Here is a 57671-nt window from a genome sequence, read left to right as displayed (position 1 = left end):
GACGACCAGCGCCACCGTGGAAAACCGAAAAACGTTCGTCATGTTGCTTTGTCCCCTTCCAACGAAAAGATGCCTCGTCACCAGCGCCACGCATGACAGGCCAGTCAGGCCACGCCGTTTGGCAACGATGTGGACCGAGCGTGTCACGCGATTCTCGCCCGAGCACCTGCCGGGCTGCAATGTCATTCTCGACAATCGGTACAGGAATCAGGCCGCCGGCAGCGCTCGCGACAGCCGTACGCACGGTTCGTCCGCCGCCTGGTCAGGATGTGGCTATCATGGACGGACATTATTCGTTTGTAGCCTGATTTGAGCCCAGCATCCTCGATTCGAACCGGACTGCGCTGGATGGCCCTCGGCCTCGGGCTAATGAGTGCCACCCTGGTCGTCTTGGCCGGTTACGACTACTGGCAGATCGGGCGCACGCCGCAGCCCTGTGTTACCGGGCCGAACTGGCAGGCCGATGCCGCGCTGGTGCTGTCGGGGGCACCACGACTGCGGCGAACACGGGTCGCGGTCGCCGCCTGGCGGGATCAGCACCTGCCCACGATATTCATCAGCGGCGCGGGCGCCGGCGGTGATAGCGCCGAAGGCCTGGCTCGCGCGGCCCAGGGGCAGCTGAACGTGCCTGCCGACATCTTCAAGATAGAACGCCGGGCCACCTCGACCGCGGATAATCTCGCCTACAGCTGTCCGCTGCTGCGCAAGGCCGGGGCCAAGCGCGTGGCGCTGATCACCGACAGCTGGCACATGACGCGTGCCATGGCCACGGCACGCGAGCTTTGCGCGCCCGTGTCGTTCTGCAGCCTGCCCAATCATGAGCCCACGACGCCCGAGCGCCGTCGCCACGAGGCCATCGCGCTGTTCGTCTATCAGCTGACAAGTAACGCGGTCTGGTTTTAGCCAGGCCTAACCGCGCGCCCTAGCCAGCTGCTCGTCCAGCCGCTTGCTCGAGACTTTCATATCGGTGCCGAGTTGCTGAGCAAACACCTGCACACGGTATTCCTCGATCATCCAGCGCAGGGTGATCAACGGCTCGCCGAGCGGGCCGCGCCGTGCGGCTTTATCGGCCGCGGTCTTGTAACCCCCCCAGTAGGGGGCGATCTGTTGCATGCGCCGCTTGTCCTCGGCCGCGCCGTCGCGAGCCAGCTTGTCCAGGCGCGCCTCGATGGCGGCCATGTAACGCTCGAGCGCGGCCGCGCGGGCACCGGGATCCGGCGCACTGGATAGAAACCCCACGTGCACGAGATGCGCGATCTGATCACGCATGTCCTCCACGGCGGCCATCCAGTCGAGGCCAATATTCTTGGACAAGCGTTTGCGGATCATCACCAGCCGATCCAGCGCCGGGCCGAGCGCGGCCCACAAGGCCACCGCATCGGCCATGATGTTGCTGCGGATGGTTTCCAGTGTCTGTGCGAAGCTCGCCTGGCGGGTGATTGGTGCCGTCATACGCGCCTCGATCAGCGCGTTGAGCAGCTCGGCGACCAGCGCGCCTTCGGGATCAGCCTGCTGGGCGGCGATCACGTCCGCGGACACACCGGCTGTCGCCGGCGGCGCCTCGAGCGTGCCCACCGCGTGTTTCTTGAGCCCGGGCAGGTCACGCTTGATCAGGCGCCCCGGCCGGCCAAGATTGAGCCGCACAAGCCGGCGCGTGCCCAGACGATGGGCCGCCCCGGCCTGCTCGGCATCGTCCATCAGGCACAGATCGACGTGTGTGCCGCGATCGACCAGCGCCGGATACGCCTCGATCGATACCCCGGCATGCCGAATCGTGACCGGTTCGGCCAGTTCGGCGTCGGGCCAATCCGTCAGGCCGTCCTGACGCATGTCATGCGACATCGCCGTATTCACGGCCTCGTGCGCACGCTCGGCCAGTTCGCCGCGTAGCGCGTCGATATCGCGCCCGGCGGCGATGGCGTTGCCTTCATCGTCGATGATTTCAAACCGCATGCGCAGATGCGCGCTCGGTGCGAAGTCGTCCCAGGCATCGGCCGGAATCAGCACGCCGGTCATCGCCTTGATGGCCTCGCGCAGGGCCTCGCGCGGCTCGCCCTGGCCGAATTCCGCACGCTCGGCCGCGGCCCGCGCAAAATCGGGCGCCGGCACCACCGACTTGCGCCATTTCTTGGGCAGCGCCTTGAGATATTCGCGGAATTTTTCTTCCAGCAGCCCCGGCACGAGCCACTCGGCGCGTTCGGCCGACATCTGGTTGAGCGCGGCCAGCGGTATCCGCGCCGTTACGCCGTCGGCGGCCGTGCCCGGCTCGAAGGCATAATCGAGTGCGACCGGCAGATCGCCCAGGGTCATGGACTCGGGATAAGCGGCTTCCTCGAGCTCCACGCCGGCCGAGCGCAGCAGCTCGTCCTCGTCGAAGTAAAGCGCCCGCGCCTCGTTCGTCTTCAGCCACTGATCCAGTGTCTTGCGATCGGTGACCCAGTCATCCAGACGCAGCTCATAGAAGGCGGCCTGGGTCGCCTCGTCGACCAGCAGATCGCGGCGTCGAAACCTGGCCTCACGCGCCTCGATCTCTTCGACCACGGCCTGGTTATAGGCCAGAAACTCCGGCAGGCGCCCCCGCTTATCGGCCACGGCAAAGGCCACCAGGCCGTCGCGAACGAATATCGCGCGCGCCGCGACCGGGTCGATACGTGAAAAATCGACCTTGCGGCCGTCGGCCACGGTCAGCCCGAAGAGCTTGACCCGCTCTCGGGCGGCCACCTGGCCGCGTTTTTTCTCCCAGTGCGGCTCGTAGTGCTCTCGCGTGAGCAGATGCGCGGCCGCCTCCTCGATCCATGTCGGATCCACACCGGCGACCGTATGGGCATAGAGCGCGCTGGTTTCCAGCAGCTCGCCGGCCACGATCCATTGCGGCTGGCGCTTGGAAAGCCCGGAGCCCGGAAAGATACGAAACTTGCGCCCACGGGGGCCCTGATATTCCGCCGCTTTTTTCTTGCGCGACCTGGCCCCGCCCTTGCCGTCATCGGCCGGCGCGTCGAGCTGGCCGATATGATCGAGCAGGCCGGGCAAGAGTGCTTTGTGCACGGCCACGGGGTCGGCCTCGGCCAGGCGTCCACGCGCCGGGTCACCGTCCAGGCCCATGTCATGGCCGATGCGCCGGAGCTGGCGTACCAGATCCTCCCATTCGCGCATGCGCATGAAGTTGATGAAGCGGGTCTTGCACCACTGGCGCAGCTTGTTCGAGGACAGCTCGTGGCGTGCCTCGCCAAAGGCGTCCCAGAGTTTGAGCAGGCTGATGAAATCGGACGCCGTATCGATGAACGGCTTGTGGGCTTCGTCGGCGGCTTGGCGATGGGCTGACGGGCGCTCGCGCGGGTCCTGGATCGTCAACCCCGCGGCGATCACGCGCAGGGCAACGGGCACCCCGTAGCGGTGACCGGCCACCAGCATGCGCCCCACACGCGGATCCAGCGGCAGGCGGGCCAGCTGCCGGCCGAGCTTGGTGATGCGTTTATTGTCCAGCGCCTGGAGCTGGGTCAGCAGCGTGCGGCCGTCGTTGATATAGCGCCGCTCGGGCGGATCGATGAACGGAAAGGCCTCGATATCGCCGAGCTTCAGGTCGGCCATCGTCAGCAGCACGTTGGCCAAATTCGTGCGCCGGATCTCCGGGTCGGTGAATTCCGGCCGACCGAGAAAATCGTCTTCATCGAACAGCCGAACACAGATCCCCGGGGCGACACGCCCGCAGCGTCCGGCGCGCTGATTGCACGAGGCCTGCGATACCGGCTCGATGGGCAGGCGTTGTACCTTGGCCGCGGTCGAGTACCGGCTGATGCGTGCCAGGCCCGTATCCACCACGTAGCGAATACCCGGTACGGTCAGCGAGGTTTCGGCCACGTTGGTCGCCAACACCACGCGATAACCCTTGGACGGCGAAAAGATCCTGTTCTGGGCCGCGCGCGTCAGCCGGGCATAGAGCGGGACCACCTCGGCCGGCCACTTGCCACCGGCCAGCGCTTTGGCCAGATGCTGTTCGGCGTCGCGAATATCACGCTCACCGGGTAGAAAGACCAACACGTCGCCTGGACCTTCTCGCCAGAGCTCACGAACCGCGCCCTCGATCGCGCCCGGCGTATCGTCGGTTTCCGGCGGCCGGTAGCGCACCGTCACCGGATAGCCACGGCCTTCGACGTTGATGATCGGGGCATCGGCAAAGAACTCGGCAAAACGCTCGGGATCAATCGTCGCCGAGGTCACGATCACGCGCAGATCGCCGCGTTTCTCCAGCACACGCTTGAGATAGCCCAGCAGGAAATCGACGTTGAGCGTGCGCTCGTGGGCCTCGTCGATGATGATCGTGTCGTACTGGTTGAGATAACGATCACGCGCCGTCTCGGCCAGCAGAATACCGTCGGTCATCAGCTTGATCTGGCTGGCCTCGGAGACCTGGCTGTCGAAGCGGGTCTGAAAACCCACCAGATCACCGAAGGCCGTGCCGGTCTCTTCAGCGATCCGCTGGCCCACGCTGCGTGCGGCCAGCCGGCGCGGCTGGGTGTGGCCGATGCGCCCGCGTGCCCCCAGCCCGGCCTGCATGCAGATCTTGGGCAGCTGGGTGGTCTTGCCAGAGCCGGTTTCGCCGCAGACGACCACGACCTGGTGTTGTTCCAGGGCCTCACGGATTTCATCGGCCCGTTCAGTGACCGGCAGGCCCTCGGCCAGCGCGATATCGGGACGCGCGGCCAGGCGTGACTCGGTTCGGGCGGCACTTGCAGCAATATCCGCGGTGACGGTCTCGCGCTGTGCGGCGTCACGCGTCTTTTTAAGACGTTGTTCTAGCCGATGGGCATCACGCGTCTGGGCGTGTTCGATCAAGGCCTCGGCGGCGGGCTCTGTCTGGCGCAATCAATACCTCGGTGTCGATGAGACTGTGACGCAGCACACAGCTGCTTTAATCTTGAGTAGCCCAGTAACAGGACCCGTCATGAATTTCCATACTCGCAAATGGATATCGCCGGAGGATCTCAACCCCAACGGCACGCTGTTCGGCGGCAGCCTGTTGCGCTGGATCGATGAAGAAGCCGCGATCTATGCCATCGTGCAGCTCGAGAACCCGCGTATCGTCACCAAGTACATCTCGGAAATCAATTTCGTGTCTTCGGCGCGTCAGTCCGACATCATCGAGCTTGGCATCGTGGCCACCCGCTTCGGACGCACCTCGCTGACCATGCGAGCCGAGGTGCGCAACATGATCACGCGCAAGTCGATACTCACCATCGACGAGCTGGTCTTCGTCGCCATGGACGAAGATGGGCATCCTGTACCGCACGGCAAGACCGAAATCACGTATCTCGACAAACGACCGGATACGCTGGATCAATCCTGAGCGTTTCCCAACCTCGACGAGCCCGATCTGCATGACACAGCCCACGCCACACGTTGCACGCGCCCGCCGACGCGGCCTCTATCTCGTCACGGCGCTCCTGGCGCTGGCCACGCTGGCCGGCTGTGGCGCGCCGGCCACGCTGAAAGAGCGCGGTGGCTACTGGGCGGATCAGAGTGCCAACGCACAGGCCTATAATCATCGGGTTCGGTTTCTGGTGATCCACTACACCGGGGGCGACACACAGCGCGCCTTCAACGTGCTGACCGGGCCCAACGTGAGCACGCACTATCTGGTCACCCCGCAGCCGCCACGGCAAAGCGGCGAGCCGGTGGTCTACCAGCTTGTACCCGAGGCCGAGCGAGCCTGGCAGGCCGGGGTGAGTCACTGGAACGGCCGCGAGCAGATCAACGACACCTCCATCGGTATCGAAATCGTCAACCAAGGCCCGGTGGATACCAACCGCCTGGTGCAGTGGTATCCCTTCGCCGACGGCCAGATCGACGCGGTCATCGCCCTGGCCCGCGATATCGTGGCCCGCTATGACATCGCCCCGGCCAACGTCGTGGGCCATTCCGATATCGCTCCCGGGCGCAAGATCGATCCCGGCCCGTTGTTTCCCTGGCAGCGTCTGCACGCCGCCGGCGTCGGCGCCTGGCCCGACGCCAACCTGGTGGCGCAATATCAACGCCGGTTTGTCACCAACCCGCCGAGTCTGTACCAGACCCAAGTCAAGCTGGCCCACTACGGCTACGACATATCCGCCACCGGCACGATGGATGCCCAGACAAAACGGGTGCTGCGGGCGTTCCAGATGCATTTCCGACCGAGCGACTACAACGGCTATCTCGACGCCGAGACCCAGGCCCGACTCTGGGCGCTCGATGATCAATATCGCTGAGTGTTCATTCCCGGATTCACGCTAATCAATACAGACGGTTATCCGCAGATGGACACAGATGACGCAGATATGGGAGTGGTGGTCGGCCGCGCATAACGGCTGAATGCATGATCGGCCGTTCGCTGAATATTGAAATTGGCGGGATACAGCATCCTGCTTCCAAGCATTGCCCCGCATCTATTTTCCTCGCGGCGTCGACAGCCGCGTGTCGTCCACTCGGCCATGATCCCAGCGAAACGCCAACTCCACATCGGCGTCATCTGCGTCCATCTGCGGATTGTCTTCTGTCTTGAGCTACCGCGCAGAAGGTTTGGCGCCTGGTTCGATAAACATCGTCCGCGAATGGACGCCAATAACCGCAAATGAATACAGGCATTTATCCGCAGACGGACGCAGATATGGGATTTGTGGTCCGCCGCGCGTAGCGGCTGAGTGCGCGTTCAGCCGTTCGCTGAATACAGCATTTTACTTCCACGCATTGCTCTGTATTCATTTTATGGCGCGTCGATGGCCCCTTATCGTCCACTCGGCCATGATCCCAACGAAACGCCAAGTCCACATCGGCGTGATCTGCGCCCATCTGCGGATTGTCTTCTGTTTTCTTATCGCGCCCGCTGATTTTTCTCGCGGACATAAAAAAGACGACGCCGGGGCGTCGTCTTTTTTAGCTTAACGAATCAGCTGATTCGCAGCGGTTTCACATCGGGGGAACGGTGCCGTTCTGGCCCACGATGACCTTTTTGGCGGTATAGCCTTTCTTGCCGTTGCTGGAGACGATCGCAAAGGCGTGTTCGCCGGTCTTCAGGTCGGAGACCTTGCCCGGTGCCACCTTGACCGTGGGCACGTCCTTGGGCACGACGATGGTCTTGCTGCCCTCGCCGTAATCGACGGTCAGCGTCATCTTTTCGCTATCGTTGGACGACTGCGTGACCGTACCGTTGGTCATGCTCGAACCGGCCGTCATGGAACCGCTGCTATCCGAGCCACTGCTCTTGGACGTCACGGTGCCGTTGGTCATGCTCGAGCCGGCGCTCATCGAACCTTCCGACTTGGCGGTGACAGTGCCGTTGGTCATGCTGGAACCGGCCGTCATCGAGCCGCCGGACTGCTTGTCCGAGTCCTTGGCGGTCTTGGCGTCCTTGTTCACCATCGAGGGCGAGAGATCCCAGCCGTAATCACCCAGGCCCATGCCTTTCATCGACGGCGGGAAGATGACCATCTCAAGCGCGGTGTTGCCACCGTCTTGCTCGACGTTGGCCGTGCCGATGAAGGTGCCCTTCTCGATATTGTTCAGATCACCGGGCATGGCCGTGGCAATACCGGTATCGCCGGACAGCTTGATCTTGTGCGTGGTGCCATCCTTGGCCTGCAACTTGAAGCTGTTCTTGGACACCGACGTGATTTCGCCGCGCAGATGCTGCGTGTCGTTGTCGGCCGCAAACGCGGGCATGGCCGTCGCGGCCGTGGTCAGCGCGATACCGCAGGCGACTGCAATGTTCTTGTGCAAAATCAGGTTACGCATGATTTGACTTATCTCGTGTGATTTGTAGTAACCCGAACCTAACACGCTTTCATGAACGCGCGGTGTCTAGCCCCCGGCCAGACGCTGGCGTGCGGCAATCGCGCGTTGCGCGGCATCCTCGCTGTCTTTACCGAAGACCGTCATGTGTCCCATCTTGCGGCCGGGCCGCGGGCTGGTCTTGCCGTAAAGATGCAGTTTGAGATCCGGATCAGCCAGAACGCTGGCCCAGTCGGGCTCGCCGTTGGCCCAGAGATCGCCCAACAGATTGACCATGGCCGAGGGGGCCAGGCGCCGCGTCGAGCCCAGGGGCAGGCCGCATACGGTGCGAAGCTGTTGTTCGAACTGACCGGTCACGCAGGCGTCGAAGGAAAAATGCCCGGAATTGTGGGGCCGCGGGGCCAGTTCGTTGACCACCAGCTCGCCGTTGTGGCCCACGAAGAATTCCACGCACAGCACGCCCACCACATCGAGCGCTTCCAACACGCCGGCCGCGATCTCGATGGCGGCGTCCCGAATCGCCGGGTCGGTGATGCCGTCGGCAATCGAAACATCCAGAATATGATCGGCGTGCCGGTTTTCGGTTACACCATAGTGCGTGAAGGCACCGTCCACGCCGCGAGCCGCGACCACCGATACCTCGCAGGCGAAATCGAAAAAGCCTTCGAGCACGGCCTCGCCCTCGCCGATCGCCTGCCAGGCGGCCTGGGCCTGATCGGGCGCGTGGATGACCATCTGGCCCTTGCCGTCATAGCCAAAGCCGGCCGTCTTGAGCACGCAAGGCGTGCCCAGGCGCTCAATGGCCGGGGCCAGGCTGGCGTAGTCGGGCACGTGCTCGAAAGGCGCGGTGGGGAAACCCGCCGCGTGCAGGAAATCCTTCTCGCGTCGCCGGTGCTGGGCGATATGCAGCACCTGGCCTCTAGGGCGTACCGGCACGTACCGCGCGGCAGTTTCGGCGGCCTCGAACGGCACGTTCTCGAACTCGAAGGTCACCACGTCGACCTGCTGCGCGAAGCGCGCCACGGCGTCGAGATCGAGATAGTCGGTAACCGTTTCGTGGTCCGCGATCTGGCCCATCGGGGTTTCCCGGCCCGGCGAAAAAGTCGCCACGCGATAGCCCATGCGCCGTGCGGACAGACCCAGCATGCGCCCGAGCTGGCCGCTGCCCAACACGCCGATGGTGGCGCCGGGGGCCAGAATACGTCCGTCGTCTTGTTCGTTCATGACAGCGTCTGGCCCTCGACCTTGGCCGCTTGTTCGTCGCGAAACGCCTGCAGACGCTGGCGCAATTCGGGCCGAGTGGTCGCTAGCTGGGCGATCGCAAACAGGGCCGCGTTACGCGCACCGGACTCACCGATAGCAAACGTGGCCGTGGGCACGCCGCCCGGCATCTGCACGATCGACAGCAGCGAATCCAGCCCGCTGAGGGCCCGGCTTTTCACCGGCACACCCAATACCGGGACGAGCGTCTGCGCGGCCACCATGCCCGGCAGGTGGGCTGCCCCGCCAGCACCGGCGATGATGGCCTCCAGGCCGCGCGACTCGGCGCTGAGCGCGTAGTCGCGCATCTTGTCGGGCGTGCGATGTGCGGAGACGATCTCGCACTCGTGCTCGATATCGAAGCGCTCGAGGATTTCGCGCGCCGCGCGCATGGTGTCCCAGTCCGAGGAACTGCCCATGATCACACCGATCAGCGGACTTTTTGATTCCATCCTTGCCCCCTGCAGGCCCGTGGAAAAACCGGGGATTCTATGCGCACGGCCCCCGGCGGTCCATCTCGTGAATTAGTCGAGCACGACCAGGCGATCCGACAGCTCGTTGCGCTCATGTGTTGCCGGCACGGCCCGGGCCAGATGCGTGCCACAGGCCTGGATACATTCGATGAAGCCCTCGGCGGTCTCGTTCCTGGCCACGCGCTGCGTGAACGTCGCGATCAGTTCGGCGAACACCGTGTCGTCGATACGCTCGGCGATACCGTGATCGACCAGGATCTCGACGTAGTGCTCGGCCTCGGCCACGAAGATCAGCATGCCCGTGGCATCGTCGGTACGGTGCAGGTTCTGGGCCAGAAACTGTTCCCGGGCCAGTAATGCTGCGCGCTCGTGGCGCAGGCGTTTGGGCACCAGGCGCGGCGCGACCCGAGGGTTGCGAAAGACCAGCCCGGCGATCACGAAAACCAGCCACTGGGTGAGCAGCAACGTGCGTCCGTCCAGCCCGCCGATGAAAAAAGCCACGATGCCCGGGCCGATCAGCGCGACAAGCGCGGCCCAGAACAGCCCGATCCAGCGATAATCGTCGGCACTGGCGGCCACCACGGTGACCACCTCGGCATCGGTGTGGCGCTCGATTTCGGTCACGGTGGCCGCGATGCGCTCGCGTGCGGTCTTGTCGAACAGAGTCATCGCTTGTGTCCTTGTCTTAAAAGTCTCACCAGCCACCGGACGCCCCGCCGCCGCCGAAGCCGCCGCCACCGCCGGAGAATCCACCACCGCCACCGAAACCACCGCCGGTGCCGCCGCCAAAGCCACCCCCCATAGGGATGAACCAGGGCATGCCGCGCCCGCGCCGACCACGCCGGCCGAAACCGCCACCCCCGCCGCCGCCGAACAGCGCGATAATCGCCACCATCAGGCCCACGAACATCAGCGTATGCATCATCGACGGATCGTCGCGCCCGCGCTCATCGGCCTGTGTCAGGGCTTGCCCGGCGGCCTCACCCGGATCCACACCCAGCGTCTTGACGATGGCGGCCGCTCCGGCGAGCACGCCCTGATCGAAATCGCCCTGCTTGAAGGCCGGCTCGATGATGCGCCGGATGATGGCCGCCGCGCGGGCATCGGTCAGCGTGCCCTCCAGGCCATACCCCACCTCGATACGAATGGCGCGCTGCGCTTGCGCGATGATCAGCAATACGCCGTTGTCCTTGGTCTGATCGCTGGGCGCGCCTTTCTGGCCGATGCCCCAGGCCCGGCCCAGCTGATAGCCATAGGTCTCGATCGGCGTATCGCCGATATCGGCCAGGGTGACAACCACGAGCTGGTCGCTGGTGGCTTTTTCCAGGCCGGCCGACAACCGCGTGAGCTGGCGCTCGTTCGTCTCGGACAGCATATCGGCCTGATCGACCACACGCCCGGTCAGCTCGGGGAACTCGGGCGCGGCCTGGGCGCCGGCGGCGGCCAGCAGCAGCAACAGCAGGGCGACAACGTTGCGCAGAGGCGTCATCAGAACTGGACCGTGGGGGCTTGTTCGGCGTTCGGCGTGGTGGCCCGGAAGTTCGCGTGGGGTTCCTTGTCGCTATACATGATCCAGTGCCAGAACCGGCCCGGGAACGTCGCCAATTCGGTGTTATAGGCCTGCACGGCCTGGATATAATCCCGCCGGGCCACGGCGATCCGGTTTTCTGTACCTTCCAGCTGTGATTGCAGCGTCAGGAAATTCTGATTGGATTTGAGCTGCGGATAACGCTCGGAAACCGCCAGCAAACGCGACAGGGCACCGCCAAGCCGGTCCTGCGCGGCGATGTAATCCTGCATCTTCTTCGGATCGTCGAGCGTGGAGGCATCGACGTTGATCGATGTTGCCTTGGCCCGAGCTTCGGTCACCGAGGTCAGCGTCTCCTGCTCCTGCTTGGCATAGCCTTTGACCGTAGCCACCAGGTTGGGCACGAGATCAGCCCGGCGCTGATATTCATTCTGGACCTGAGCCCAGGTGGCGTTCACCGCCTGCTCTTTCTGTGGAATCTGGTTGATACCACAGCCGGCCAGCAGCAAGACAAGCGATAACGCCATTAAAAGCGGCCACTGCATCGATCGATACCCGGACATGCAACGCTCTCCCGAAAAACACGAGTCAGCACGCATGGTAAGCCAGTCAGAACGCCAGCTGGCCAGATTCGTGTTCCGCGGCGAACGGACGGGCCTTGGCCAATGCCATCCAGTGCCGGGTTTCCAGGGTGTACTCGCCCATGGGCGCGATACGGGCGATACGCAGGCCCTGCGCCGGGTCATAGAACATGACGCCGTAATCGGCCGGGATTTCCGACACGCTGGCCACCCCGTCGGCCAGCACGAAATAGATACTGGCCGCCAGTTCGCGATAACGCTCGATCTTGGCGTTACGCAGCTCGCCCAGCAGATCGGCCCGGCTGACCTTGATCTCGTGAACCTGGGGGGCCAGATGATCGGCCCGCAGACCGCGCACGAGCGAGAACACATCCGGCTTGCAGCTGCGCCACCTGCCCTCGTGAACCGTGCGGATCGACAGCTCAGTGAACACCAGGCGCCCGGCCGCGGCCAGGTGGCGGGCCGCGGCATGCACGGCCGCGGCGTGGGCCTGGCGTGCCGCGCGATTGGCCACCAGCCCCTGGGCCAGCGCGTCGCGCCCGGCCCCGCTCAGCTCGAAAACGCTGGCCGTATCGCGCCCGATACGCTCGACGATCAGCCCCCAGCGCAACAGGTCGATATCGATATTGTCGTGGTGCGCCCAGCCCTGGCTGCGCCAGTAATGGCGCAGACGCGTGGCGTGACGCCGCGGCAAGGGCGACGGCGCGGGCTCGTCGATACCGTCGCTCATGCCGCGGCCGCGGCCTCATCGATCCGCGCCAGGCTCACACGAAAGGTGATCCAGGCCATCAGGCCCGCCAGAATATTACCGGCCAGCGCGCCGATCGCGATCGAGGTCATCGTGCCGTACCACACGCCAAGCGCAACACAGGGCAAGTAACACACGAACAGCCGCGCAAACGAGATCAGCATCGCCCGAAACGGCCAGTTCAACGCGTTGGAGGCCGAAACCACCAGCATGCAGATGCCCAGCAGCGCATAGCTCGGCAACATGAACCGGATCAACGAGACCAGCCCGTCCTGTACCGCCGCCGCCCCTGCCAGGCCCTGGGCAACCCATGGTGCGGCAAGCGCCATGACGATGCCAAACGCCAACTGCCAGACCAGCGCGGCCTGAAACGCGATATAGGTCAGTGCGCGAATCCGTTGCCAGTTGCCCGCGCCGTAGCAATGCCCCAGCCAGGGCGGCAACGACATGGTCAGCCCCAGCACGACCATCAACGACATGGTTTCGAGCCGGCTCTGCAGGCCCCAGGCCGCCACGGCCTGATCGCCCAGCGAGGCGATGAGCCCGGTCGCGGCCATCGCCGCCAGCGGCGGCATGAGCTGGCTGATCATCGCCGGGCCGGCGATGGTGGCAAATGGCCCGGTCGAGCGCTGGATTTCCGGGCCGAGCTCAGTGAGTGAGAGCCAGTTCTCGCGGGACAGGCGCAGGCACAGAATCACCAAGCCGATGAAAAACGCGATCACGGTGGCGATCGCTGCCCCTTGTAGCCCGAACGACGGCACCGGGCCGAAACCGAAGATGAACACGGGATCCAGCGCCAGGTTCAGCAGGCTCGTGAGCACCATGAGCGTGCCCGGCACCTTGGTGTTGTTGTGGGCACGAAACAGGGTGTAGCCGAAATACAGCATCGCGCCCAGCCAATTGGCCGGCAACTGGACAGCCCAGTACGGGCTGATCAGATCCAGCGTTTCCGCGTTGGCGCCGAGCTGGGAGAACAACAGCCCTCGCGCAAACCAGAGGATGACGGCCAGCACACCGAGCGCCGCGGTGCCGCCGAACAGCACCAACGAGCCCAATCGCCGCGAGCGCTCGATCTCACCGGCGCCGATCGCCCGGGAGATGAGGGCGGCGATCGCGATGCCCAGACCCACCTGAATGCCGATCATCAAGAACGTGACCGGAAACGTGAACGACTGGGCCGCCAATGGCTGCGTGCCCAGGTGCGATACGAAAGCCGCGTCCACCAGTTGAAACCCGAGCAACGACAGAACGCCGATCGCCATGGGCCAGGTCTGATGAAACAACTGTCGACGCAATGAGCCGTAAGAATAATCGGACGCGGATTCCGACAAGAGCGCGCACCTTGGCAAGAAACGATGGGCGTGATTCTACGCTTACCGATTCGGCCTCGATGCGTCTTACACTATCGGCCTGGTTCGCAAGCTGCGACAAACGAATGACAACCGTGAAAACCGCCCGCGGCCACTGGCCCACGGCCTTGATCTTCGATCTGGACGGCACCCTGGTCGACAGCGCGCCGGATATCGCCGCAGCTGTCCAGCGCGCGCTGGCCGATCACGATATCGCTATCGACAGCGCCGAGATCCGTGACTATATCGGCGACGGAGCCGCCCGCCTGATCGAACGCGTGCTGGCTGCCCGCGATATCGTGGCGGATTCGGCAGCCCTGGCCGGTTACGTCGATGATTTCAACGCGCATTATCATGCCGCACCCGCCTCGCATACGCAGTGCTACCCCGGCGCGCGCGAAATGCTCGCGCAGGCACGGGCCCGCGGCCATCGCCTGGGCATCTGTACGAACAAGCCACAGCCGGTGGCCGAGCGCGTACTTGCTGAATTGGGCCTGGCCGCACAGATCGATGTGCTCATCGGCGCCGGCACCTACGCGCTCAAACCCGATCCGGCCCCGCTCCTGGCCTGCCTGTCGGCATTGGACGCCGATCGGAATACCACGCTCTATATCGGTGATATGGCCGTGGATCGCGATGTCGCCCGCGCGGCCGGGCTGCCGGTCGTGCTGGTATCGTTTGGCTATGCCCACGCCGATGTTTCCGAGTTCGCCCCCGAAGCCGTCTTGCATCACTGGCATGACTGGCCGGACGTGTGTCAACGCCTGGCCGATGCCCGCACCGCCGAGGGTTTATGAGTGATCTGAACGCCCCCACGCGCGTCGACTGGCCGGCCTGGCCAGTCTATGGCCTACTCGATGATCTGTTGCCGACATTGACCGAGTGGCAGACCGACTATGGCCGTATTGCCCTGGCCACGCTCGTGGACATCGTGGGCTCATCGCCCCGCCCGCTGGGCAGCGAAATGGCCATTACCCCGGATGGGCGCGTGGCCGGCTATGTCTCGGGCGGCTGTGTCGAGGGTGCAGTCGCCGCCGAGGCCGCGGATGTCATCACGAGCGGCACGCCGCGGCTGCTGGATTATGGCGCGGGCAGCCCGGTGCTCGACGTACAGCTGACCTGTGGCGGCCGGATCGGCATCCTCGTGCGCCGAATCGATGACCTGGCCGCCCACGTCGCCGAACGCCAAGCCGCCCGTCACGCCCGGCGTGATTTGTGGGTCGATATCGACCGTGAGACCGGCGCGGCGTGCCTGCCAGCAGCGACAACCACCCCGCCACCAACGAACGTATTTCGCCAGCACTATGCCCCGCCGGTCCGCGTGGTGCTGGTCGGCAGCGACCCGGTAACGCTGGCCGTGGCCCAGGCGGCCCACCAGCTGGGTATGGAAGTCGGCCTGATTCGACCGTATGGGCCGAGTGCGCCGCCGCCGGGGCTGCGCCTGGCTTTCTACGACACACGAATCCTGTCGGCTGCACTGGCGGACCTGGCGCTCGACGCGACCAGCGCGCTCTACAGCCTCACCCACGATATCGATGACGATGAAGCCGTGCTCAAACACGGCCTGGCCTCATCGGCCTTCCGGCTGGGCGTGCTCGGCAGCCGCCGCAAGGCCGACGAACGCCGCCAGCGGCTGGCCGCGCAGGGCTATGACGAGACCGATCTGGCACGTATCGATATGCCCGCAGGCCTGGATATCGGCGCGATCAACCCACGAGAAATCGCGCTCTCGATCACGGCCGCCATCATCGCGGCCCGGCCGCGCGCTCATCCGGCGTGAATGCCCTGATCGTGGCCGCCGGACGATCCAGGCGCTTCGGCCTGGCCAACAAACTACTCGCCCCGGTGGCCGGGCGGCCGTTGATCGTGGTCAGCGTCTCGCGGGTACTGGCTGCCACGCGTGGACCGGTCACGCTCGTGCTCGGGCACGAGGCCCACCGCATCGCGGCCGCCCTGGCACGTCACGGGGTGCTTACCCACCCGCGCCTCAAGATTGCGCGCAACCGTCATCCACGCGCCGGCATGGCGGCCTCCCTGGATACAGCACTCGACGCCGCCCCGCGCCTGGATAGCGTGGTCACGGTGTATCTCGCCGACATGCCGAATATCGTTGCTCGTCAAGACCGCGTGCTGGCGCGTGCCGTGCGTGCCGGCTGGCCCGTTGCGCGCGTTGGCGCCGGGCACCGCCCCGGGCACCCGGTGCGCCTGCGGCGCAGCGCGATCGCAGCCCACGCCAAGCCGGGCCGGCTGGCGCGCACGGCAAAGGCCTGTCGCGAAACCACCTGTGTCATCGAGGTGCCCACGCGCGCGATCCTCGACGTCGATACACGCCAGATGATACGCAGTCTCATCTGATATCGAAGGAACCGCGCCTGAGCCAATTGTGTGCAATACAAGTCTCGCCCGGCCGTTGTTAACATAACTACATAACGAACCGCGCCGCGTTTATTGACGCGAATCGCGCCGACGATAAGCGTAGCCTTACAGTAATCCGACTGCTTGACTTCAAAGCGGTGTGATCACCGCGTCATGGAGACGTAATCGATGAAAGACGATCAAGATTTCGATCGTGACACCGGGGCCGATACACCCCGGTCGAATGCCAGCGAGCATTCGCCCTCACGCCGGCGCTTCATGCGCAATATCGGCTTGTCGGGTCTGGCCGCCGGTGCCGCATCCACGGGCTTTGGCGGTGCAGCCTTTGCAGCCGGCGACAAGGTCAAGGAAGCCGATACCGATGCGCCCGCCGAGGGCATGCAGCGGGTGTCGTTCAAGATCAACGGCGAGATGAAACAGGTCGACGTCACGCCCAACGCCGTGCTGCTGGACGTCATTCGTCATCGCCTGGACATGCCGGGCACCAAGAAAGGCTGTGATCACGGCCAGTGCGGCGCTTGCAACGTGCACGTCAACGGCGAGGTCATCAACTCCTGTTTGAGCCTTGCGGTGATGCACGAAGGTGACGAGATCACCACCGTGGAAGGCCTGGACAGTGAAAAAGATCTGGGCCCGTTGCAGCAGGCGTTTCTGGAAAACGACGGCTACCAGTGTGGTTACTGCACGCCCGGCCAGATGATGGCGGCCAGCTATATCCTCAAGGACGATCGCATCGGCAATTCCGGCGACGAGCTGCGCCAGGCCATGAGCGGCAACCTGTGCCGCTGTGGCGCCTACAAGAACATCGTGGCGGCGATCCAGGACGCACGCGGCAAGGTTTCGGAGGCTTAATCCATGCGCGATTTCTCTTACATGCAAGCCGACAGCGTGGGTGCGGCCGTGGCCTCACACGCCAAGGGCGCCGATTCGGCCTATATTTCGGGCGGCACCACGCTGCTCGACCTGGCCAAGCTCGAAGTCATGCGCCCCGGCCATGTGGTCGACGTACGCAAGACCGGCTACGACACCGTCGAGCAGCTCGACGACGGGCGCCTGCGCATCGGCACCAACGTGACCAATACGGATCTGGCCTATCACCCGATCGTGAAAGAGCACTACACCGTGCTCTCCGACGCGCTGCTTTCCGGTGCCTCGACCTCGATCCGCAACAAAGCCACGACCGGTGGCAATGTGATGCAACGGGCGCGTTGTGCTTATTTCCGTGATACGGCAGCCCCCTGCAACAAGCGCGAGCCGGGTTCCGGGTGTTCAGCGATTGGCGGTCACGCACGCAGCGTATTCGCCGTACTGGGCACCTCCGAGCACTGTGTTGTGGCCCACCCCTCGGATATGTGCGTGGCCATGGCCGCCATCGGCGGCGTGGTCAACGTGGAAGGCCCGAACGGCAAACGTGATATCGATTTTCTCGATTTCCATCTGCTGCCGGGTGATACGCCGCATCTTGAGCACGCGCTGGAAGCCGACGAGATGATCACCCACGTCACGCTCAACGCACCGATCAAGGGCGGCAAGTCGCACTATCTGAAACTGCGCGATCGTGCCTCCTATCAGTTCGCCCTGGCGTCCTCGGCCGTGATCGTGGCCATGGACGGCGACGTCGTGCGTGATGCGCGTATCGCCATGGGCGGTGTCGGCACCAAGCCGTGGCGTGCCGCCGAGGCGGAAAAATCGCTGACCGGCAAGCCGGCCACCGAAGAAAACTTCGCCAAGGCAGCCGATATCCTCTTCGCCAACGCCAAGCCCACCGACGACAACGCGTTCAAGGTGCCGCTTGGCAAGCAGGCCGTCGTACGCAGCCTGCAAACCGTTACGGCTTAATTCGGAGCGAGCTTCATGAGCAATGACATCATCGGCGCGGCCAAGCCGCGTATCGACGGTCCGGACAAGCTATCGGGCCGTGCGCGTTATGCCGCCGACCATTATCCGGCCAATCTGACTTATGCCTACGGCGTGTTCTCGAACATCGCCTCGGGCAAGATTGCATCGATCGACGTCGAAAAGGCCAAGAAACAGCCCGGCGTGATCGAAATTTTCCATCACGACAACTTCCCGAAGCTGCACCGCAGCCCGTCGAACTTCGCCCAGCAGAACAAGGTCGATGAGGCGCGCCTGCCCTTCGAGGACAACAACGTCTATTACGGCGGCCAGTTCGTGGCCCTCGTGGTGGCCGACACCTTCGAAAACGCCCGCGACGCGGCGCATTTCGTCGATGTGACCTATCAAGAATCCAAGCCGGTCACCAGCCTGACCGCCGCCTTGAAAAACGGCGATCCCAAGCAGGCCAAGAGCAGCCGCCATACCCGTGGCGATGCCGACTCGGCCTTTGCCAGTGCGGCCCATCAGGTGGATGTGACCTACACCACCCCAGTGGAAACCCACAACCCGATGGAAATGCACGCCACGACGGCCGATTGGAACAACGGCAATCTGACGTTCTATGAAGCCAGCCAGGGCGTGGTCTTCGCAAAGAACACGATCGCCGCGGTGTTCGGTATCAACCCGGCACGCATTGATGCCCGGGCGCCGTATATCGGCTCCGGCTTCGGCAGCAAGCTATGGATCTGGCCGCACGCCGTGGCCGCAACGGCAGCCTCGCGCGAGCTGGGCCGGCCCGTGCAGCTCGTGGTGCCGCGCGCGCAGATGTTCACCACCACCGGCCATCGCCCGGCCACGCATCAGAACCTCAAGCTCGGGGCCGATGCCAACGGCAAGCTGCAGGCGATCGTTCATGACTCGGTCAACTCGACCTCGTTCGTGGGCAACTACGTTGAAACCTGCGGCAGCGTGACCAAAAGCCTTTACGACTGTTCCAACGTACGGGTCACCCACGCCACGGCCCAGGTCAACCAGGGCACGCCAACCTCCATGCGCGCGCCGGGCGCGGCCCCTGGGCTGTTCGCCCTGGAATCGGCCATAGACGAGCTGGCCGAAAAGATCGGCATGGATCCGCTGGCCCTGCGCAAGGCCAATTACACCGAAACCGACGGCTCCAAGAGCCTGCCGTTTTCCAGCATCCACCTGATGGAGTGCTACGAAAAAGGCGCGAAAGAATTCGGCTGGGACAAGCGTACCCCTGAAATCGGGTCGATGAAGAACGGCACCGAAATTCTCGGCTGGGGCATGGCCGCCTGTAACTGGGAAGCCTTGAAGCGCGATTGCAACGCACGTGTTGCCCTGCGCGCCGACGGCACGGCCTTTGTTTCCTGTGCCACCCAGGACATCGGCACCGGCACCTACACGATCGTGGCCCAGACAGCCGCCGACGTGCTCGGCCTGCCGCTGGACAAGATTCACGTCGAGCTGGGCGATAGCGCCTACCCGAGCGGGCCGTTATCGGGTGGTTCTTGGGCCTCTGCCTCGGCGTTGCCGGCCATCCACGCCGCTGCCAAGAAAGCCGCGGACCAGCTCAAGGGTTATGCGGTCGAGGAAGACGCGGTGTTCGCCGATGCCAAGACAGACGATCTGTCGCTGGCCGACGGCAAGCTTTCGCTCAAGGGCGGTCAATCGGTCGATTTCGTGCAGATCCTGCAGAAGCGCAAGGTCGCCGAAGCCTTCGGCGAGGCTTATACAACGGGTGCGACCGGCGACGAGTACTCCTTCCGCTCCTTTGGCGCGCACTTCGTCGAGATCGGCTGGGATCCGGGCATTTCACGTCTGCGCGTGAACCGCGTGGTCAGCGCCATCGACTGCGGACAGATCGTCAACACCAAGACGGCCTCGAATCAGGTCGAAGGCGCAATCGCCATGGGTATCGGCATGGCGTTGTTTGAGCAGACCGAGTACGACCATCGCTCGGGCATGCCGGTGAACAACAACTATGCCGAGTACCTGGTACCCACGCACGCCGACTACCCCGAAGACGTCAACGTGCTGCTTCTGGATTATCCGGATTACAAGTTCAACGATCTGGGGATCCGTGGCATCGGCGAAATCGGTATCACCGGCATGGCTGCGGCAGTGGCCAACGCCGTGTATCACGCCACCGGCAAGCGGGTTCGTGACCTGCCGATCCGTATCGAGGATCTGATGAGCGCCTGATCATCGCGCCATCTCATAGGGCAACACGATAAAGACGGCCTTCGGGCCGTCTTTTTTTGTGCCCGAATAAATTGTCGTCGACGAATGTCGCAAACCGCGGTGACGAATTTTTTCCCGGTTGGGTTAAACCTTTGAAGTCAGGTGCTGTCTCATGAATGAAACCAATGAGTTAGATAGCCCGACGCCACGGACCCGACACGCTCATGCATGTACTGATCATCGAAGACGACCCGACCCTGGCCGTTGAAATCGGCGATGCACTGGAACAAGCCGGTGAAGAACCGGATTTCGCCGACGATGGCCCGCTGGCAATCCGCCTCTGTGAGATGAACCGTTACGATGCCATCGTGCTGGACGCTACGTTGCCGCGATGCGGCGATCCGGGCGGTTTCACCGACCGACTACGCGAGGCCGCACGACGGGCCACACCCGTGCTGGCCATGGCCAACTCGCCCGATATGTTGTCGCGCTGGCACGGCGAAGGGTTGGAAACGGTCATCTACCGACAGCGATCTGATATGGACGGCGTTCTCGGGGCCTTGCAAAAGCTCGTCCAGGAATGCGGTGATCCGATGGCCCAACTGTCGGCCGGCGATCTGCATCTGGATCTGGAACGACAGAGCGTCTACTGCGGCCAGATCCCGGTCGAGCTGGCCCCGATCAGCTTTCGTATTCTCGAACTTCTGGTTCGCGCGTTTCCCGGTGTCGTGACACGCACACAGATCGAAAAACAGATCTGGAACGACCAGCCGCCGGAATCCGATGCCGCACTGCGCGGCCATATCCACCGGCTACGCCAACTGCTCGAACGTCCGACAGCACGCAAGATGATTCGTACCGTCCACGGCATCGGGTATCAGCTGGAAAGTGCTGCCGGGCACCGACAAGCCTCGTAGATTATAAAGGCTTGGATTTGGTTATGCGCGAGGAATATGGATGAGCCCTACCGTATTCAGAGAGAAAGGGTATCGCTTCTTTTTCTTTTCGCGAGAAGAATCTCGCATGCATGTTCATATAGTCTCAGGTGATGGGGAGACTAAATTCTGGCTGGAGCCAGATATCGAGCTTGCCCAAAATCATGGTTACAACCGACAGCAGTTGAAAGAAATCGAATCACTGGTAGAGGATCACCGCGATGAGCTTATCAGCGCTTGGAAACAACACTTCGGCAGTTGAGGTGACCAATATCTCTGCACATGGCGTATGGCTTCTGGCGCACGACCGTGAATTTTTCATGCCATACGACGATTTCCCCTGGTTCAAGGAGAAGCCGGTCAGTGCCATCGTGAATGTGGAGGAGCAATCTCCGGGCCATTTCTACTGGCCCGAGCTCGATGTTGACCTTACGCAGAACATCATCGAGCATCCCGGAAGGTTCCCAAACGTCGCTTGCAACCCATAACCCGACCAGGCACGGCAACCTTTACGACATTGCGTAGCAATGCGTGAATGGTTACGAGCGGGTATCCGCAGATTGAAAGAAAGCAACTCGCGCCACGAGATCAGTTCTTTTTATATCGTCCGCAAATGAACGCGAATAAACGCGAATGAATACAGACGGTTATCCACAGATTTCCCAGATTAAAAACCGCTAAATAAATCGGCCGGCGAGCAACGATGACTCGTGAGCTATCGCACCCGTAAGCCAATCTGCGTCATCTGTGTAATCGGCGGATGTCGTCTTCTTTATTCCCGGTTATTGGCGTTCATTTGCGGACAGGATGGTCTTCTAATGACCGATGATCCAGTCACGGGCATCGGCGGACGGTTAATTCACCGAGCCGCCGCCGAGCATTGGCACGAGGATCCCGGCAATCAGAAGAATCAGCGCGCCGCCAAGCCGCGACGAGATCTGGGCAAAGGGCATCAGCTGCATGCGATTGGCGGCCGACAGCACGGCCACGTCGCCCGTGCCGCCCATGTTGGCCATGCACAGGCCTGCGGTAATCGCGGCCTCGATGGGGTAAAAGCCCATCAGCTTTCCGACCAGCCCCGCGCCCAGGCCGGCACCGGCCACCACGGCGAATACGATCATCACATAGGTGAAACTCACGGCATCGATGACCTGGCCGAGATCGGTATAAGCCACGCCAATGCCGAACAGCAATGCCATGGTCCAGTTCTTGGCCACGAACTCGAACCACTGGGCGGCCGCGTCGCTGATCTGCTGCGGCATGATGCCGGCGATCTTGATGCCCGCCACGAGCAGAATCATCAGGGCATAAGGATGCAGCGGAATCACGCCGCCAAGCATCTGGCCGCCGACATAGAACACCAGAGCGGCGACCAGGCCGACGCCCAGCTGATCGAAAGCGGGCGTCTGCTCGCGGGTGGCGATTTCCACGCCGGGCATCATCTGTCCGTCGCCGGTCAGCGACGGCACGCGTTTACCAAGGCCGTTGAGCAGGCCGGCGATGATGATGGCGAAGACATTGCCCAGTGCCAGCGCTGGCACAAGGATCGAAATATAATAGCTGGCGGGTTTGCCGAGCATCTGCTCGTAAATCTGGCTCATCGGCACAGCGCCGGCGCCCATGCCGCCGCCCATGATCGGCAAGGTGATCACGGTCACGGCTTCAACCGGCGAAAACCCGAGCATCGCGCCCACGAGCATGGCCAGAAGACAGGCCATGACGACGGCGCTGATCAAGGGCAACGCAAAACGTTTGCCGACCTTCACCAGGATCTCGGCCGGCATGCCCAGGATGCTCCCGGTGATCAGCGCAGCGATATAAAAATTCAGAAAACCGCCGCTGGTCATGAACGTTTCGACGTTGTCGATGACCGGGCCCGGCAACCAGCCGAAATACACGATGGTCGCTGCCCCGAATATCGACAGAATCGCCCCGCCGCCGAGGTAGGTACGCACTATCGGCAGACGGTCGCCGACAAAACCGAGCCCTTCGCCCAGAAGCATGATGACCAGAAACGCGCCGATCATGCCCGAGGGCAACGTGCCGGTCGCGGTAGCCACGATCAGTGCCAGTAGCGCGATCCCGAACACCGGCCACGGCATGAAGAATATATGCGGGCGCATCGATAACAGCCCGGTGTCGGGATCATTGGTCGCACGGGACTGGGACGTATCGCTCATGACAGGCATTCTCCGTCTTGTCGTATCGCGCGGGCTCGGGCGCCGCCGGCTTGGGGGCGCACTCGGCACGATCGGCTGCAAGCCACCATACTTAACCGCTTATGCAGAAACACGCAGCCGCTGAGCGGTTTTGTAATTAAATAAAACGGGTTTCGGCATCGAAATTCGTCTGAGTCGTGGTGCAAATGACACCTTGGTCGTACGACAATTCGCTGAATACGAATGACCGGTCGCGTGCCTGGCCGCTGGCCTCGGTGATCGTGATCTGGGCCTCGGCGCTCGTAGCTGCGACGCTGATGATGGCCTGGGGATTATTCAGCCACCAGCTATGGCACGGCATCGAGCATGCCCAGGGCCGCCGAGTGGTGAACACGGCACAGGCGGTCGCCGAGTGGCCCGGCGTGAAGCGCACGATCGCCCAGGCCAGGCCCTACACGCCCGACTCTTCGCTACAGACCCGTATCGAGGCCTTGCGCCGGGCCAGCGGCGTGGATTTCATCGTCGTTATGGACCGCCACGCCATTCGTCTGACCCATCCGACCGCCGCACGTATCAACCATCATTTTCGCGGCGACGACGAGCGCGACGCATTATCGGGCAAGACCTATACCTCGGTTGCCATGGGCACACTGGGGCGCAGTGTTCGCGGCTTCGCGCCGGTTAAAAACCAGGGTGATGACGTGATCGGCGCGGTATCCGTCGGCGTGCGCCTGGCCGCCTTGACCCCGGTTTATGCCGCCTCGCGCATGACATTGTTGGCCGGCCTGGCACTGATCGGTCTTGTTGGCGCGCTCGGCGCGTTTTTGCTGGCGCGTCGTATCAAGCGCCAGCTTCACGCCATGGAACCCATCGACATCGCGAGACTGTCAGCCGAGCATCAGGCGGTGCTGGACAGCATCCACGAAGGCTTGATTCTGGTGGGCATGGATCGTCGGGTGCGCTTGATCAATCCCGCGGCCAGGCGGCTGCTCAGAAGTGATAACACGGCCAGGCCGGGCGTTGGCGATCGGCTGGATAACCCGATGATCGGCAGCGATAACGCGGATACTGACGAACGTATTGATCGACCGCTGTGTATCGCCGGGCGTTATTTCCGGGGCAGCCTGCGTACCGTAGAAGGTGCGCAGGGACCGCTCGGCGCGGTGATTTCATTTCGCGATACGCAAGAGCTTCAGCGCCTGGGCGAAGAGCTGACGGGCGTACGCCGCTATGCCGATGCATTGCGCGCCAGCCAGCATGAGACAAAGAACCAGTGGCATGTGGTGCTGGGCCTGGCCGAGCTGGGCGATACGCCGGCTATAAAACGCTTTTTGGCGGACTTGATCGACTCACCTGTCTTATCGGGGAGTGAGCTGGCTACACATATCGCGGATCCGGTGCTGGGCGGTTTCTTGATCGCCAAGCAGGCAGAGGCACGCGAAACCAATACCACACTCAGTCTCGAGATCGAGCCGGTCATCCCGGTCGCCGCGAATACTGCCGATGTTCAGGCCGCCGTGGGCGTTCTGGGTAATCTTATCGATAACGCGCTCGACGCCCTGGCCGGCATGGCGCCGGCACGCGAGCCCGGCGTGGTCGTGGCACTGGCCTGGGAAGGGGATATTCTCAGCCTGTCCGTCAGCGACAACGGCTGCGGCATGACTCCGGCGCAAACCGAGCGGGCCACGATCCAGGGATTTACCACCAAGGGCGGCCAGCGCGGACTCGGGCTGTCGCTGGTGGCCCGCCGACTGGCGGATATGGGCCAGCCACTGCGTATCTATTCAACGCCGGGCGCCGGCACACTTGTCGAGGCCAGCATGGTGTTCGAGGCACAGGCATGAACGTACTCATCGTCGAAGATGATCCGATGGTCGCGCGCTTGAATGCGGGTTACCTCGCCCGGATGGCGGATTGCACCCTGATCGGCCAATGTCGTGATGTCGTCAGCGCGCGTGCCGTGCTCGAACGCGAGCGCGTTGATCTGGTGCTGCTGGATATCTATCTCGGGCGCCGCCATGGCCTCGATCTAGCCGAGTGGCTGCAGATCCATCGCCCCGATACCGACGTGATACTCCTCACAGCCGCCAATGAAGCCGATATGGTGCGCCGCGCGCATCAACTCGGTGTCCGAGATTACCTGGTCAAGCCGTTTTCGATCGAGCGCTTCATCGAGGCGATCACGGCCTGCCAGCGCCGTCGTCGCACGTTGGCCCGGGCCGATCGCTCCGTGGATCAAGACACGCTCGATGCCTTGTTTCGTACGCCGCATCCGGCGGCCCGCTCAATTGAGCGTCTGCCCAAGGGCTTGACCCAAACAACGCTGGCGAGCGTGATCGAAGCGGTTCACGCCGCCGCATCGAGCGCCGATCACGCGTTATCGACCGAAGTTGTTGCCGATCATGCCGATATTTCACGCGTGTCGGCCCGCAAATATCTGCGCTACCTCGTCGACAAGCAGGCGCTTGGCGAAACCTTTTCTTACGGCGCGGCCGGCCGGCCGGCGTTTCGCTATGCGCTGCTCGACGCCGCACTGCTCCGCCGGCTGGCTGACTGGGCCGCGCCCACAAAAAAGCCCCTGTAAAAACAGGGGCTTTTTCGAGATCTGGTGCCGCCGGAGGGACTTGAACCCCCACGGCCTCGCGGCCACTAGGACCTAAACCTAGCGTGTCTACCCATTCCACCACGGCGGCTTCGAGCGCGCATGATACGGCATTGAGTGCATCAAGCCCAGCGCGCAGGCTCGCCGTGGGTTCGCGCTAGGGCGTGTCGTCATAAGATAAGGCGGCGCACCGCCGGCCAAGCCACGGCAAGACAAGGCATCGCGCGTGCAGCGTGGTCATTCCACGTAAGCGAGCCCCCAAAAATCGACTATGGCGCCGTAGTGCCGCGGCTTGGCCACCGGCCCCTACGGGGTTGCTCGCGCCGAACGCGCCATGCCGCGTTACGGACCTTGACCGTGACCGGCCACGCTCGGCGGCCCGCGCCTTGCCTGACACGCCCGGCGCGAGCAATGCGACGCGATATCTTATGACGACACGCCCTAGCCGTTCAATACATCGGCCGGCACATGGTGTTCGACGTCCAGCTCTGTATTGGCGCTGTAGTCGATCACGCAATCCACCAGCACCACGCCGCCCAGCTGATAGGCCTGTTCGAGCACCTCGGACAGGTTGTTATCCGCGGTGTGGCGCAAGCCCTTGGCCCCGTAGGCCTCGGCATAGGCCACGAAATCCGGATTGCCGAAATCCATGCCGAAATCCGGGAAGTCATCACCGGCCTGTTTCCAGCGAATGAAGCCATACCCGTCGTCGCGGATCAGCAGAATCACGAGATCGAGGCCCAGCCGTACCGCGGTTTCCATGTCCTGGCTGTTCATCATGAAACCACCGTCGCCACAGATGGCCATGACGCGCTGCTGTGGGTGCACCATCTTGGCGGCCATGGCCGCAGCCAGGCCGGCGCCCATGCTGGCCAGGGCGTTATCCAGCAATACCGTGTTGTTGGCATAGGCCGGATACATACGGGCAAACCATATCTTATAGATGCCGTTATCCAGGCTGATGATGTCTTCGCGCCCCATCACGCCGCGCACCTGTTCGACGATTCGTTGCGGCTTGGGCGGAAAACTGTATTCGGACTCCGACACATGGAGTTTTTCCGCCACATAGTCGTGGAGCCGTGTCATCCGCGGGTCGTCGAAACGCACATCGTGCAACCGCTGCGACAAGGCCTTGAGCGTATTGGAGATATCGCCGATGACCTCGTGCGCCGGGCTGTAGTATTCGTCCGGATCGGCCGGCACGAAATCGATATGCACGATGTCTTTGTCCTTCTCGCCGTTCCAGACCGACGGCGGATACTCGACCACGTCATAGCCCACGGTCAGCACAAGATCGGCCTCGTCGATCGCCGTGTGCACATAGTCGTGCTTGTGGATGCCCATGGCGAATAGGCTCTGCGGGTGATCGTCGGCGATCACGCCCTTGCCCATCTGGGTGCCGATGGCATATAGCCCGGTAGCTTCACACAGCGCGGAGAGCTGAGTGGTGACCCGTTTTCGATTGGCCCCGGCCGAGTAGACGATCACGGGCTGGCGTGCGTTGCGAATCATCTCGGCCGCGCGATCCAGCGCCCGCTCATCGGCGTTGGGCCGGCGCAGCGTAAGCCGACGCTGTGGCACACTCGGCTCGATCGTCTCGCCGGCGATATCCTCCGGCAACTCGATATGGACGGCCCCGGGCCGCTCGGCCTCCGCGGTCTTGAACGCGTGGCGGATACTGCGGGGAATGACGCCGCTGTCGGCCAACGACATGTTCCACTTCGTCACCGGCCGAAACGTATCGACGATGTCGATGAGCTGAAACTTGCCCTGTCGATTATCACGCAGCGCTTTCTGGCCGGTGATTGCCAATAGCGGCATGCCACCCAGCTGGGCATAGGCAACGCCGGTCATCAAATTGGTGGCCCCGGGGCCAAGTGTGGACAGACATACGCCGGCCCGCCCCGTCAGGCGGCCATAGGTGGCCGCCATAAACGCAGCGTGCTGCTCGTGGCGTGTGACCACCAGCTGGATGCTGCTGGTGCGCATCGACTCGATGAGGTCAAGGTTCTCCTCCCCCGGCACACCGAAGACATACTCCACGCCCTCTTCTTCCAGACACTTAACGAACAGATCGGCAGCTTTCACGGATGATCATCCTGCTTGGGTCGTAGTACCGAGCCAGTGTAGGCCCTGTTGGCGTCGGGTACGAGCACCGTAGCGGTTTGTCACGATCGATGCATGAGGCATCATAGGGTCACGTTTCGACGCACCAGGCAGATCAAACATGGCTTTCAATACAGAAGACGCGCCCGGCGTGCATGCCGAGCAGCCAGAACAGACAGGCGGTTTCGTGTTCAACCACACGATGATTCGCGTGGTCGATCCCGAGAAATCCCTGGCCTTCTATACCAAGGTCTTCGGCATGCGCCTGCTACGCCAGAAAGAAAACCCGGACGCCCAGTTCACGCTGTATTTCTTGGCACGTACTGACGGTTATGACGTACCCGCCGACGAAGCAGAGCGCGCCAAGTTCATGAGCCGTATCCCGGCCGTGCTGGAGCTGACCCACAACTGGGGCACGGAAAAAGACCCGAACGCCTCCTACCACAACGGCAACGACGAGCCACAGGGCTTCGGCCATATCTGCTTCACCGTGCCCGATCTGGCTGCGGCCTGTCAGTGGATGGACGACAACGCCGTCACCTTCCAGAAACGTCCTGAAGACGGTCGCATGAGCAACATCGCCTTCGTAAAAGACCCGGACGGCTACTGGATCGAGCTGGTCGAACACTCGGGTAACGGCTGATACCGGAAGATGCGTAGCCCGCGTCGAAAAAATCGGCGCGCGGTCTGGTAATTCCCTGTGAATCCGGTATTATACGCGATCTCTCGGGGTCGTTAGCTCAGTTGGTAGAGCAGTTGACTTTTAATCAATTGGTCGCAGGTTCGAATCCTGCACGACCCACCAGACAAGAAAAAGCCGGCTTCGTGCCGGCTTTTTTGTGCGCGCGATCCGGCCATCCGTGGTTTATGACTAACCGATATAGCGCGTCGGGTCCGGTACGCCGGCCTCGGCAAAACCGGCTGCGCGCAGACGACAGGCATCGCATACGCCACAGGCGCGGCCGTGCTCATCGGCCTGATAACAGCTTATGGTCTGGCTGTAGTCGACACCGAGTTCATGCCCGCGACGAATGATCTCGGCCTTGGTTCGATGCATGAGCGGCGCCCGGATCTCGATCGGCCGACCTTCGACGCCGGTCTTTGTCGCCAGACGGCCGAGTGATTCGAACGCCTCGATAAACTCGGGCCGACAGTCCGGGTAGCCGGAATAATCCACGGCGTTAACACCGATATAGATCGAGCCGGCCTCGAGTATCTCGGCCCACCCGAGCGCCACCGAGAGGAACAGCGTATTCCGGGCCGGCACGTAGGTGCTCGGAATGCCCTGGCCCGGTGTTTCGGGCACGGCGATCGAGGCATCGGTCAACGCCGAGCCGCCCATGCCATCGAAATCGATGGTCACGACCTTGTGCTCGACCACACCAGCGCTAGCGGCGATTGATCGCGCCGCGCTGAGCTCCGCAGTATGTCGCTGGCCGTAGTCAAAGCTGACGGCATAGAGAGCATGACCGGCGGCTTTGGCCTCGGCAAGGCATGTTGTTGAATCCAGCCCACCGGACAACAGAACGACCGCGGCTTTATCGGTTGGTTGCGACACACTCACCTTGCTTGCTGGGTGTTTTTAGATCCGTTGTTACGCGGTGGCGCTAATAGCCTGGCGCATCGCCCCACAACAGCTTGTGTAGCTGCATTTGAAACTTGACGGGCAGCCGGTCGGCGACAATCCAGTCGGCCAATCCCCGCGCCGTGATCTCGCCGGCAGAGGGCGAAAACCAGACCGTACAGCCGGCTGGCACGTCGATCTCGCCAAGCCGTGCCCGGGCCCACTCATAGTCAGCCCGAGAACAGATCACGAACTTGAGCTGATCGTGGCCGGTCAGCACCTCGATATTGTCCCACCGATTCCGCGTGGCTTCACCCGAGGCCGGCGTTTTGATATCCACCACGCGTGAGGCGCGAGTATCGACCGGGCGGATATCCAGCGCACCGGCGGTTTCCACCGATACCGCATACCCCGCATCGCACAGACGGGCAATCAGTGGCACGGCGTTCGGCTGGGCCAACGGCTCGCCGCCGGTGACACATACGTGATGCGCGCCAAATGCTTTGATCTGCTCGATGATGGCATCGATCTTCTGCCACTCCCCGCCTTGAAAGGCATAGGCCGTATCACAGTAGTGACACCGCAGCGGGCAGCCGGTCAGCCGTACGAACGTACAGACACGCCCGGCATCGTTGGCCTCCCCCTGGAGCGAACAGAAAATTTCGGTGATACGCAGGGCATCGATTCGCTCGGCCCATCGGCTGTCGCTGATCCCGTCTAACCGACGAGCGCTCGCGCGATCCATGACGTCAGACACGAGCTAGCCGTTATCGCCGGACAGCTGGGACTTCGCCTGGTTAGCGGCATCGCTGTCGGGGTATTGGGAAATGACGCGCTCAAACGTGGCCTGTGCATTGTCGTCGTTGCCGCTGGACGCCTGAATCAGCCCGATCTTGTACAACGAATCTGCCACCTTGGGCGATGCCGAAAACCGATTAACCACGGTCTCGAACGATTGCCGGGCCGCATCCGGTTTCTGCTGTACGTAATAGGCCTCGCCCATCCAGTACCACGCATTGGGCGTCAACGCGGTTTCGGGATGTTCAGCCACGAACGCTTTGAAGGCATCGATGGCCGCGGGGTAATCCCCGTCCTTGAGCTTGTTAAAGCCGGCCATATAGGCCGACTGCACGGCCGGATCGACCGGGCCGGTCTGGCCGCCGGCACCCCTGGGCGCGCCATCCGAGGAAGAACCCGCTCTACCGGCCGCCCCGGATTCGAGCTTGGCCAAGCGCTTGTCGATATCCTGGTAGAGGTCTCGCTGGCCCTGTTTTTGCTGATCCAGCTGATACTGCAGCGTATCGACCTGCCCGTTCAGATTTCGGACCTGTTGCTGCAGTTGTTGTATCTGCTGATACAGCGCGAACAGATTAGGACCGGTATTGTTCTGGGCAAGCTGCATCGTCGGGGCCGCCTGAGCGGCGCCCAACGGTGCGACCAACGCTGCCGCGACCAACGTATTGCGAATGGTTGCGCGCATGGGGGCGATCATTAGTTATTGGTGTAGATGAAGTCGACGCGACGGTTCTTGTTCAAGGACTCTGCGTCCTGGCCCAGAACAGCCGGGCGTTCTTCGCCGTAGGAGATAGTCGTGACCTGACCGGCACTGGCCCCGGAAAGCACGACGGCCTGCTTGACAGAATCGGCACGACGCTCGCCCAGGGCGACATTGTATTCACGGGTGCCGCGTTCGTCCGTGTTGCCTTCCAAGCGCAGGTTTACGTTCGGGTGGTTGGCCAGATACTGGCCGTGCGCCTGAATTGCTTGGGAAAAGCGCGACGGGATGGCGCTGCTGTCGAGATCGAAATAGACCGTGCGCGTCGACAGCGGGTTGTTCGGGTCGGTGAACAGATGACGATCCTCGGCCGGAATCCCCTCAAGGCCACGCACATCGATATCCCGGCCCGAACCCATGCCCTGGCCCTGACCTTGATCGTTCATGCCCGCCTGCGGCATGCCCGGCGCGTCGCCGCGTACGTTCTTGTTACCGCCACAGGCGGTGAGTGACAAGGCTGCGGCGACCAGCGTGGCGGCCAGCAGTACCTGACGCCGACTACCGAAAGAAATATGACCCATGAGAAGCTCCTTTGATTTGTTCATGCCGACGAATCGGAATGGTTTTGTTGGTGGAAAATTTGAAACGGATCAATAGCCCAGCGGGCCCCAGGCCGGCTCGCGCACTTCACCGGCCTGCGAGAGCGTGGATTTGGCGTTGCCATCCAGCGATACCAGCGACAGCGCGTTACGCCCACTCTGGCGGGCATAGAGCACGGCCTGCCCGTTCGGGGCAAAGGCCGGACTGTCGTCCTGTGGCCCATCGCTCACGATACGTACATTATTGGTCTCGAGATCCATCACGGCAATACGAAAGCCGTTGCCGCTCTTCTGTACATAAGTGATCGACTTGCCATCCGGGGCGAAATCGGCGCGTTGATTGCTGCTGCCGTCATAAGTCAGACGCTGGATACCACCGCCTTCGGCGTTCATTCGATACAGCTGCGGCTGCCCGCCACGATCCGAGGTGAACACGATCTCGCGGCCGTTCGGCGACCAGGACGGCTCGGTGTCGATCGCCCCACTGCGCGTGAGCTGTCGTGTCTGGCCGGTCGCCAGGTTGTAGACGAACAGATCGGTATCCCCGTCGGCGGATTTTGCGAACGCGATCTCCTGACCGTTCGGTGACCATGCCGGTGCGCCGTTGACGCCATGGCCGGCCGAAATCGTGCGTGCCTGCCCGCTGGACAGGTTCTGGATACGCACGCTGCTCGTGCCCTTGTAGACATCGAAGGCGACATACGCGATTCGATCACCGCTGGGTGACCAGGCCGGCGACATCACCGGGTCCTTCGAGGAATAGATCGTCGAGGGCTGGCTGCCGTCGTAATCGGCGACCACCAAGCGGAAGGTGCGGTTATTGGCGGTGTTGCCAGTGACCGTCACATAAGCGATGTTCGACAGGAAATAACCTTTCTTGCCAACGAAACGCTCGTAGATCAGGTTGGCGATCGTATGCCCGGCATCGCGCAGCTGGTTGCCGCCGGCATTGATCTGAAAGCTCGTGACCGCCTGCTGGCGTGCGACATCCACCAGATAGAACGTGATGCGATAGCCGCCGGCCGCATTACGCGCCGCCGAGCCAATCACCAGGTTGTCCACGCCCTGCGCCGCCCAGCTCTGATAGTTGACGTCCTCCGGCGTGGCCGGCGACTCGGTCATGTTGGCACGGTCAAAGGTTCGGAACAGGCCGGTCGAGGCCAGATCACGACTGGCGATATCTGAAATATCGACCGGCAGACGCTGGCCGTTGGCCTTGAACGGCGCGATCGCGATCGGAATCGCCTGGTCCGAGCTCTGGGTGATATCGACCTCAAGCGCAGCTTGGGCCGGTAGCGCCATACACGCCGCCACCGCGATCAGACAAAAGCGTGCGAGCCAGGATGTTCGTTTGGTTTTGATCATGAGTCCGGCCTGAACGTGAATTCGATATCCGATTGGAAGAGATTACCTGATGGCGGTGATGGCAAGGGATCCGACTTGTAGATCGCCTGCTCGACCGAGCGATCCAGTGCCGGGCCGCCACAGGAGCTGACCACACGCACGTTGGCCACCTGACCGCCCGGCAGTTGTTTGACGTGTACCTTGCAGGTTACATCCGTTGCCCCGGGCGGGCGGATCCAGTTGGCCTCGACCTTGTTACGAATGGCTTGGATATAGCCGGCCAGCGCACGCTGGTCCGCGGCCGCCTGGCGCCCGGCAGATTCCTCTGCCATGGCTTTCTCCAGCTGTGACTGGGCCGCGGCCTTGCGGGCTGCCTCTTCCCGGGCCCGGCGCGCGGCCTCGGCTTCTGCCTTGGCTTTCGCCTGGGCCTCTGCCTTAGCCTTGGCGGCGGCTTCTGCTTTTGCCTTGGCTTTTGCTTCTGCCTGGGCTTTGGCTTTGGCCTCGGCCTGTTCGCGCGCCTTACGTTCGGCCTCTGCTTTTTCCCGCGCCGCTTTTTCAGCCTGCTCTTTTTCTTTTTGCGCCGCTGCTTCAGCGGCCGCCTGGCGTTTGGCTTGGGCCTGTTTCTGGGCCTTTGCCTTGGCTTCGGCCGCTTCCGCGGCGCGCTCTTTTTCAGCTTTCGCTTCTGCCTGTTCGGCCTTGGCTTTTTCCTGGGCTTCTGCCTGGGCTTTTTCTTTAGCCGCTTTTTCCTTGGCCGCCCGGGCTTTTTCTTGCTCGGCCTTGGCCTCTTGCCTGGCCTCGGCCTCTCGTTCCTGTTTTGCCTCGGCTTGGCGCTTCTGGCGAGCCTTCTCGGCCGCCTCACGTTTTGCCTCAGCCTGCGCTTTTTCCTGCGCGCGGGCTTTGTCAGCTGCTGCCTGCTCGGCGCGTTCGCGCTTGGCGGCTTCGGCCTGTGCCTGACGCTCGGCGCGCTGGGCCTCTGCCTCTGCTTGCTCGCGCTTGGCCTGTTGTTGCTTGGCGGCTTCGGTCGGTGCGCTAGCCGGCGGCGTACTGGGTTCGGGCTGGCTTGTCGGCGGTGTGGACTCGGCGTTGTTTTGTGCCGCCATGGCATCGATGTCTTCCGAGGACATCACGCTGGCCTCGACGATCGACTCGCCCTGGTTGCCCCGACTGGCCGGCTGCAGAAAATCCAGGCTGAACAACAGACCCGCCGCCAGTGCGCCGTGCACGAGCACGGCCAGCAGTACCGCTCGCCAGTGTTCGCCGATCTTTTCGAGCAGATCCAGCATCAACGTGACCCGTTATCCGAGGCATCGACGTTGTCCGTGATCAGGCCGACCTTTTCGGCCCCGGCCTGTTGCAGCATGACCATGCCACGCACCACATCGGCGTAGTTACCCTGCCCGTCGCCGCGAACCGCCACCGGCGCCTCGGGCCGGGCGGCGATGACCTGGCCCACGATCGTGATGATGCGATCCGCCGATAGCGGCTCATCCGGCGATGGGCCTACGTTAAGCGAATAGTCCCCGTCGGCGGTCACGGTCAACACGACCGGCTTGTCCTCGGCCATATCCAGCACCTGGGCCGGCGCCTTGGGCAGATCCACGTTGACCCCGGTGGTCAGCAGCGGTGCGGTCACCATGAAAATGATGAGCAACACCAGCATGACGTCGATATAGGGCACGACATTGATTTCGCTGGCCAAGCGTCGACGGCCCTGGCGTTTTCTCGAACGGCTTCCCATGGCGCCCCCTTACAGTTCGGGCGCGGTACGGGCCGGCTCGGCGGGTTCGCTGGCCTGTTTGTCGCGCGATTTGGGCATCGGGTTGGCCGATTGGACGCCACGTTCGACGATGCCGGCCATTTCGTCCATGAACGTATCGAAGCGGTTATCGATGAAATCCAGGCGATTGCTGAAATAGTTGTAGCCGACCACGGCCGGGATGGCGGCGAACAGCCCCATGGCCGTCGCAATCAAGGCCTCGGCGATGCCGGGGGCGACCATCGCCAGGCTGGCCTGCTGTACGTTGCCCAGGCCGATGAAGGCGCTCATGATACCCCACACTGTGCCAAACAGGCCCACGTACGGGCTGATCGAGCCCACAGTGGCCAGAAACGCCAGGCCCGCTTCGAGTTTTTCGAACTCGCGCGAGTCGGCCACGCGCATGGCGCGCTGGACCGAGGGCACGATTTCGGCCCGTGCCGTGTCGCCGGCATCCCGGCGTCGCTTGAGCTCATCGTAGCCGGCGATGAATAACGCGGGCATGCCTTCCGGCGTGTTGTGATGCCGATGCACGTCCTCGTAGATATCACGCACGTTGCCGCCGGACCAGAACCGGTCCTCGAACCGGTTCATTTCCTTGACCACGCGCTTGATACGCCGCTGTTTGGCGAATATCACCGCCCAGGACACAACCGACGCCAGCAGCAACAGCAACATGACGGCCTTGACCAGCGTACTGGCCTGCATCACGAGCCCCCACAGGCTCATGTCAGCAGCAAGATTCATCTAGCGCTCCTCGGTCATCACAAGTGGCAGGCGTGCCGGCCTGAAGGTCGTGATATTGACACAGGCAACCGTGAATTCGCCCTGAATCAGACAGCTATTATCACGCCATATCTCTTGTTTAAAGACCATGCGCACGCGCCCGGGTTCCAAAGCCGTGGTCACGACGACAAGACGATCGTCCAGCCGCGCCGGCCGTTTGAAGGCCAGCCGCAGATCGGCCAGGGTGAAAACGATCTTATGATCGCGCGCCAGGCCCATATGATCGAGCCCGCGAGCTTCCAGCCACTCGGTGCGAGCCCGCTCGAAGTATTTCAGGTAATTGGCGTGATAGACCACGCCGGTGGCGTCGGTGTCCTCGTAATAGACACGTAGCGGGTAGCGATCACTCACTTCGGTCGTCGTCGCCCACGAACAGATCCGGCGCATCGACCTGACCCGGCGCGGGCGTCGTCAGGCCGTAATAACGATAAGTCAGCGGCATGGCCATGCGCCCGCGCGGCGTGCGCATCATGAAGCCCTGTTGGATGAGATACGGCTCGATGACGTCTTCGATCGTCTCGCGGGCCTCGCCGATCGCTGCGGCCAGGCTTTCGACACCCACCGGGCCGCCCTCGAACTTGTGGATGAGCGCTTCGAGCAGCTTGCGATCCATCATGTCGAAGCCGTTGTCGTCCACGCGCAGCATATCCATGGCCCGGGCGGCGACCTGGCCGGCGATGCGGCCATCGGCACGCACTTCGGCATAGTCACGCACCCGGCGCAGCAGCCGATTGGCCACGCGCGGCGTCCCTCGGGCACGGCGCGCGATTTCGTCGGCACCGGCGGCCTCGATTTCGATACCCAGAATGCCCGCCGAGCGGGTCACGATCGAGGCCAGATCGGCCTGGGAATAGAATTCCAGGCGCTGAACGATGCCGAACCGATCCCGCAGTGGCGAGGTCAGCGCCCCGGCGCGCGTGGTGGCCCCCACCAATGTGAAAGCCGGCAGATCGAGCTTGATCGAACGGGCGGCCGGGCCTTCACCGATGACGATATCGATCTGGTAATCCTCGAGCGCGGGATAGAGCACCTCCTCGACGACGGGCGACAAGCGATGGATCTCGTCGATGAACAGTACGTCGTTGGCCTCGAGATTGGTCAACAGCGCGGCCAGGTCGCCGGGGCGCTCCAGTACCGGGCCCGAGGTCTGGCGAAACCCCACGTTCATCTCGTTGGCGATGACCTGCGCCATGGTGGTCTTGCCCAGCCCCGGCGGGCCGAAGATCAGGACATGATCGAGCGCTTCGGCACGATTGCGTGCCGCGGAGACGAAGATATCGAGCTGCTCACAGACCTCGGGCTGGCCCACATAGTCAGCCAGCCGCGTAGGCCGCAGTGCGCGATCGAAACGTCCCTCTTCGGGGCGGGCCGCGCCGGCAATCAGTCGTTCGCCTTCGTCAATGCCGTCGGAGGGGGTGCTCATCGGCTCAACGGACCGCGCGCTTGAGCGCTTCGCGAATCAGGGTTTCGCTGTCCTCGGTCTCGCTGGACAGGCCGCGCAGCAGCCGATCGGCCTCGGCGGGCTTGTAGCCCAGAGCCACGAGCGCCTGGCGCGCAACGCCGGTGGCATCTGCGGATGTTCCGTCGCCGCCCGCCGTCGCCTGTGTACTGGCCGTGCCCAGCGTGGGCGCGATCGCTGTACCCGAAAGCTTGTCCCGCATCTCGATGATCAGGCGCGCCGCCGTTTTCTTGCCCACGCCGGGCAGACCCGTCAGGCGGGCCGCGTCGTCTGCCTCGATGGTGGCCACAAAATCCGCCACGCTCATGCCCGAAAGTATCGTCAGAGCCAGTTTGGCACCTATACCCGAGACCTTGATCAGCTCGCGAAAAAGCTGTCGTTCCTGCTCGGTGGCAAAGCCATACAGCAGCATGGCGTCTTCGCGCACGACCATCTGCGTCAGCAGCGTGATCTCGCCCTGAGTGCTGGACAGGCCGAAACAGGTCGACATGGGGGCCTCGACCTCATAGCCCACACCGGCCACCTCGATAACCAGACGTGGCGGCTGTTTTTCGATCAGCTGACCGCGAAGACGCCCGATCATGCGCGTGCCCTGCTGCGCTGTGTGCCCTGCTGAAGACGCCCGGCCGTATGGGCGGTATGGGCATGACAGAGTGCCACGGCGGCCGCATCTGCGGCATCGGCCTGTAATTTGCCCGGCACGGCGAGCAGCATGGCCACCATGTGCTGGATCTGTGTCTTGTCGGCGCTGCCGCGTCCGACCACGGCCTGTTTGATCTGCGAGGGCGTGTATTCGGCCACCGGCAGGCCGGCCGCCGCGCCGGCACAGATCGCCGCGCCGCGTGCCTGGCCGAGCTTGAGCGCCGATGCCGCGTTACGCGATACGAACACGTTCTCGATCGCCATTTCATCCGGCTGCCATTCGGCGATCACGGCCGTGAGCCGCTCGAAGATCAGGCCCAGCCGGGTCGGGAAATCGGTCTTGGGCAGGCGCAGACAGTCGATGACACACTGTGCCGGGCGAGCGCCGCCGTCGACCACGGCAAAGCCCATGATCGTGGAGCCCGGATCAATACCCAGAATACGCGGCACGGTGACAGAGCGCGGGTTCGACACGCGTTATGCCGCCTCGTTTTCGGACAACGTGGCTTCATCGAACTCGACGTTGGTATAGACATCCTGTACGTCGTCGAGGTCCTCGAGCGCATCGATGAGTTTCAAGCAGGTCTGGGCCGCCTCGCCCGACAACTCGACGGTGGTCGCCGGACGCATGGTCACGTCACCCTGGGCAGGCTCGTAGCCCGCCTCTTCGACCGCGCGACGCACCTCGGGATAATCGTCCGGGGCGGTCAGCACCTCGAAAGAGCCGTCTTCATACTCGACCAGATCTTCCGCACCGGCTTCCAGTGCCGGGGCCAACACATGTTCATCATCGACCTCGGGCGAGAACAACAGAATCCCCTTGCGATCGAACAGATAGGCCACCGAGCCATCCGCGCCCATGTTGCCGCCGTTACGCGAGAAGACATAGCGGATTTCAGAGACCGTGCGATTACGGTTGTCCGTCATGCAGTCGACCATGATGGCCGCGCCCTGCGGGCCATAGCCTTCGTAGCGGATCTCTTCGTAGTTGTCGGCCCCGTCCTCGCCCGCGCCGCGCTTGGCTGCACGCTCGATGTTGTCCTTGGGCATGTTGGCAGCCAGGGCCTTGTCCCAGGCCAGGCGCAAACGCGGATTATCGTTAGGGTCCGAGCCGCCCATGCGGGCCGCGACCGTGATCTCACGAATCAGGCGCGTGAACACCTTGGCGCGTTTCTTGTCCTGGGCCTTTTTCCGGTGCTGGATATTGGCCCATTTGCTATGCCCTGCCATAACTGCCTCATGTTCCAAGCATGATCGTTAGTTTACCAGCCGTAGCAGGCTATAGCCGGATCTGGATACCAAGCTCGACCACACGCTCTGACGGCAGATGAAACTGTTGCGTGGCGGAGTTGGCATTACGTGCCATGAAAGCGAACAGGCGCTCACGCCAGACCGGCATGCCCGGCACCTGGCTATCCGGGATCAGACTCTCGCGGCCGACATAGAATGTCGTGGCCTCTAGGTCGATATCCACGCCGAATTCTTGGCACAGCCGCAGCCCGACCGGCACGTTAGTTGCTTGAATGAAGCCGTAGTAAAGATCAATGCGATAGAACCCGTCCGCCAGGCCCGCGATACGGATACGATCAGCTGCCGGAACGCGAGGAACGTCCATGATGTGAACGGTCACGATCAGGGCTTGTTCGTGCAGGCAGCGGTTCAAACGGAGATGATGCGCCAGCATTGCCGGCGTTTTCTGGCCGGATACCGACATGAATACCGCCGTTCCGGGTATGCGCACCAGATCCGGGCTCAGGTTATCGATGAAGCGCTCGATGGGTTCACTTTGTGCATCAAGACGCGCTCGCACGATCGCGCGGCCCGTACGCCAGGTGGCCATAACGAAGAAAATCAGCCCGGCCATGAGCAACGGATACCAGCCGCCGTCGGGGATCTTGAAGACGTTGGCCCCGAAGAACGAGACATCCACCACGAGCAGGCCCACGGCCACGACGCCAGCCAGCTTGGGAAACCAATCCCAGCGATAGGCCACGAAGAAAGCCAGAATCGTAGTGATGACCATATCCAGCGATACGGCCACGCCATAAGCCGAGGCCAGATGATCCGAGCGCTGAAAACCGATCACCAGCCCGATGGTGGCGATCATCAACAGGACATTGATCACCGGGATATAGATCTGGCCGTACGACTCACGCGAGGTCTGCACGATCCGCATACGCGGGAGTTGGCCGAGCTGAATCGCTTGGCGCGTCAATGAAAACACGCCGGAAATGCCCGCCTGCGATGCGATGACCGTCGCAAGCGTAGCGATACCCACAACCGGCAAGAGCGCCCAGTCCGGTGCCAGCGCATAGAACGGCTGCTGGGTGTCCGGATGGGCCAGCATGAGCGCGCCCTGACCGAAATAATTCAACAACAGACCGGGAAGCACCACCACGAACCAGGCCGCGCGAATAGGCGCCAGCCCGAAATGACCCATATCCGCATAGAGCGCTTCACCGCCAGTGACCACCAGGAACACCGTGCCCATTACGAGAAACCCGGCAAACCCGTTGGTTGCGAAGAACGTCCAGGCATAGGCCGGGTTCACTGCCGCCAGGATTGCCGGATGATGCAGGATTCCGCTGATGCCGAGCATTGCCAGGGTCGCGAACCACACCAGCATCACCGGCCCGAACCAGGCACCCACACGCGCCGTGCCCTGGCGCTGGATCGAGAACAGACCGACGAGAATCACGATCGTGATCGGCACGATATACGGGGTGAAGGCCGGGGTGGCCACCTCCAGACCTTCGATGGCACTGAGCACCGAGATCGCCGGCGTGATCGTCCCGTCGCCGTAAAGCAGCGCCGCGCCAAACAGGCCCATCAACATCAACAGATAACGTCGACTGCCACGTTCGGTCTTCCACGGGTTAAGCAAAGCCACCAACGCGATGATGCCGCCCTCGCCGTTATTTGAGGCTCGCATCACCACCGATAGATACTTGATCGAAATCACGATAATCAACGACCAGAACATCAGCGATAACACGCCGTAGATACTGGCGGCCCGCGTGTCGATGGCTGCATGTGCGAAAAACGCTTCACGCAGCGCGTAGATCGGGCTGGTGCCGATATCGCCGTAGACGATGCCGAGCGCGGCCAGGCTCAGCGCCGGCAGCGCGGGGCGGCTCTTACCCGCCGTGTCATGATGGCTTGCAGCGTCCGCGTCGTCTGGTGGCCGTTTCGCCAGCGAGTCCTCGTGATGATCGGGCGTGTTCATGGGGCCAATACGTCTTACGATGACCTTCATAAAGACACAAAAAACCCTCGAGCGGCAAGTTGCCGTCGAGGGTTTTTGTGTCGCCGCTACGCGGTGCGGGCTATTTCTTCTTTTTCTTGGGCGGGAAATGGATCGGCCGGCCGGAGACCGCCAGCGCGGCTTCGTGGACCGCCTCGCCCAGCGTCGGGTGGCCATGGATGATCCGGGCGATATCCTCGCTGGCCGCCTTGTATTCCATGGCCACGACGATTTCCTGAATCATCTCGGATACATACGGCCCGATCATGTGTACGCCCAGGATCTCGTCCGTATTGGCATCGGCGATCATCTTCACGAAGCCGCCCTGATGCGCCATCGCCTTGGCCCGGCCGTTCGAGGCGAACGGGATCTGGCCGACGCGATAGTCAACGCCAGCGGACTTGAGCTGCGCCTCGCTCTTGCCAACCCAGGCCAGCTCGGGCGCGGTGTAGACCACCGAAGGAATCACATCGTAATTCATGTGCGGCTTCTGGCCGTCGAGCAGCTCGGCCACGACCACGCCCTCTTCCATGCCCTTGTGTGCAAGCATCGGGTTGCCGATGACATCGCCCACGGCATACACGCCGGGCAGGCTCGTGCGATAGGCCTCGTCGACGTCAATGAAGCCCTTGTCGTCGAGCTCCACACGGGCGTCTTTGGCACAGATGTTCTTCGTGTTCGGCCGACGACCGACCGCCACGATCAGGCGATCGAAGGTTTCGGTATGGGTTTCATCGTTCTTGGTGTACTCGACGACGACTTTGTCGTCTTCGATGCGGGTTGCCGTTACCCGCGCCGATAGTTCGACGTTCAAGCCCTGCTTGCGGAATGTCTTTAGCGCTTCCTTGGCGATATCGCGATCAGCGATCGGCATGAACTCGTCGACGGCTTCGAGGATGGTGACCTCGGCCCCCAGGCGCGACCAGACACTGCCGAGCTCGACGCCGATATAGCCGGCACCGATCACGCCGAGTTTCTCCGGCACGGCCTCCATATCGAGCGCGCCCCACGAATCCAGGATGTATTCGTTATCGAACGGCGCGATATCCAGCTCGACCGGCACCGAGCCGGCCGCGATGATCACGTGGTCGGCAGTGAGCTCTTGCTCCTCGCCGTCCTGGGTCTTGACGTGCACCTTGCCGGAATCAATGACCTGGGCCGTGCCGGCCAGCGATTCCACGCCGTTAGCCTTGAACAAACCGGCAATACCACCGGTCAGCTCGCCGACCACGCCGGCCTTGCGCTTTTGCATCTGGTCGATATCGAGCTCGACCTTGTCGAACGACAGGCCGTGCTGGCTGAACTCACCCTGGGCGCGCTCGTAGAGCTCGCTGGATTCAAGCAAAGCCTTGGAGGGAATACAGCCGGCATTGAGGCAGGTGCCGCCAAGCGACGGGCGATCGCCCTTGGTCAACCAGTTATCGACACACAGCGTGTTCATGCCGAGCTGTGCCGCACGGATCGCGGAGACGTAACCGGCCGGGCCGGCGCCGATCACGATGACATCGTAGGATGAACTCATGATGTTCCTTCGAAAAGCTTAAAGAATCGCGCCGGCTTGGAGCCGGCGCGTGACAGTCGATGGGCCTAGATCTGCAGCAGCAGCCGCGACGGATCCTCGAGCAGATCCTTGATCGTTTTGAGGAACAGAACCGCGTCACGCCCGTCGACCAGGCGGTGATCATAGGAAAGCGCCAACTGCATGATCGGGCGGATGACGATTTCACCGTCGCGCACCACCGGCTTGTCGTTGGTGGCGTGCATGCCCAGGATCGCCGACTGCGGCGGATTGATGATCGGCGTCGACAGCAACGAGCCGAACACGCCGCCGTTGGTGATCGTGAACGTGCCGCCGGTCATTTCGTCCATGGTGACCTTGCCGTCCTGGGCCCGTTTGCCCAGGTCGCGGATCGTGGACTCGACCGTTGCATAGGACATCTGGTCCGCATCGCGCAGCACCGGCACCAGTAGCCCGCGCGGCGAGGACACGGCCACACCGACATCATAGAAGCCGTGATAGACAATATCGCCTTCGTCGATCGAGGCGTTGACGATCGGGAAACGCTTGAGCGCTTCCACGGCCGCCTTAACGAAGAACGACATGAAGCCCAAGCGCACTTCGTGCTCTTTTTCGAAGGCTTCCTTGTAGCGACCGCGCAGTTCCATCACGGCTTTCATGTCCACCTCATTGAAGGTGGTCAACATGGCCGTGTTCTGGCTGGCATCCAGCAGACGCTCGGCGATACGCGAACGGATACGCGTCATCGGCACGCGCTGTTCGACACGCTCGCCGCCGACATCGCCCAGAGCCTGGCGATCGGCACGGCCGGTATCGGCTTCTTCCGGCGCTTTCTTCTGGGCGGCTTTCTTGTCGTCGCCCGACTTCTTGGCCGGTTTTGACTCCACGGCCGACTGCACGTCGGCTTTCGTGATGCGCCCGTCCTTGCCGCTGCCCTTGATATCAGCGGCGGCCAGATCGTTTTCGGCCATCAGCTTCTTGGCCGCGGGGCTGGCTACCGCATCGGCGTCGTCTTCTTCGGCATCGTCGTCGCTGTCGTCATCGCCGTCATCACGCTTGGCCGACGCGCTGTCGCTCTTGTCTTTTTTCTTGTCGTCTTTTTTCTCTTCTTTATCGTCGGCCGCGTCAGCGTCAGCGTCAGCGTCTTCGTCGCTGTCGTCGTCGTCGGCATCGCCGGCCGCACCTTCCTCGATGACGGCCAGGACGTCGCCGGCCTGTACGGTCTCACCGGCCTCGACCTTGATCTCGACCAGCTTGCCGGCAGCCACAGCCGGCACCTCCAGCACGACCTTGTCGGTTTCGAGATCGAGCAGATTCTCGTCGCGCTCGACGGCGTCGCCCTGTTTCTTCTGCCACTCGCCGACCGTGGCTTCACTGACGGATTCGGGCAGCTCCGGGACCTTGACTTCTGTGGCCATGCTTTTAGTTCCTGACTCTTGTCGTGACGTATTCGAGTGAGTTGAGGCGCTTACGATTGCTTTTGCCGGATACCCGCTTTCTTGCCGCGGGGATCGGCCTTGACCGTGCCTTTTTCGATCAGATGCTCGCCGCCGACCAGGCCGGCTTCAATGACCGCTTCTTGTTGTTTGACGTGCAGCTTGTGATAGCCCACGGCGGTCGTGGCCGCACCCGGGCGCGTGGCGTAGAGCAACTCGTGCTGATCGGCCAGCGGCACCTGCAGACGATGCTTGATCTGGTACCAGGCGCCTTGGTTCTCGGGCTCTTCCTGACACCACACCACCTGCTCGGCGTTCTTGTAACGCGCCAGCGCCTTGGCATAGTCCTCGGCCGGGAACGGATAGAGCTGCTCGATACGCACGATGGCGACATCATCCAGCTCGCGATCCTCGCGGCCTTGCAGCAGGTCGTAATAGACCTTGCCGCTACAAAAGACCACACGCTTGATCTTGTCGGCGTCGATGTCTTCCGGTTCATCGATGATGAACTGGAAATGGCCCTCGGCCAGGTCGTCCAGCGTCGAGGTCGACAGACGATGTCGCAATAGACTCTTGGGCGTGAGCACCACCAGCGGCATACGCAGGTTGCGCACCATCTGCTGACGCAGCAGATGAAACCACTGGGCCGGAGTGGAAGGCACACAGACCAGCATGTGGCGCTCGGCACACAGCTGCAGGAAGCGCTCCAGGCGCGCCGAGGAATGCTCCGGGCCTTGGCCTTCATAGCCGTGCGGCAAGAACATCACCAGACCACACATCCGGCCCCACTTGGCGCGGCCGGAGGAAATGAACTGGTCAATGATGACCTGCGCGCCGTTGACGAAGTCGCCGAACTGCGCTTCCCAGATCGTGAGGGTGCGCGGATCAGCCGTCGCGTAGCCGTACTCGAAGCCCAGCACCGCCATCTCTGAAAGCAGCGTGTCGTTGACGTCGAAGCGCGTGCCGTCGCGGGAGCAGTTGTTGAGCGGAATATATTCCGTACCATCCTGCTGGTTGTAGATCACCGCGTGGCGATGGAAGAACGTGCCACGGCCGGAATCCTGGCCGGACAGCCGGACATCAAAACCGTCGTCAAGCAGGCTGGCATAGGCCATATGCTCGGCAAAGCCCCAATCGATGCGCGTTGCACCGGCGGCCATCTTTTGCCGATCGCCGACGATGCGCTCGACCCGCTTGTGCAGGTCCAGGCCATCGGGGAACTGCTCGTAGAGCTGGCTGGACAGACGCTGAAGCGTTTCGATCGGCACCGAGGTATCGACCACGTTCGACCATTTGTCGCGGCTGTAACGACCCCAGTCGACCGTATGCTCGTTACCCACCAGGCCCAGCGTGGTGCGGGTGATGTTCTTGCCTTCGTCCAGACCGTCGCGATAGGCATCGAACAGTTCCTGGGCATGATCGCCGTCGATCAGGCCGATATCTTGCAGATGCTTGGCATAGAGCACCCGCGTGGTCTGCATCTGTTTGACCTTCTGATACATCAGCGGCTGGGTCACGGCCGGCTCATCGGCTTCGTTATGCCCCTGCCGGCGATAGCAGATCATGTCGATGATGACGTCCTTGCCGAACGCCTCCCGATAATCCATGGCCAGACGCGTGACGAAGACCACGGCCTCCGGGTCGTCACCGTTGACATGGAACACCGGCGCTTCGAGCATCTTGGCGATATCGGTACAGTACTGCGACGTACGCGAGATCTCGCCCTGCTTGCCGGTGATCGGGTTCTGCATCGTGAACCCGAGCTGGTTGTTGACGATCAGATGGATCGTGCCGCCCGTGGCATACCCTTCGGCCTGAGACAGCTGCATGGTCTCCATGACCACGCCCTGGCCGGCAAACGAGGCGTCGCCGTGGATCAGCACCGGTAGAACGGTTTCACCTGCGGCATCGTGCCGCCGGGTCTGACGTGCCTTGACCGAGCCCTCGACCACCGGATTGACGGCCTCGAGATGCGAAGGGTTGAAGGCAAGCACGAGATGGACACGCTCGTCCTCGATCTCGATATCGGTCGAAAAGCCAAGGTGATACTTAACGTCGCCCGACATATCGAGCTCTTCGATATCGTACTTGCCCTCGAACTCGGCAAAGAGCTCGCCCGGGGCTTTGCCCAGGATATTGACCAGCACGTTAAGCCGGCCACGGTGGGCCATGCCGATCACGACCTCGTCGACATGATGCCGCGCCGATGAGCGGATCAGCTCATCAAGTGCCGGGATCATGCTGTCTGCGCCCTCGAGCGAGAAACGCTTCTGGCCGACGTATTTCGTGTGCAGATAACGTTCGATCCCTTCGGCAGCGGTCAGCTGACGCAGGATCTCGAGCTTTTCTTTCTCGGCAAGCCCGTGATGCTCAACCCCGGCCTCGAGACGACGCTGAATCCAGCGCTTCTGCTCGGGATCGGTGATGTACATGTACTCGGTACCGATGGTGCCGGTATACACCCGCTTGCACACATCGATGATGTCGCGCAGCGCCATCTCATCGTCGTGGGCATATAGCGAGCCGGTGTTGAACACCTTGTCCATATCGGCTTCGGCCAGGCCATGGAACGCGGGCTCCAGATCCGGCAGCGGCGCCGGATTATACAGGCCCAGCGGATCCAGATCGGCCACGCGATGACCGCGCGAGCGATAATGGCTGATCAACTGCAGCACGCCGGCCTGTTTCTGTGCCGCACGAGACGACATGCCCGCCTTGGTTGACGCACCCTGTCCCGCCGAAGGCTGATGATCAACGAACGAATCGCGGATCGGGCCGTGTGCGACATCCTTGTCGTCACTGCCGTTCAGGCTCTTGAAGTACTCGCGCCAGCTGGGCTCGACCGAGTCAGGATCGCGAAGATACTGCTCGTAGTAATCCTCGACATACGCCGAGTTACCACCGAACAGTGGCGAGGTGCTGATGAACTGGTCGTTCAGATCGCTTTTCATAGATACAGGTTGTTACCAGGGCGAGATGCCGGACTCATCTCCTGGTCGTTCGTCAGCGCGAGGTTGTTCGATCACACCCCGCGACCGGGCCGATATGATAACAAACTAACGTGTCTCAACAGGCGCTGAACCGCGATATGACGCGGATCAGCGCCTGTTTTCAACCAATCTTGCTGTTGGGCTCGTCGAGCCAGCCGTCTGTCAGGCCGCGCAGATAGGATCGAAACTCACCACCGATCTCTGGATGCTGCAGCCCCATCTCAACGTTGGCTTTCAAATACCCGAACTTGCTGCCGCAATCGTAGCGTGTGCCTTCAAACTCATAGGCCAGCACGGTCTGCTCGCCCATCAGTGCCTCGATGGCATCGGTCAGCTGAATCTCGTTGCCTGCCCCAGGCTTCGTTCGATCGATAAGCCTAAATATACGCGGCGTTAATATATAACGTCCAACGACAGCCAGGTTCGAAGGCGCTTCTTCTGTCTTCGGTTTCTCGACTATGCCACGAATCTCGGACAGACCGGGGCCGATCTGCTCGGACTCGACGATGCCGTATTTATGGGTTTCTTCCCACGGCACGCGTTGTACCGCCAGAACGCTTGTGCCGTATTCCTGATACACCCGGTGCATCTGTGCCATGCAGGGTTGGAACGAGCCTGCGATCAGGTCATCGGCGAGAATAACGGCAAAGTCCTGATCGCCAACGGCAGGCAGCGCGCAGCTGATGGCATGGCCCAGGCCCAGCTGCTCGGGCTGGCGGATATAGACACAGCTCACACCCGGCGGCAGCACATCATGCACGGCATCAAGCAACTCTTTCTTGCCCTTGGCTTCAAGCGCGGCCTCCAGCTCATAGTCTCGATCAAAATGATCCATGATCGAGTTCTTGGCGTGGCTCGTGATGAACACCATCTCTTCTGCGCCGGCGGCGATCGCTTCCTTGACCGCGTATTGAATCAGCGGCTTGTCGACCACCGGTAGCATTTCCTTGGCGCTGGCCTTCGTGGCCGGCAGAAACCGCGTTCCCAGCCCTGCGACCGGGAATACCGCTTTCTTGATTCTCATGATCCGCCTTTCGAAAGTGACTGTGTGCGAAGAATAACGTCTGGCAAACGAGTTTCGTTAGTCGCCGGTGGCAAGGCTACCTGTCAGATGATGAACATCGCCCGACTCGTCCGTCAGCGCGAACGCCCGATCACCGTCGAGCGGGCCCTGACAGAACACGGCCTTGGCGGGCAGAAACACCGGTTTCTTGAATGCCACATCGATTGTGGCGGCGCCTTCGCCGATCTGATCGGTCAATGCGGCGGCCGCGCGCGCCTTTGTCCACATGCCGTGCGCGATTGCGCGCTTGAAGCCGAAAAGCTTGGCTGAATACGGGCTCAGATGAATCGGGTTGTAGTCGCCGGCCGCGCCGGCATATTGACGACCGATATCCCCCGGGATCGACCAGGCGTTCTGAGCATCCGGGGTGAAATCCAGCGTCGGCGGGCCGCTGTGTTTTTTCTTGTTATCACCGGACACGCTGGTCTTCTGGCGCGAGAGCATCGTGCCGCTGGCTTGCCAGACCGGTTCACCGTCTGCGGCAAACGCCTCGGTGACGAGATCGAACTCGATACCCTTGGCCGCTTCTCGGTGCCCGTCGACTGAAATCACTAGATCCAATGCTTCATCCACGCCCAGTGCGCGATGCTGCGTGATGCGATTACGAACATGCACGAGCCCCAGCAGTTTCAGCGGAAATGCCTTGTGCGTGAGCACGGCCATGTGAAGCGGAAAAGCCAGCACGTGGGGGTACGTGATGGGCAGCATCTGGGACCGCGCAAACCCACAGACCTTGCGATAACGCGCCAAGTGCTCGGCCCGTATCGACAGGTTCGAGATACGCGCCTCGATCCGTGGAATGGTCTGCCCGGCATCGAGGCCGCCTGAAAGCGTTGTGGCCGCACGCAGATAATACGGCGCAACCGAGGGAAGCCGGTCGAACGCGAGCGTCTTGTCTCCTGCCATCGTTTTTATTCGGTGTTTTTAAACGAGTGACCTGAGTGTAACGCGTTGCCGGGTGAGGGCAACGCCCGATAGCACGCAATCGAGCGAACCAGACACGTATCAGATAATGGTGCCCGGGGCCGGACTCGAACCGGCACGGCCCGAAGGCCAAGGGATTTTAAGTCCCATGCGTCTACCAATTTCGCCACCCGGGCAGGATGGCGGTACTTCGTGTCTGGGGAAGACAACGATAATATGGAGGCCAGGCCCGGAATCGAACCGAGGTACGCGGCTTTGCAGGCCGCTGCATCACCACTCTGCCACCTGGCCGGTGTCGAAGCAGAATCTATCAAGACTGCCTCGATAAAGAAAAACCCCGGCCGTTGCGGCCAGGGCTTTGCCGTTTGGAGCGGGAAACGAGATTCGAACTCGCGACCCCAACCTTGGCAAGGTTGTGCTCTACCACTGAGCTATTCCCGCCTTGTGTGTGCGCATTATAGAGATCTGGCGATAACGGTCAAGACTTGATTCGGAAAAATTTTCAGCGACTTACAAAAGCCGGCCAGGCCTTGTCCGATAGCCGGCAACCATGGCTCTTAGACGTCGATCGAACCCTGCCCTCGTGTCAGCCGTGGCCAGGCCTGTTTTAGATACAGCACCATGGACCAGAGCGTGATGGCCGATGAGATGACGAGCAGCACCACGCCAACGAAAAATATCGTGCCACGTTCGAACAGATCGAAAAGCATTAGAAAGATCGCCAGCATCTGAACCGCCGTCTTGTACTTGCCGAGCGAACCAACCGCAACGATACCGCGCTCACCAAGCTCTGCCATCCATTCTCGAAGAGCCGAGACCGTAAGCTCGCGACCGACGATGATCGCGGCCGGCAGTGCGACGAAGAATTCCGGCACCCGATACGTGAGCATAACGAGCACGCCACAGACGATGAGTTTGTCGGCCACGGGATCCAGAAACGCACCGAAATCCGATGTCTGGTTCCAGCGCCGCGCCAGATGCCCGTCGAGCCAGTCGGTGGCCAGGGCGATGCCGAACAACACGGCCGCCACGCTGTTGAACCCGGGCATGCGCACGAACAACAGTCCGACGACGAAAGGAATCAATAGCAGTCGGAACAGAGTCAACCAGGTCGGCAGATTCAAGGCGCGCCTCTTGTGATGAAGTGACCGACCCGATCAGGCCGTGTCGTGGAAATGATCATAAATACGCTGGGCAAGGGCTGCGCTGATACCCTCGACGCGCGCCAGATCCGTGATGCCGGCACGCGAGACCTGCTTCGGTCCGCCAAAGGCCTTGAGCAGTGCCTTGCGTCGCTTGGGCCCCAGGCCCTCGATTTCATCGAGCATGGACGTGCTACGCGCCTTGCCACGCTGCCCGCGATGCGCGGCAATAGCAAATCGGTGGGCTTCGTCGCGGATCTGCTGAACCAGATGCAGCGCCGGGGAATCCGCCGGCAGTATGAGAGGCGCGTCATGGCCCGGCAAGAACAACTGCTCAAGCCCCGGTTTGCGGGTTGAGCCCTTGGCCACGCCGAGCAGCTGAACGCCGCCCACGCCCAGTTCGTCGAGCACTTTTTCGGCCACGCCGAGCTGGCCCTTGCCGCCGTCGATCAGCAGCAGATCGGGTAGTTTCGCCTCGCCGGCCTGCACCCGCTTGAATCGTCGTGTGAGCGCCTGGCGCATGGCAGCGTAGTCGTCACCGGGCTCGATATCGGTGATATTGAATCGACGATACGCGGATTTGTTCGGCGCCCCGGCCTCAAAAACCACACAAGAGGCCACCGTCTTCTCACCGCGGGTGTGGCTGATATCGAAGCAGGCCATCTGCATCGGTGGCTCGGGCAGCTTCAACGCGTTGGCCAGTGCAGTCAGGCGTTTTTCGACGCCGGCGCGGCTGGCCAGCTGGGCCGACAGGGTCTGGGCCAGCGTCGCACGCGTATTGTCGAGCCAGCGCCGCCGCTCGCCGCGCACGTTGGTCTTGATCGCCACTTTCCGCTTGGCCCGGTTGGTCAGGTTGTCGGCCAGAGACGTGTCCTCGCTGGGTAACGGATCAACCAGCAGCTCGGGCGGCACCGGGCGTTCCAGATAATACTGGCTGATGAAGGCTGTCATGGCGTCCGCGATATCGGTGCCGGCCGGGGCGCTGGGAAAGAAACTGCGATGGCCCAGATTGATACCGCCCCGCACGGTCACCACCACCATCGCCGCCACGCCGCCATCGATGGCCCCGCAGATCAAATCGAAATCACTCTTGCCGCCCACGCTCTGGCTCTGCGCCTGCAGGCGCCGCAGGGCGGAGATTTTTTCGCGCAGCCGTGTGGCGGTCTCGAAATCCAGACGCCCGGCGGCGGCTTCCATGTCACCGACCAGCCGATCGATGAGCTTGTCGTTCTTGCCCTCCAGCAGGGACGCCGCATCGGCCACATCGCGGGCATAGTCTTCTTTACTGATGTAACCCACGCACGGCGCGCTGCAGCGCTTGATCTGATACTGAAGGCACGGCCGCGAGCGATTCTCGAAGTAGCTGTCACGACAGTTGCGCAGCTGGAACAGCCGCATGAGCGTATCGGCCGTGTTCTTGACGGCACCCGAGCTTGGGAACGGGCCGAAATACTGGCCTTTCTTCTTCTGGGCGCCGCGATGATAGACCACACGCGGGTAGTCGTTATCACCGGTGAGCAACAGATACGGGTAGCTCTTGTCGTCGCGCAGAACGATGTTGTAGCGCGGCCGATGCTTCTTGATGAGCGTGGACTCGAGCAACAACGCATCGTCTTCGGTATGCGTGATGGTGACCTCGATATTGGCCACCTGATCGAGCATCGCCTCGGTCTTGGCGTTGCCCGAAGCGCGCAGAAAATAGCTCGACACCCGTTTCTTGAGGTTTTTCGCCTTGCCGACGTATAGCACTTCGCCCTCGGCGTCATACATACGATAGACGCCCGGCCGGCTGGTCAGCTGGCGGACATAACGGTTCGGGTCGAAATCGTTGGGCTCGGTCATGGGCTCAAACTGTGTGCGGCGCGCAGACAAGACAAGAGCCGGCGCGATCAGCGTGCCCCCAGGGCGTGTCGTCATAGGATATGCCGTCGCATTGCCCGCGCCGGGCGTGTCAGGCAAGGCGCGGGCCGCCGAGCGTGGCCAGCCACGGTCAAGGCCCGCAACGCGGCATGGCGCGTCCGGCGCGAGCAACCCGAATGGGCCGGTGGGCAAGCCCCGGCAATCCTGCGTTATCGTCCGTTTACGTGGAATAACCACGCTGCACTCGCGATGCCTTGTCTTGCCGCGGCTTGGCCGCCGGTGCGCCGGTTTATCTTATGACGACGCGCCCTAGGCAACGAGTCGGCGCCGGGCCTGCGCAAATACCGCGGCGAACCCGTCACGGGTCAGACGCCGGGTGTTCAGGTTATAGCGGCTGCAGTGGTACGAGTCGATCAGCACCCGCCGGTCATCCAGGCGATGCTCGCAGGCATGGCCGAACGGATAGGCCGCGATGCGGATTGATAACGCTGCAAGCACCGCGTCATGCGCCAGGCGGCCCAGGGCGACGATCACCCGCGGGCCGCGCAGTTCGGCGCGCAAGAAGCCACTACACGCGCGGCGCTCATGCCCCAGAGGCCGGTTGTCCGGCGGCAGGCACTTCACGGCGTTGGTCATACGACAATTCTGGAGCACCAGCCCATCGCCCGGCCCGGTCGAAACCGGCTGATTGGCCCAGCCATAGGCATGCAGCATCTCGAAGAGCAGGCCGCCCGAGTCATCACCACTGAATGGGCGCCCCGTACGGTGGGCCCCGTGCAGCCCCGGGGCCAGACCGACGACCAGCAACGCGGCATCGACCGGCCCCACGGCCGTGACCGAAGCGCCGTGGTATGACGGATACGTCGCGCCTAGTTCACGCCGGAGGGCAACCAGACGCGGGCAACGCCTGCAACCGGCGGCCGGTGTATCCGCGCGTCGCGGTCGTGGTGTATCAACGGGCCGGTTTGGCCTCAGAGCGACAGCTCACCGTCGGCCAGCACCACGCCGTCCAGATCGGCATACAGCCAGTCGCCCGGCATGAAGTTGACGCCGCCAAACCGAACCGGCACGTCGCGCTCGCCTTGATTCTTCTTGAACGATTTTTTCGGGTGGGTGTTCACCGCCTTCACGGCCACATCCATCTGCGAAATATCGGCCGAATCGCGAATACAGCCAAATACGAGAATGCCGGCCCACTCGTTGTCGATGGCCAGCTGGGCCAGGTTGTCACCCAGCAGCGCACACCGCTCGGAGCCCCCGCCGTCGATCACGAGCACTCGGCTTTCGCCCGGCTCTTCCAGGGCCAGACGCACGAGCGAATTGTCCTCAAAGCATTTGACCGTGGACACGGGGCCGGCGAAATCCAGCCGGCCGCCGAAATCGGTGAATACCGGATCCAGAATCTGAAGATCGTCGCTGTACTTGTCGCAGAGATCGGTAACGGGAAGCATGCTCATCCTTTAACTAAGTGATCTATCGTGAGGTCGGTGCGGATTCGCGCTTGCCGCGCGCCAGCCCGACCAGGGCAAAGAGTACAAGTGCGACGAACACGATCAGGGTCCAGCCCGGCAGGCTGATACCGACAAAACTGCCCTTGACCGTGGCACAGCTGGCATCACCCCGTAGCACGGTACCCACCACGTCAGACAACGGCATGACCTGGACCAGATAATCAAGCCCCGGTCCACATGCCGGCACCTGATCGGGCGGCAGATGAATCAGCCAGACGTGGCGCGCCGCGATCGCCGCTCCGACGGCGCCGGCCAGCATCGCCAACCCGGCGTATACCCGATGTCCGATAGCGCCCGGATTGTGCAGCCAGCCGGCCGCACTGACCGCCAGCACGCCGAACATCGCAATGCGCTGAAAGATACACAGCGGGCACGGTTCCAAACCGCCGACGTACTCCAGGCCAAAGGCAAAAACAAGCGCGGCCAGAGCAGCCAGCGTCAGGACAGCGAAAAACGATCGTGTGCGCATAGTCCGGAATCGTTGCACAACCGACCGGGCACGACAATCAATCGCGCCGGACCGGGCCGTGGCATGCCGGTTTTCGGCGGCCGATACGTTATGCTGAGTTGCTCGGACGGCCTCGCTCGCCGTGTTTTCTGTCTCGTTGCAGCGCCGGATCAGGCGCCATGCGATGACTCATTTCCTGCCTGGAATCCCCGATTTGATCGACAATTCTTCCGACGATGCCATCCACGTGCATCGTCACGGCCCGCTGCAATTGGCCGGGCGCGTTTTTTATCCGGTAGTGATTTTTATTCTGGCGGTGGTTGCGGCCACCATGCTCTATCCCGAGCGCTCCGCCGCGCTGTTCGATGCCCTGCTTGGCGGTGTCGTGCATTATTTCGGCTGGTATTACATCTTCATCTGTGCCGCATTCATCGGCTTTTGTATCTGGGTGGGTTTCTCCCGGTTCGGCACGCTGCGCCTGGGCCCCGATGATTCACGCCCGGATTTCTCGCGCCTGTCCTGGTACACGATGCTGTTCTCGGCCGGGATCGGTATCGGCGTGATCTTTTACGGCACGGCCGAGCCGGTGGCGCATTTTCATAACGCGCCGCGCGAGTTCGCCTCGGAAACCGTGGCGGCCGCGCGTTATGCCGTACACCTCACGTGGATGGAATGGGGCGCGTGCGCGTTTGCCATCTATATCGTGGTGGGGCTGGCGCTGGGTTTTGCCACCCACCGCCGGGGCCGGCCGCTGACGATCCGCTGGGGCCTGGAGCCGCTGTTCGGGCACTGGGTGCGCGGCTGGGTGGGTGATCTGATCGATATCGTGGCCATGATCGGTACGGTGTTCGGGCTGGCGACGACGCTCGGCCTGGGCGTCATGCAGATCAATACCGGGCTGGATTATCTGGGCCTGTTTGATGCCTCGCTGGATCTGCGTATCACGCTGATCGCGCTGATCAGCCTGGCGGCCGGCGTGTCGGTTCTGACCGGCCTGTCACGCGGCATCAAGTGGCTATCCAACCTGAATATCCTGTTGGCAATCGTGCTGCTGATCTGGGTGCTGACGCTCGGCCCCACGTTGTTCATCCTGAAAGGTGTCACGGCGTCGGTCGGTTATTACTTCACACATATTCTGCAGTCGTCGTTCGAGACCGACTTCGCCCAGGACAGCGATCAGTGGCAGTCTTACTGGACGGTGTTCTTCTGGGCCTGGTGGATTGCCTGGGGCCCGTTCGTGGGCACCTTTTTGGCACGAATCTCACGCGGGCGCACGGTGCGCGAGTTCACCCTGGGCGTGTTGACGGTACCGACCATCGGCATCTGTATCTGGTTCGGCACCATGGGCTGGGCCGCGCTCGAGCGCGAGATGTTCGGTATCGGCGGCCTGGGCGATGTCGCCGCGCAACAGGTGATCTTCGAGTATCTGGCCGGCCTGCCGCTGTCGTTCTACAGCTCGTTGCTGGCGATCGTGCTGATCGTGACGTTCTTCGTGACCTCGGCCGATTCGGGCGCCTTCGTGCTGGCCGTGCTGTCGACCGGTGGCCTCACGCGCCCGCCGGCCGCCACGCGGGCGTTCTGGGTCATCCTGCAAGGTTTGGTCAGCATCGGGCTCGCGCTGGCGGGCGGGCTGTCCGCCCTGCAGGCCGCATCACTGGTCGGCGGATTGCCGTTTTCCGTGGTGATGATTTTGATGTGTGTGGCCGTGGTCAAAAGCATGCAGGCCGATCTGGCAGCTCGCGAGCCGATTCGCTAGACCGCGAGCGGCCTAGGGCCTGTTGCCGTTTCATGCGAGCCCGCGCCAAGCGCTGTTTTGCGGCAAGACGAGGCGTAGCCCACGCCGCGCAGTCATTCTGGGCTAGTGGGCTAGAACGCTGTATTGCCGCAAAACAGCGCTTGTCCCAAAGGGTTGGGCCGCAAATCGCGCCCTGCGGCGTTACGAGCCTTGATCGTGGCACGCCACGATGCGGCGACTCGCGCCTTGCAGGACACGATTTGCGGTCTCCAACGCGGGCTCGCATGAAACGGCAACAGACCCTACAACGGCTAAAACGACAACGACTGTGGCATCGTGGCCGTTGTCGCTTTCCACAATGAGATCAAGCAGATGCTCAAGCTTTATTATCACCCCTCGCCGAATCCGGCCAAGATCGCGCTTTACCTGGAAGAAGCCGGCTTGGATTATGAAATGATTCCGGTGGATACCCGCAAGGGCGAGCAGCACGAAGCCGCGTTCAAGAAAATCAACCCCAACGCCAAGACCCCGGCCCTGATTGATGCCGACACCGGGGCCACGGTCTTCGACAGCACCGCGATCCTGTTGTACCTGGCCGACAAGACCGGCCAGTTCGCGCTGCCGGCAGACCCGCAGGTCAAGGCACAGGCGCTGTCGTGGCTGATGTTCATCGCCACCGGCATCGGGCCTTATTCGGGCCAGTGCGTGCATTTTCGTCATTTCGCCCCGGCCGGTAACGAGTACGGCCTCAATCGCTATGACTACGAGGCCAAGCGCCACTGGCAGCTGATCGACGACCATCTGGCCGAGCATGCCTACATGGCCGGCGAGCAGTATGGTTTGGTCGATATCGCCCTGTGGGGCTGGTGTGCGCCGCTGCCCTTCATCATGGGCGACGACGACGCCTGGTCGAAGTATCCCAACATCAAGCGTCTGTTCGACGAGATCAACGCACGCCCGGCCGCCGAACGCGCCCAGGCCGTCAAGGCCCAGCACGCCTTCAAGAGCGAAATGGACGACGACGCGCGGAAACAGATGTTCCCGCACAACCACTAACCTGCCCCGGGATCAAACATCGGGCCGGCCGCGATGCCGGCCCGGCTTACTCATCTTCTGACGTGCTCCGGATACTGCGCACCGCCGGTATCGCGTAAGCGATCGCCGCGACGATGCCTACAAACCCGAAAAACAACTCGGCGCCCGGAAATATCACCGCCAGCATCAGGCTGAGCATGGCCACGAACAGCGCGCCCGCGCGTTGAACCCGTCCCGGCTCGCCGATGCGCAGGGCGATGAGAAACGCCCCGAGCGCACAGGCCGCACCCGCGGTCAGTAGATTGAGCAGCATCGTGTATCGCCCTCTCGTGCTTTTAACATTGCATCGAAGGTATACCGCCTGGTGGTCGACTCATGTCACCGCCCCGCCATCGGCCGCGGCGGCCGACTCGAAGCGGCCGTCGACAACGATAGCGGCCAGGCGATCCGCTGCGCGCACGACATCGATATAGCGCGTATACAGCGGGGCAAACCCGAAACGCAGGATATCCGGCGCGCGCATGTCGCCGATCACCCCGTCGGCGATCAGGGCCTGCATGACGCCGTGGGCCGCCGGATGATGAAACGAGACCTGACTGCCCCGCCGCGAGGGCTCACGCGGGCTGGCCAGTGCCAGCATCGGCGCCGCGTCGCTTGTGGCCACGGCTTCGACGAACAGAGCGCCCAGGGCGAGCGATTTGTCGCGGATATCAGAGAGCTCGACATCGCGCCAGATCGACAGCGCCGCCTCCAGACATCGCATGCCCAGAATCCCCGGCGTGCCGGTTAGAAACGCCCCGATGCCGGCCCGGCTCTCGAAGCCCGGGCTGAAATCAAACGGTGCGGCGTGGGCGAACCAACCTGTCAGCGGCTGCTCGATGTCGGCTTGATGCACGGGCGCGGCGTAGATGAACGCCGGTGCGCCGGGCCCGCCGTTCAGGTACTTGTAGCCACAGCCGATCGCAAAATCGACGTTGCACCCGGCGACATCGAGATCGATAGCCCCGGCCGAATGCGCCAGATCCCAGACGACCAACGCACCGGCCGCATGGGCGGCGCGTGTAAGCCCGGCCATATCGTGCATCGCCCCGGTGCGGTAATCGACGTGCGTAAGCATCAGTACCGCGACGTCCTCGTCCAGCGCGGCCTCGATCATCTGGCCGGGCGCCAGCCACTGCACGTGATGGGCTGGCCCGGCCCGCC

Annotated in this window: 55 protein-coding genes and 5 tRNA genes (2 of these 60 cut by a window edge); 18 read left to right on the top strand and 42 right to left on the bottom strand. The window is 62.5% G+C overall.

What is annotated here, in order from left to right; genetic code table 11:
• Positions 1-42, bottom strand: partial view of an invasion associated locus B family protein gene (locus tag SAJA_RS10940; protein ID WP_245963303.1) — the start only. The gene continues 489 nt to the left of window position 1, outside the view; only the first 42 of its 531 coding nucleotides appear in the window; its start codon is at positions 40-42; the stop codon falls past the left edge of the window.
• 267 nt (positions 43-309) lie between these two features.
• Between SAJA_RS10940 and SAJA_RS10935 the strand changes: the two genes are divergently transcribed.
• Positions 310-903: a YdcF family protein gene (locus SAJA_RS10935; protein WP_123658706.1), complete on the top strand. Its 594-nt coding sequence runs from the start codon at positions 310-312 to the stop codon at positions 901-903.
• 6 nt (positions 904-909) lie between these two features.
• Here the strand turns inward: SAJA_RS10935 and hrpA are convergent, their stop codons facing one another.
• Positions 910-4863: an ATP-dependent RNA helicase HrpA gene (gene hrpA, locus SAJA_RS10930; RefSeq protein ID WP_123658705.1), complete on the bottom strand. Its 3954-nt coding sequence runs from the start codon at positions 4861-4863 to the stop codon at positions 910-912.
• A gap of 79 nt (positions 4864-4942) precedes the next feature.
• On the opposite strand from hrpA, the gene SAJA_RS10925 reads away from it, so the two are divergent.
• On the top strand, positions 4943-5344 hold the full coding sequence (locus tag SAJA_RS10925) for an acyl-CoA thioesterase (protein ID WP_123658704.1): 402 nt from the start codon (positions 4943-4945) through the stop codon (positions 5342-5344).
• A 31-nt stretch (positions 5345-5375) separates the two neighbouring features.
• Complete coding sequence (locus SAJA_RS10920) at positions 5376-6242, top strand: N-acetylmuramoyl-L-alanine amidase (RefSeq protein ID WP_123658703.1); 867 nt, start codon at positions 5376-5378, stop codon at positions 6240-6242.
• 697 nt (positions 6243-6939) lie between these two features.
• Here the strand turns inward: SAJA_RS10920 and SAJA_RS10915 are convergent.
• The 8 genes from SAJA_RS10915 to SAJA_RS10880 form a co-directional block, all read right to left on the bottom strand.
• Positions 6940-7764 carry a hypothetical protein gene (locus SAJA_RS10915; protein ID WP_123658702.1) on the bottom strand — a complete coding sequence of 275 codons (825 nt, stop codon included), beginning with the start codon at positions 7762-7764 and terminating at the stop codon, positions 6940-6942.
• A gap of 66 nt (positions 7765-7830) precedes the next feature.
• Positions 7831-8985 (bottom strand): 5-(carboxyamino)imidazole ribonucleotide synthase, encoded by a 1155-nt coding sequence (locus SAJA_RS10910; RefSeq protein WP_123658701.1) that lies wholly within the window; start codon positions 8983-8985, stop codon positions 7831-7833.
• Positions 8982-9473, bottom strand: a complete 492-nt coding sequence (gene purE / locus SAJA_RS10905; protein ID WP_123658700.1) for a 5-(carboxyamino)imidazole ribonucleotide mutase — start codon at positions 9471-9473, stop codon at positions 8982-8984. Before purE ends, SAJA_RS10910 begins: the two co-directional genes overlap by 4 nt.
• A 72-nt stretch (positions 9474-9545) precedes the next feature.
• On the bottom strand, positions 9546-10163 hold the full coding sequence (locus SAJA_RS10900) for a TPM domain-containing protein (protein ID WP_123658699.1): 618 nt from the start codon (positions 10161-10163) through the stop codon (positions 9546-9548).
• A gap of 25 nt (positions 10164-10188) precedes the next feature.
• Positions 10189-10983 (bottom strand): TPM domain-containing protein, encoded by a 795-nt coding sequence (locus tag SAJA_RS10895; RefSeq protein WP_148070965.1) that lies wholly within the window; start codon positions 10981-10983, stop codon positions 10189-10191.
• On the bottom strand, positions 10983-11585 hold the full coding sequence (locus SAJA_RS10890) for a LemA family protein (RefSeq protein WP_123658698.1): 603 nt from the start codon (positions 11583-11585) through the stop codon (positions 10983-10985). The genes SAJA_RS10895 and SAJA_RS10890 overlap by 1 nt, the downstream gene beginning before the upstream one ends.
• Positions 11586-11631: 46 nt before the next feature.
• A complete protein-coding gene (locus SAJA_RS10885) occupies positions 11632-12333 on the bottom strand; it encodes a hypothetical protein (RefSeq protein ID WP_123658697.1) in 702 nt (233 codons plus the stop codon).
• Positions 12330-13613 carry an MATE family efflux transporter gene (locus SAJA_RS10880; protein ID WP_123658696.1) on the bottom strand — a complete coding sequence of 428 codons (1284 nt, stop codon included), beginning with the start codon at positions 13611-13613 and terminating at the stop codon, positions 12330-12332. Before SAJA_RS10880 ends, SAJA_RS10885 begins: the two co-directional genes overlap by 4 nt.
• A gap of 182 nt (positions 13614-13795) precedes the next feature.
• On the opposite strand from SAJA_RS10880, the gene gph reads away from it, so the two are divergent.
• The 9 genes from gph to SAJA_RS10835 all read left to right on the top strand — a co-directional run bounded on the left by gph (position 13796) and on the right by SAJA_RS10835 (position 21537).
• Entirely contained in the window at positions 13796-14497 is a 702-nt protein-coding gene (gene gph / locus SAJA_RS10875) for a phosphoglycolate phosphatase (RefSeq protein ID WP_184999854.1), read from the top strand.
• Positions 14494-15480: an XdhC family protein gene (locus tag SAJA_RS10870; RefSeq protein WP_123658694.1), complete on the top strand. Its 987-nt coding sequence runs from the start codon at positions 14494-14496 to the stop codon at positions 15478-15480. Before gph ends, SAJA_RS10870 begins: the two co-directional genes overlap by 4 nt.
• Positions 15477-16055 carry a nucleotidyltransferase family protein gene (locus SAJA_RS10865; protein ID WP_123658693.1) on the top strand — a complete coding sequence of 193 codons (579 nt, stop codon included), beginning with the start codon at positions 15477-15479 and terminating at the stop codon, positions 16053-16055. Before SAJA_RS10870 ends, SAJA_RS10865 begins: the two co-directional genes overlap by 4 nt.
• A gap of 189 nt (positions 16056-16244) precedes the next feature.
• Positions 16245-16928 carry a (2Fe-2S)-binding protein gene (locus SAJA_RS10860; protein WP_123658692.1) on the top strand — a complete coding sequence of 228 codons (684 nt, stop codon included), beginning with the start codon at positions 16245-16247 and terminating at the stop codon, positions 16926-16928.
• Positions 16929-16931: 3 nt separating this feature from the next.
• Positions 16932-17915, top strand: coding sequence for an FAD binding domain-containing protein (locus SAJA_RS10855; RefSeq protein ID WP_123658691.1), 984 nt, complete (start codon positions 16932-16934; stop codon positions 17913-17915).
• A gap of 15 nt (positions 17916-17930) precedes the next feature.
• On the top strand, positions 17931-20135 hold the full coding sequence (locus tag SAJA_RS10850) for a xanthine dehydrogenase family protein molybdopterin-binding subunit (RefSeq protein ID WP_123658690.1): 2205 nt from the start codon (positions 17931-17933) through the stop codon (positions 20133-20135).
• 203 nt (positions 20136-20338) lie between these two features.
• A complete protein-coding gene (locus SAJA_RS10845) occupies positions 20339-21031 on the top strand; it encodes a response regulator transcription factor (protein ID WP_123658689.1) in 693 nt (230 codons plus the stop codon).
• Positions 21032-21071: 40 nt separating this feature from the next.
• Positions 21072-21311, top strand: a complete 240-nt coding sequence (locus SAJA_RS10840; protein WP_123658688.1) for a DUF4160 domain-containing protein — start codon at positions 21072-21074, stop codon at positions 21309-21311.
• Entirely contained in the window at positions 21271-21537 is a 267-nt protein-coding gene (locus SAJA_RS10835; protein WP_123658687.1) for a DUF2442 domain-containing protein, read from the top strand. Before SAJA_RS10840 ends, SAJA_RS10835 begins: the two co-directional genes overlap by 41 nt.
• 366 nt (positions 21538-21903) lie before the next feature.
• Here SAJA_RS10835 and SAJA_RS10830 read toward each other — a convergent pair whose 3' ends face one another.
• Positions 21904-23229: a 2-hydroxycarboxylate transporter family protein gene (locus tag SAJA_RS10830; protein WP_123658686.1), complete on the bottom strand. Its 1326-nt coding sequence runs from the start codon at positions 23227-23229 to the stop codon at positions 21904-21906.
• Between the two features lie 185 nt (positions 23230-23414).
• Between SAJA_RS10830 and SAJA_RS10825 the strand changes: the two genes are divergently transcribed.
• A complete protein-coding gene (locus tag SAJA_RS10825) occupies positions 23415-25052 on the top strand; it encodes an ATP-binding protein (protein WP_123658685.1) in 1638 nt (545 codons plus the stop codon).
• Positions 25049-25792, top strand: coding sequence for a response regulator (locus SAJA_RS10820; RefSeq protein ID WP_123658684.1), 744 nt, complete (start codon positions 25049-25051; stop codon positions 25790-25792). The genes SAJA_RS10825 and SAJA_RS10820 overlap by 4 nt, the downstream gene beginning before the upstream one ends.
• A 22-nt stretch (positions 25793-25814) precedes the next feature.
• On the opposite strand, the gene SAJA_RS10815 is transcribed toward SAJA_RS10820, so the two are convergent.
• Positions 25815-25901, bottom strand: a tRNA-Leu gene (locus SAJA_RS10815).
• Positions 25902-26251: 350 nt separating this feature from the next.
• Positions 26252-27898, bottom strand: a complete 1647-nt coding sequence (locus tag SAJA_RS10810) for an acetolactate synthase large subunit (RefSeq protein WP_123658683.1) — start codon at positions 27896-27898, stop codon at positions 26252-26254.
• A gap of 139 nt (positions 27899-28037) precedes the next feature.
• On the opposite strand from SAJA_RS10810, the gene gloA reads away from it, so the two are divergent.
• Both gloA and SAJA_RS10800 read left to right on the top strand, forming a co-directional pair.
• On the top strand, positions 28038-28559 hold the full coding sequence (gene gloA / locus SAJA_RS10805; RefSeq protein WP_123658682.1) for a lactoylglutathione lyase: 522 nt from the start codon (positions 28038-28040) through the stop codon (positions 28557-28559).
• Positions 28560-28645: 86 nt separating this feature from the next.
• Positions 28646-28721, top strand: a tRNA-Lys gene (locus SAJA_RS10800).
• 66 nt (positions 28722-28787) lie between these two features.
• On the opposite strand, the gene queC is transcribed toward SAJA_RS10800, so the two are convergent.
• The 27 genes from queC to SAJA_RS10665 form a co-directional block, all read right to left on the bottom strand.
• Positions 28788-29474 carry a 7-cyano-7-deazaguanine synthase QueC gene (queC, locus tag SAJA_RS10795; RefSeq protein ID WP_123658681.1) on the bottom strand — a complete coding sequence of 229 codons (687 nt, stop codon included), beginning with the start codon at positions 29472-29474 and terminating at the stop codon, positions 28788-28790.
• A gap of 49 nt (positions 29475-29523) precedes the next feature.
• Positions 29524-30156, bottom strand: a complete 633-nt coding sequence (gene queE, locus SAJA_RS10790; RefSeq protein ID WP_342777550.1) for a 7-carboxy-7-deazaguanine synthase QueE — start codon at positions 30154-30156, stop codon at positions 29524-29526.
• A gap of 84 nt (positions 30157-30240) precedes the next feature.
• Positions 30241-30960 (bottom strand): tol-pal system protein YbgF, encoded by a 720-nt coding sequence (gene ybgF / locus SAJA_RS10785; RefSeq protein ID WP_184999852.1) that lies wholly within the window; start codon positions 30958-30960, stop codon positions 30241-30243.
• Between the two features lie 11 nt (positions 30961-30971).
• Entirely contained in the window at positions 30972-31556 is a 585-nt protein-coding gene (gene pal / locus SAJA_RS10780; protein ID WP_123658679.1) for a peptidoglycan-associated lipoprotein Pal, read from the bottom strand.
• 69 nt (positions 31557-31625) lie between these two features.
• Complete coding sequence (gene tolB, locus SAJA_RS10775; RefSeq protein WP_123658678.1) at positions 31626-32939, bottom strand: Tol-Pal system beta propeller repeat protein TolB; 1314 nt, start codon at positions 32937-32939, stop codon at positions 31626-31628.
• Positions 32936-34201 carry a cell envelope integrity protein TolA gene (gene tolA / locus SAJA_RS10770; RefSeq protein WP_245963302.1) on the bottom strand — a complete coding sequence of 422 codons (1266 nt, stop codon included), beginning with the start codon at positions 34199-34201 and terminating at the stop codon, positions 32936-32938. The genes tolB and tolA overlap by 4 nt, the downstream gene beginning before the upstream one ends.
• Positions 34201-34656 carry a protein TolR gene (gene tolR, locus SAJA_RS10765; protein ID WP_123658677.1) on the bottom strand — a complete coding sequence of 152 codons (456 nt, stop codon included), beginning with the start codon at positions 34654-34656 and terminating at the stop codon, positions 34201-34203. The genes tolA and tolR overlap by 1 nt, the downstream gene beginning before the upstream one ends.
• Before the next feature lie 9 nt (positions 34657-34665).
• Entirely contained in the window at positions 34666-35421 is a 756-nt protein-coding gene (gene tolQ / locus SAJA_RS10760; protein ID WP_123658676.1) for a protein TolQ, read from the bottom strand.
• Entirely contained in the window at positions 35422-35811 is a 390-nt protein-coding gene (gene ybgC / locus SAJA_RS10755; protein ID WP_342777548.1) for a tol-pal system-associated acyl-CoA thioesterase, read from the bottom strand.
• Positions 35804-36883 (bottom strand): Holliday junction branch migration DNA helicase RuvB, encoded by a 1080-nt coding sequence (gene ruvB / locus SAJA_RS10750; protein WP_184999851.1) that lies wholly within the window; start codon positions 36881-36883, stop codon positions 35804-35806. The genes ybgC and ruvB overlap by 8 nt, the downstream gene beginning before the upstream one ends.
• Before the next feature lie 4 nt (positions 36884-36887).
• Positions 36888-37502: a Holliday junction branch migration protein RuvA gene (ruvA, locus tag SAJA_RS10745; protein ID WP_123658674.1), complete on the bottom strand. Its 615-nt coding sequence runs from the start codon at positions 37500-37502 to the stop codon at positions 36888-36890.
• Positions 37499-38011: a crossover junction endodeoxyribonuclease RuvC gene (ruvC, locus tag SAJA_RS10740; protein WP_123658729.1), complete on the bottom strand. Its 513-nt coding sequence runs from the start codon at positions 38009-38011 to the stop codon at positions 37499-37501. The genes ruvA and ruvC overlap by 4 nt, the downstream gene beginning before the upstream one ends.
• A 27-nt stretch (positions 38012-38038) precedes the next feature.
• Positions 38039-38791 (bottom strand): YebC/PmpR family DNA-binding transcriptional regulator, encoded by a 753-nt coding sequence (locus SAJA_RS10735; protein WP_123658673.1) that lies wholly within the window; start codon positions 38789-38791, stop codon positions 38039-38041.
• A gap of 49 nt (positions 38792-38840) precedes the next feature.
• On the bottom strand, positions 38841-40787 hold the full coding sequence (locus SAJA_RS10730; RefSeq protein ID WP_123658672.1) for a potassium transporter Kup: 1947 nt from the start codon (positions 40785-40787) through the stop codon (positions 38841-38843).
• A gap of 100 nt (positions 40788-40887) precedes the next feature.
• Entirely contained in the window at positions 40888-42327 is a 1440-nt protein-coding gene (lpdA, locus tag SAJA_RS10725) for a dihydrolipoyl dehydrogenase (RefSeq protein WP_123658671.1), read from the bottom strand.
• 65 nt (positions 42328-42392) lie between these two features.
• Positions 42393-43742 (bottom strand): 2-oxoglutarate dehydrogenase complex dihydrolipoyllysine-residue succinyltransferase, encoded by a 1350-nt coding sequence (gene odhB, locus SAJA_RS10720; RefSeq protein ID WP_123658670.1) that lies wholly within the window; start codon positions 43740-43742, stop codon positions 42393-42395.
• Between the two features lie 50 nt (positions 43743-43792).
• The gene (locus SAJA_RS10715; RefSeq protein ID WP_123658669.1) at positions 43793-46711 is read right to left on the bottom strand and encodes a 2-oxoglutarate dehydrogenase E1 component; all 2919 of its coding nucleotides are present in this window, start codon (positions 46709-46711) and stop codon (positions 43793-43795) included.
• A 160-nt stretch (positions 46712-46871) separates the two neighbouring features.
• On the bottom strand, positions 46872-47774 hold the full coding sequence (gene galU, locus SAJA_RS10710) for a UTP--glucose-1-phosphate uridylyltransferase GalU (RefSeq protein ID WP_184999850.1): 903 nt from the start codon (positions 47772-47774) through the stop codon (positions 46872-46874).
• A gap of 57 nt (positions 47775-47831) precedes the next feature.
• Complete coding sequence (locus SAJA_RS10705) at positions 47832-48719, bottom strand: MaoC/PaaZ C-terminal domain-containing protein (protein WP_123658667.1); 888 nt, start codon at positions 48717-48719, stop codon at positions 47832-47834.
• A 107-nt stretch (positions 48720-48826) separates the two neighbouring features.
• Positions 48827-48913 (bottom strand) — tRNA-Leu (locus SAJA_RS10700).
• Positions 48914-48954: 41 nt separating this feature from the next.
• Positions 48955-49028: transfer RNA gene (locus tag SAJA_RS10695), tRNA-Cys, on the bottom strand.
• A 75-nt stretch (positions 49029-49103) separates the two neighbouring features.
• Positions 49104-49178 (bottom strand) — tRNA-Gly (locus tag SAJA_RS10690).
• Positions 49179-49294: 116 nt separating this feature from the next.
• On the bottom strand, positions 49295-49861 hold the full coding sequence (gene pgsA, locus SAJA_RS10685) for a CDP-diacylglycerol--glycerol-3-phosphate 3-phosphatidyltransferase (RefSeq protein WP_123658666.1): 567 nt from the start codon (positions 49859-49861) through the stop codon (positions 49295-49297).
• A 33-nt stretch (positions 49862-49894) separates the two neighbouring features.
• Positions 49895-51721, bottom strand: coding sequence for an excinuclease ABC subunit UvrC (uvrC, locus tag SAJA_RS10680; RefSeq protein ID WP_123658665.1), 1827 nt, complete (start codon positions 51719-51721; stop codon positions 49895-49897).
• A 327-nt stretch (positions 51722-52048) separates the two neighbouring features.
• Positions 52049-52633, bottom strand: coding sequence for a uracil-DNA glycosylase (locus SAJA_RS10675; protein ID WP_221180219.1), 585 nt, complete (start codon positions 52631-52633; stop codon positions 52049-52051).
• Between the two features lie 77 nt (positions 52634-52710).
• Positions 52711-53190, bottom strand: a complete 480-nt coding sequence (rraA, locus tag SAJA_RS10670; protein WP_123658663.1) for a ribonuclease E activity regulator RraA — start codon at positions 53188-53190, stop codon at positions 52711-52713.
• Between the two features lie 22 nt (positions 53191-53212).
• Positions 53213-53719: a disulfide bond formation protein B gene (locus SAJA_RS10665; protein ID WP_123658662.1), complete on the bottom strand. Its 507-nt coding sequence runs from the start codon at positions 53717-53719 to the stop codon at positions 53213-53215.
• A gap of 193 nt (positions 53720-53912) precedes the next feature.
• Between SAJA_RS10665 and SAJA_RS10660 the strand changes: the two genes are divergently transcribed.
• Positions 53913-55454, top strand: a complete 1542-nt coding sequence (locus SAJA_RS10660; RefSeq protein WP_184999849.1) for a BCCT family transporter — start codon at positions 53913-53915, stop codon at positions 55452-55454.
• Positions 55455-55805: 351 nt separating this feature from the next.
• Entirely contained in the window at positions 55806-56489 is a 684-nt protein-coding gene (locus SAJA_RS10655) for a glutathione S-transferase N-terminal domain-containing protein (RefSeq protein ID WP_123658728.1), read from the top strand.
• 46 nt (positions 56490-56535) lie between these two features.
• On the opposite strand, the gene SAJA_RS10650 is transcribed toward SAJA_RS10655, so the two are convergent.
• The gene (locus SAJA_RS10650; RefSeq protein ID WP_123658660.1) at positions 56536-56781 is read right to left on the bottom strand and encodes a hypothetical protein; all 246 of its coding nucleotides are present in this window, start codon (positions 56779-56781) and stop codon (positions 56536-56538) included.
• Positions 56782-56841: 60 nt separating this feature from the next.
• Positions 56842-57671 carry the 3' portion of a kynureninase gene (gene kynU / locus SAJA_RS10645; RefSeq protein ID WP_123658659.1) on the bottom strand. Its footprint extends 427 nt past the window's final position, so only the last 830 of its 1257 coding nucleotides appear in the window; the start codon falls outside the window, past its right edge — the gene reads right to left on this strand; its stop codon occupies positions 56842-56844.

This window comes from Salinisphaera japonica YTM-1, assembly GCF_003788585.1.
GTDB classification, from domain to species: Bacteria; Pseudomonadota; Gammaproteobacteria; order Nevskiales; family Salinisphaeraceae; genus Salinisphaera; species Salinisphaera japonica.
This window is presented reverse-complemented; position numbering and strand designations above follow the sequence as displayed.

Excerpts from the sequence above, each read along its gene's own strand:
- SAJA_RS10925 (WP_123658704.1), top strand. The coding sequence starts at position 4,943 with ATGAATTTCCATACTCGCAAATGGATATCGCCGGAGGATCTCAACCCC.
- SAJA_RS10920 (WP_123658703.1), top strand. The coding sequence starts at position 5,376 with ATGACACAGCCCACGCCACACGTTGCACGCGCCCGCCGACGCGGCCTC.
- SAJA_RS10915 (WP_123658702.1), bottom strand. The coding sequence starts at position 7,764 with ATGCGTAACCTGATTTTGCACAAGAACATTGCAGTCGCCTGCGGTATC.
- SAJA_RS10910 (WP_123658701.1), bottom strand. The coding sequence starts at position 8,985 with ATGAACGAACAAGACGACGGACGTATTCTGGCCCCCGGCGCCACCATC.
- purE (WP_123658700.1), bottom strand. The coding sequence starts at position 9,473 with ATGGAATCAAAAAGTCCGCTGATCGGTGTGATCATGGGCAGTTCCTCG.
- SAJA_RS10900 (WP_123658699.1), bottom strand. The coding sequence starts at position 10,163 with ATGACTCTGTTCGACAAGACCGCACGCGAGCGCATCGCGGCCACCGTG.
- SAJA_RS10895 (WP_148070965.1), bottom strand. The coding sequence starts at position 10,983 with ATGACGCCTCTGCGCAACGTTGTCGCCCTGCTGTTGCTGCTGCTGGCC.
- SAJA_RS10890 (WP_123658698.1), bottom strand. The coding sequence starts at position 11,585 with ATGTCCGGGTATCGATCGATGCAGTGGCCGCTTTTAATGGCGTTATCG.
- SAJA_RS10885 (WP_123658697.1), bottom strand. The coding sequence starts at position 12,333 with ATGAGCGACGGTATCGACGAGCCCGCGCCGTCGCCCTTGCCGCGGCGT.
- SAJA_RS10880 (WP_123658696.1), bottom strand. The coding sequence starts at position 13,613 with ATGGCGATCGGCGTTCTGTCGTTGCTCGGGTTTCAACTGGTGGACGCG.
- SAJA_RS10870 (WP_123658694.1), top strand. The coding sequence starts at position 14,494 with ATGAGTGATCTGAACGCCCCCACGCGCGTCGACTGGCCGGCCTGGCCA.
- SAJA_RS10860 (WP_123658692.1), top strand. The coding sequence starts at position 16,245 with ATGAAAGACGATCAAGATTTCGATCGTGACACCGGGGCCGATACACCC.
- SAJA_RS10855 (WP_123658691.1), top strand. The coding sequence starts at position 16,932 with ATGCGCGATTTCTCTTACATGCAAGCCGACAGCGTGGGTGCGGCCGTG.
- SAJA_RS10850 (WP_123658690.1), top strand. The coding sequence starts at position 17,931 with ATGAGCAATGACATCATCGGCGCGGCCAAGCCGCGTATCGACGGTCCG.
- SAJA_RS10845 (WP_123658689.1), top strand. The coding sequence starts at position 20,339 with ATGCATGTACTGATCATCGAAGACGACCCGACCCTGGCCGTTGAAATC.
- SAJA_RS10840 (WP_123658688.1), top strand. The coding sequence starts at position 21,072 with ATGAGCCCTACCGTATTCAGAGAGAAAGGGTATCGCTTCTTTTTCTTT.
- SAJA_RS10835 (WP_123658687.1), top strand. The coding sequence starts at position 21,271 with ATGAGCTTATCAGCGCTTGGAAACAACACTTCGGCAGTTGAGGTGACC.
- SAJA_RS10830 (WP_123658686.1), bottom strand. The coding sequence starts at position 23,229 with ATGAGCGATACGTCCCAGTCCCGTGCGACCAATGATCCCGACACCGGG.
- SAJA_RS10825 (WP_123658685.1), top strand. The coding sequence starts at position 23,415 with ATGACACCTTGGTCGTACGACAATTCGCTGAATACGAATGACCGGTCG.
- SAJA_RS10820 (WP_123658684.1), top strand. The coding sequence starts at position 25,049 with ATGAACGTACTCATCGTCGAAGATGATCCGATGGTCGCGCGCTTGAAT.
- gloA (WP_123658682.1), top strand. The coding sequence starts at position 28,038 with ATGGCTTTCAATACAGAAGACGCGCCCGGCGTGCATGCCGAGCAGCCA.
- ybgF (WP_184999852.1), bottom strand. The coding sequence starts at position 30,960 with ATGCGCGCAACCATTCGCAATACGTTGGTCGCGGCAGCGTTGGTCGCA.
- pal (WP_123658679.1), bottom strand. The coding sequence starts at position 31,556 with ATGGGTCATATTTCTTTCGGTAGTCGGCGTCAGGTACTGCTGGCCGCC.
- tolB (WP_123658678.1), bottom strand. The coding sequence starts at position 32,939 with ATGATCAAAACCAAACGAACATCCTGGCTCGCACGCTTTTGTCTGATC.
- tolA (WP_245963302.1), bottom strand. The coding sequence starts at position 34,201 with ATGCTGGATCTGCTCGAAAAGATCGGCGAACACTGGCGAGCGGTACTG.
- tolR (WP_123658677.1), bottom strand. The coding sequence starts at position 34,656 with ATGGGAAGCCGTTCGAGAAAACGCCAGGGCCGTCGACGCTTGGCCAGC.
- tolQ (WP_123658676.1), bottom strand. The coding sequence starts at position 35,421 with ATGAATCTTGCTGCTGACATGAGCCTGTGGGGGCTCGTGATGCAGGCC.
- ruvB (WP_184999851.1), bottom strand. The coding sequence starts at position 36,883 with ATGAGCACCCCCTCCGACGGCATTGACGAAGGCGAACGACTGATTGCC.
- ruvA (WP_123658674.1), bottom strand. The coding sequence starts at position 37,502 with ATGATCGGGCGTCTTCGCGGTCAGCTGATCGAAAAACAGCCGCCACGT.
- SAJA_RS10735 (WP_123658673.1), bottom strand. The coding sequence starts at position 38,791 with ATGGCAGGGCATAGCAAATGGGCCAATATCCAGCACCGGAAAAAGGCC.
- SAJA_RS10730 (WP_123658672.1), bottom strand. The coding sequence starts at position 40,787 with ATGAACACGCCCGATCATCACGAGGACTCGCTGGCGAAACGGCCACCA.
- lpdA (WP_123658671.1), bottom strand. The coding sequence starts at position 42,327 with ATGAGTTCATCCTACGATGTCATCGTGATCGGCGCCGGCCCGGCCGGT.
- odhB (WP_123658670.1), bottom strand. The coding sequence starts at position 43,742 with ATGGCCACAGAAGTCAAGGTCCCGGAGCTGCCCGAATCCGTCAGTGAA.
- SAJA_RS10715 (WP_123658669.1), bottom strand. The coding sequence starts at position 46,711 with ATGAAAAGCGATCTGAACGACCAGTTCATCAGCACCTCGCCACTGTTC.
- galU (WP_184999850.1), bottom strand. The coding sequence starts at position 47,774 with ATGAGAATCAAGAAAGCGGTATTCCCGGTCGCAGGGCTGGGAACGCGG.
- SAJA_RS10705 (WP_123658667.1), bottom strand. The coding sequence starts at position 48,719 with ATGGCAGGAGACAAGACGCTCGCGTTCGACCGGCTTCCCTCGGTTGCG.
- uvrC (WP_123658665.1), bottom strand. The coding sequence starts at position 51,721 with ATGACCGAGCCCAACGATTTCGACCCGAACCGTTATGTCCGCCAGCTG.
- rraA (WP_123658663.1), bottom strand. The coding sequence starts at position 53,190 with ATGCTTCCCGTTACCGATCTCTGCGACAAGTACAGCGACGATCTTCAG.
- SAJA_RS10665 (WP_123658662.1), bottom strand. The coding sequence starts at position 53,719 with ATGCGCACACGATCGTTTTTCGCTGTCCTGACGCTGGCTGCTCTGGCC.
- SAJA_RS10655 (WP_123658728.1), top strand. The coding sequence starts at position 55,806 with ATGCTCAAGCTTTATTATCACCCCTCGCCGAATCCGGCCAAGATCGCG.
- SAJA_RS10650 (WP_123658660.1), bottom strand. The coding sequence starts at position 56,781 with ATGCTGCTCAATCTACTGACCGCGGGTGCGGCCTGTGCGCTCGGGGCG.